We start from the raw sequence: 57,091 nt of genomic DNA, 5'->3' as shown, positions 1-57,091 counted from the left end.
ATCGCCTTCATCTGCTCCCGCGAGAAGGAAGGCGACGACAGCATCGGCCCGCAACTCAAGCAAGCCTTCGGCGGCCCCTACATTGCCAACGAACGCTTCACCAAGGACAGCGCCAATGCCTGGCTGGCCGAAGGCAAGGCCGATGCGGTCGCGTTCGGGGTCCCGTTCATTGCCAACCCGGACCTGCCGGCACGCTTGAAAGCCGACGCCCCGCTGAACGAGCCGCACCCTGAAACCTTCTACGGAAAAGGCCCGGTGGGCTACATTGATTACCCTGTGATGTAAGTTCAAAAACACTTGATTGAAAAAAAGCCCCGACTCGAAAGAGCCGGGGCTTTTTCATGCCCGCAAAACGCCAAGTGTGACTCAAGCAACTTGAGCCGCAACATCAAATAACAAGACGACACTTATCGAGCATGGCTTCACTCGCCGGACAGCGCTAATAATCCCTCCCGCCTACATCACTCATTTAACCAACGGACGGGTTACTTGCACATGACGACAATTCTTTATTAACAACTTTATCACTACCAACCCAACACACTCCGCTTGCAGGCCATCCCGGCAAGCCTTACACCTATGCGAGATGAAGGACCATGAATACGCTGAAAAGCTTCACACTTGCCTTACTGCTGGGCCCCGCGCTGGTTACCCACAGCCTGGCGAACACCGAAGTGACCGTGGAGATTGCCAACCACACCCGCGGCACCTTGAAAATGAACAGCCTGCTAACCGACCCACCCCAGGCCGAGGAATTTTCCCCGGGCGCCCATGAGATCGCCCCCCAATCAACTTACCAACTTCGTATCGGCCACATCAGAAACTACACTTACCCCGGTGCAGGCTGGCAACCGACATTAAAGAAAATCAAGCCGATTGAAATAGTCCTCAACTATGAAATGAGCAACTTCAACTTCGAATGCCAAATGCAGACACGATTCAAGGCCTCGATCGTTCCGGGCGCCTTGGAACCCAGTTATAAGCCGGACTGGAAGAGCAGGACCACTTACACCGGCAATGGCGAATACACGTGCCGGTCCGATGTTTCCCGGAAGATGCTCGAGCCGCCCTTCCACTACACCGTGCGCCTCATCGTCGAACCTGGCCGGTAAGAGGCCGGCGGGAGCAGGCGTTGTACATGGACACGTCATCATTGCCCGGCATGATGACGTTCACTGGCCTGGGGGCCGATGCAGCATCAGTGATCCTGAAACAAATCCCCTACAAATTTTGTTCACGATCGCCTATCAACCACGACGGCATTCAGTTTATAAAAGCGGCTTCGACCACTTGGAATGAAACAAACCGAAGCAATTCCGCATTTTGTTTCATTTGCGCAGGCTAGGGCTCAGGCGCAGCATGTCCAGCCCAATCTCGACCCAACGCTCGGCATCACCTGCCAGAGCGAAGCTGTCGGGCGCCAACAACCATTGGTACAGAATGCCGTCGATGTAAGCGTGGATTGCGACCGCCGCTCTCTCCGGATCCAGGTCATCCGGCAACTGGCCGCGATTCACCGCGTTGCGCAGCGACAACGCGATACGCACGTTGCAGTCCAGGCTGACCTGGCGCCGCTGCTGGCGCAGGTCGCACATCTCATCGGTGAATTCACACTTATGGAACAGGATTTCATTAATGCGTCGGGTCTTCGGATCCAGGGCCACCTGCTGGAACAGGCGCACCAACAGCTTGCGTACGCAACCTAGGGGATCAAGCTCTTGCTCACTCTCACTGGCCCGGGCCAAGTCATCGAGAGGCTCATGCAACGTATCGAGCATCGCCTGGAGCAAGTCCGCCTTGTTGCTGAAATGCCAATAGATGGCGCCGCGTGTCACACCGGCCAGGGTGGCGATATCGGCCAGCGTCGTGCGGGCGACGCCGCGTTCGAAAAAGGCTTTCTCGGCCGCTTCGAGTATCTGGCTGCGAGTCTCCAGGGCTTCCTCTTTGGTACGACGAACCATGGCAGTAAACACCTCAATCAGGACGCATCAGCAGTGCTAAAGGATCGACTATAAAAAAGGGGGCCACGTTTCCTTGGAACGCGTCCCCGACCTACACGGCCTTTGTCAGGCTTTTGTAAAGTCGGATGGTACGCAATTTGGCTGTTTACAAACAACCATGTACGTAAGTATATTTCTTAGCATCCTACTAATTGAATAACGCTGCCTTTTTAACCTTCCACTTTCGAGTGCGCCTGTTGCGCGCCTGGACCCGAGGATTTCCATGCAATTCAAGCCAGCTGTTACCGCTCTGGTTACCGCCATCGCCCTGGCATCGCTGCTCAGCGGATGCAAGAAGGAAGAAGCGGCACCTCCTGCCCCTATCCCTCAGGTCGGCGTCGTAACCCTCAAGACCCAACCCTTCACCCTGACATCGGAGCTGCCAGGCCGCACCAGCGCCTTCCGTGTCGCGGAAGTTCGCCCGCAGGTCAACGGCATCATTCTCAAGCGCCTGTTCAAGGAAGGCGCCGACGTCAAGGCCGGCCAGCAGCTCTACCAGATCGATCCGGCCGTGTATGAGGCAACCCTCAAGAGCGCCGAAGCCAACCTGCGCTCCACCAAGTCGATTGCCGACCGCTACAAGCAATTGGTGGACGAACAGGCCGTCAGCCGTCAGGAATACGACACCGCCGTGGCCAATCGCCTGGAGTCGGAAGCCAACCTGCAGACCGCCCAGATCAACGTGCGCTACACCAAGGTCTACGCGCCGATCTCCGGGCGCATCGGCCGTTCCTCGGTCACCGAGGGGGCGCTGGTGAGCAACGGCCAGGCCGACGCGCTGGCGACCATCCAGCAACTGGACCCGATCTACGTCGACGTCACCCAGAGCTCGGTGGAACTGCTGCAACTGCGCCGCGAGCTGGAAAGCGGCCGCTTGCAGAAGGCCGGCGACAACGCCGCCGCGGTCAAGCTGACCCTGGAAGACGGCAGCCAGTATCCACACGAGGGTAAGCTGGAGTTCTCCGAAGTGTCGGTCGACCAGACCACCGGCTCGGTGACCTTGCGCGCCGTGTTCCCCAACCCTGACCACACCCTGCTGCCGGGCATGTTCGTCCACGCGCAGTTGCAGGCTGGTGTGAACAGCGCCGCGATCCTCGCCCCGCAACAAGGCGTGACCCGCGACCTAAAGGGCACGCCAACCGCATTGGTGGTGGGCCCGGACAACAAGGTCGAGCTGCGCCAGCTCAAGGCCACCCGCACCGTCGGCAGCCAGTGGCTGGTCGAAGACGGCCTCAAGGCCGGCGATCGCCTGATCACCGAAGGCCTGCAATTCATACGGCCAGGGGTGGAAGTCAAGGTCGCCGAAGCCACCAACGTCGCCAACAAGAACCCGGCCCCCGCTCAGGCAGCTGATAAAGCAGCCGGCGGCAAAGGGGAGTAAACCATGTCGAAATTCTTTATCGACCGTCCGATTTTCGCCTGGGTAATCGCCCTGGTGATCATGCTGGTCGGGGCCTTGTCGATCCTCAAGTTGCCGATCAACCAATACCCGAGCATCGCCCCGCCGGCCATTGCGATCCAGGTGACCTACCCGGGTGCGTCCGCGCAGACCGTGCAGGACACCGTGGTGCAGGTCATCGAGCAGCAGCTCAACGGTATCGACAACCTGCGTTATGTGTCCTCGGAAAGTAACTCCGACGGCAGCATGACCATCACGGCGACCTTCGAGCAAGGCACCAACTCCGACACCGCGCAGGTCCAGGTCCAGAACAAGCTGAACCTGGCCACCCCGCTGCTGCCCCAAGAAGTGCAGCAACAGGGCATCCGCGTGACCAAGTCGGTGCGCAACTTCCTGATGGTGATCGGCGTGGTGTCGCGCGACGGCGGCATGACCCGTGAGGACTTGTCCAACTACATCGTGTCGAACATGCAGGACCCGATCTCGCGGACCGCCGGTGTTGGTGACTTCCAGGTCTTCGGTGCCCAGTACGCGATGCGGATCTGGCTCGACCCGGCCAAGCTGAACAACTTCAACCTGACCCCGGTGGACGTGCGCACGGCGATTGCCGCGCAGAACGTCCAAGTCTCGTCCGGCCAGCTCGGCGGCCTACCCGCCCTGCCCGGCCAGCAGTTGAACGCCACGATCATCGGCAAGACCCGCCTGCAGACCGCCGAGCAGTTCAAGAACATCCTGCTCAAGGTCAACCCGGACGGCTCGCAGGTGCGCGTCGGCGACGTCGCCGACGTCGGCCTGGGCGGAGAGAACTACAGCATCAACGCCCAGTTCAACGGTGCCCCGGCTTCCGGTCTGGCCGTGCGGCTGGCCACCGGTGCCAACGCCCTCGACACGGCCAAGGCCCTGCGCAAGACCGTGGATGACCTCAAGCCGTTCTTCCCGCCAGGCATGGAAGTGGTGTTCCCCTACGACACCACGCCGGTGGTGAGCGAGTCGATCAAGGGCGTGGTTGAAACCCTGGTCGAAGCGATCGTGCTGGTGTTCCTGGTGATGTTCCTGTTCCTGCAGAACTTCCGCGCCACCATCATCACCACGATGACGGTGCCGGTGGTGTTGCTCGGTACGTTCGGCATCCTCGCGGCGTTCGGTTTCAGCATCAACACCCTGACCATGTTCGGCATGGTGCTGGCCATCGGCTTGCTGGTGGACGACGCCATCGTCGTGGTGGAGAACGTCGAGCGGGTGATGAGCGAGGAAGGCCTGTCGCCCAAGGAGGCCACCAAGAAGTCCATGGGCCAGATCCAAGGTGCCCTGGTGGGTATCGCCCTGGTGCTGTCGGCGGTATTGCTGCCCATGGCGTTCTTCGGTGGTTCCACCGGTGTGATCTACAAGCAGTTCTCCATCACCATCGTCTCGGCCATGGCCTTGTCGGTGCTGGTCGCACTGATCTTCACCCCGGCCCTGTGCGCCACCATGCTCAAGGCGATTCCCAAAGGTGAGCACGGTACGCCCAAGCGCGGTTTCTTCGGCTGGTTCAACCGCACGTTCGACCGTGGCGTCAGGAGCTACGAGCGCGGCGTGGGCAACATGCTCAGGCACAAGGCCCCGTTCCTGCTGGCCTACCTGATCATCGTGGTCGGCATGGTCTGGCTGTTCACCCGCATCCCGACCGCCTTCCTGCCGGAAGAAGACCAGGGCGTGCTGTTTGCCCAGGTGCAGACCCCGGCCGGTTCCAGCGCCGAGCGTACCCAGGTGGTGGTGGACAACATGCGTGAATTCCTGCTGCGTCCGGGCAAGGACGGCGGCGAAGGCGATGGCGTGGCCTCGGTGTTTACCGTGACCGGCTTCAACTTCGCCGGTCGTGGCCAGAGCTCCGGCCTGGCGTTCATCATGCTCAAGCCGTGGGAAGAACGTAACGCCGACAACACCGTGTTCAAGATCTCGGCCCGTGCCCAGCAACACTTCTTCACCTTCCGCGACGCGATGGTGTTCGCCTTCGCCCCGCCGGCGGTGATGGAGTTGGGTAACGCCACCGGTTTCGACGTGTTCCTGCAGGACCGCGCCGGTATTGGTCACGAGAAACTGATGGAAGCCCGCAACCAGTTCCTGGGCATGGCGTCCCAGAGCAAGGTCCTGGCCCAGGTACGTCCCAACGGCCTGAACGACGAACCGCAGTACCAACTGGAAATCGATGACGAAAAAGCCAGCGCGCTGGGCATCACCCTGTCGGACATCAACAACACCCTGTCGATTGCCCTGGGCAGTAGCTACGTCAACGACTTCATCGACCGTGGTCGGGTGAAGAAGGTGTACGTGCAAGGCCAGCCAGGCGCGCGCATGAACCCCGAGGACCTGAAAAAGTGGTATGTGCGCAACAGCGCCGGGACCATGGTGCCGTTCAGCGCCTTCGCCAAGGGTGAGTGGGTCTTCGGTTCGCCGAAACTGGCCCGCTACAACGGCGTGGAAGCGATGGAGATCCTCGGCTCGCCAGCGCCCGGTTATTCCACCGGTGAAGCCATGGCCGAAGTCGAGGCCATCGCCAAGAAGCTGCCATCCGGCGTGGGGATTTCCTGGACAGGCCTGTCCTACGAGGAACGCTTGTCCGGTTCCCAGGCTCCGGCCTTGTACGCCCTGTCGCTGCTGATGGTGTTCCTGTGCCTGGCGGCCCTGTATGAAAGCTGGTCGATTCCGATCGCGGTCATGCTCGTGGTGCCGTTGGGGATCATCGGTGCTCTGCTGGCGACCAGCCTGCGCGGCCTGTCCAACGACGTGTACTTCCAGGTGGGGCTGCTGACCACCATCGGCCTGGCGGCGAAAAACGCCATTCTGATCGTCGAGTTCGCCAAGGAACTCCACGAACAGGGTCGCAGCTTGATGGATGCCGCCATTGAAGCTTGTCGGATGCGTCTGCGACCGATCATCATGACGTCCCTGGCGTTCGTCCTCGGTGTGGTCCCGCTGGCGATTTCCACGGGCGCTGGCTCGGGCAGCCAGCACGCCATCGGTACCGGTGTGATCGGCGGCATGTTGACCGCCACCGTCCTGGCGATTTTCTGGGTGCCGTTGTTCTTTGTGACCGTGTCGTCGATAGGCCGCCGCAAACAGGCCGACCAGGACGATACTCCTGAAACTTCTAAAGAGGCTGGCCAATGAGCAAGTCGCTACTCTCCCTGACCATCGCTGCCGTCGTGCTCAGCGGTTGCTCGCTGATCCCCGACTATCAGCGACCCGAAGCACCGGTCGCGTCGCAATACCCGCAGGGGCCGGCCTACGAGGCGGCCAATGCCCCCGGCCAGGCCGCCGCCGAGCAAGGCTGGAAGCAGTTCTTCCATGACCCGGCGTTGCAGCAACTGATCCAGGTGGCCCTGGAAAACAACCGCGACCTGCGGGTCGCGGCGCTGAACATCGATGCCTACGCCGCGCAGTACCGCATCCAGCGGGCGGACCTGTTCCCGGCGGTCTCGGCCACCGGCTCGGGCAGCCGCCAGCGGGTGCCGGCACGGGCGTCGCAGACCGGTGAAGCGTCCATCAGCAGTTCGTATTCGGCCACCCTGGGCGTCAGCGCCTATGAACTGGACCTGTTCGGTCGGGTTCGCAGCCTGAGCGAACAAGCATTGCAGAGCTACTTCGCCACCGAAGAAGCCCGCCGCAGTACCCAGATCAGCCTGGTGGCCAACGTGGCCAACGCCTACCTGACCTGGCAGGCCGACAAGGAACTGCTCAAGCTGACCCAGGAAACCCTGGGCGCCTACGAGCAGAGCTTCAAGCTGACCTCGCGCAGCGCCGAAGTCGGCGTGGCCTCGGCCCTGGACCTGAGCCAGGCGCGCACCGCCGTGGAAAACGCCCGCGTGCAACTGGCGCGCTACACCCGCCAGGTCGCCCAGGACGAAAACAGCCTGACCCTGCTGCTGGGCACCGGCCTGCCGGCCAACCTGGCCTCGCGACCGCTGAGCGATGACCTGCTGAGCGAAGTGCCGGCCGGTTTGCCGTCGGACCTCTTGCAACGTCGTCCGGACATCCTCCAGGCCGAACGCAACCTGCTCGCCGCTAACGCCAACATCGGCGCCGCACGGGCCGCGTTCTTCCCGAGCATCAGCCTGACGGCGAACGCCGGCACCCTGAGCCCGGACCTGTCCGGCCTGTTCAAGGGCGGCTCGGGCACCTGGACCTTCGCCCCGCAGATCAACCTGCCAATCTTCAATGCCGGTAGCCTGCGGGCGAGCCTGGACTACGCGAAGATCCAGAAAGACATCAACGTCGCGCAGTACGAGAAGTCGATTCAGACCGCGTTCCAGGAAGTCTCCGACGGCCTGGCGGCGCGCCAGACCTACAACGAACAGTTGCAGGCCCAGACCGACTTCGTCGCCGCCAACCAGGATTACTACCGCCTGGCCGAGCGTCGCTACCGCATTGGTGTCGACAGCAACCTGACCTTCCTCGACGCCCAGCGCCAGCTGTTCAGCGCGCAACAATCGCTGATCACTGACCGCCTTGCGCAGTTGACCAGTGAGGTCAATCTGTACAAGGCGTTGGGTGGTGGCTGGAATGCCGAGACGGGCAAGAACGAGCCGGTGAAGGAAGAAGCGCCGAAGATGAAGTTGTTCTGACTTGATGTTTGAACGCTGAAACACGAAGCCCACCGAAAGGTGGGCTTTTTGTTTGGGTTTCTACAGGGTTGTGTGGGAGCGGGCTTGCTCGCGAAGGCGGTTTAGGGTTTGGATAGAGTACATATCCATTGCTGCGGTAACGGCTGCTGGCGGTTCCGCCCTTACGGCGGGTTACTTTTGGCAAACGCCCCAAAAGTAACCAAAAGGTCTCAGCCCCACCACTCGGCACCTCGCCTAAGGCGAGGTGTTCCCTCACTCCGGCATTGCTCCGTGGGCCCGCCGCGAAGGGCCATCCATGGCCCAGCGCGGCTACCTCGGCATCCATGCCGAGGTGCCCACTGCGCAATGCCTGCGTTCGGCCAGCGTGGTTAATGGGGCATTGAAGATCAAAAGCCAAAGCCGCCAAAGCCGCCAAAGCCAAAGCACGGTGATCAACTGACGTACTGCCATCGCGAGCGAGCTTTGCTCCCACAGCCCAGCTTGGGGATAAACCCCACCTGGCTAACGCGGGTCGACGATATCCAAGGCACGATTAGCCAACAGCTCACTCAATTCAATCATCTGCGCCACGCCCAATGCGACATGCCGCCGCGAGCCTTCCAGATCGAACGCCAGGTCATTGACCATGGCATTGGCCGAGGCCAGGGTTTCGCTGAGATTCGCCAGTAGGCACTCGGTGTCGAGGGTATCGACGACGGTGAAAACTTGAGTTGAGGTTTTGGGCTTGGGATCAGCGTGGGTGCCCAGATGGAAATCGAGTGCTCGATCTGCCGCCTCTTGGAGCTTGTTCGGATCGGGGTCGTTGTAGGGGAAGGTGGAACCAGGCACAGGGGGATTGGGTGTTTCTTTGATCATGATGGTGCTCCTAACGAAAATGAGAGCTGCCAGCATCACTTGCAGATGATAGGAGGCAGCTGTATGCGGGTCTGCAAGACCGAGTCGTTAGGCAACCTCGGCAGACCCGAAGGTCTCCCGCACACAGCCACCATAAAACGATGGCACCAAAAAGCGCCATGGATTATAGGGGCGCGGCTAGGCGCCTAACAAATTCGGCGGGCTTGCAGTCCCGATCGCTGAATGTGCAGCGACACGAACAAGCTAGAGATACAGCTTCCGAAGGGCAACCTTAAAACCTCGTCGGAAAAATCCCCGCGTCTGTCAGACCGCCCCCGAATTCTGTGGGAGGGAACCTGCTGGCGATGGCTTTGGCTTTGGCTTTGGCTTTGGCTTTTGATCTTGAGCGCCCCATTAACCACAAGGGCCGAACGCAGGCATTGCGTAGTGGGCAACCCGGCATGGATGCCGGGTTAGCCGCGCTGGGCCATGGATGGCCCTTCGCGGCGGGCCCCACGGAGCAATGCCGGAGTGAGGGAACACCTCGCCTCGGCGAGGTGCCCAGTGGTGGGGCACAGACCTTTTTGGTTACTTTTGGCTGGGCCGGCATTCCGGGCGTTTGCCAAAAGTGACCCGCCGTAAGGGCGGAACCCTAAGCAGCCGTTACCGCAAAAATGGATATGTACCCGAAATCCAGGTCGACTATGACACAGCCATCGCGAGCAAGCTCGCTCCCACAGGAATGGCGTCTATCGATTGGTTTTGCCGTTCGATAATCGCCCAAAACCCGCCAACGCCAATTGAACCGATCATGTCCGGGCCTTCACCATCGCTCGCACAAAACCAATAACAACAGGTTCGACGCCATGCCCCTGCGCCCCGCCTCGCCCGGCTGATCCCCAATCGCCCTAACAACCCTGGCTACCCCCTTACCGCTTGCACCTAAAAAAAGTGCGGCAACGATCCGCTTCGTCCAGAAAAAATAAGAGACAACGCCCATGAAGCCCACACAGCATTTGTTCCCCAGCCTCATTGCCATTGCCCTGACCAGCGTCGCCCTGCCCGTCCTGGCGGCAGAACCAGGGTTTATCGACGATGCCAAGGCCACGCTGACTCTGCGCAACGCCTATTTCAACCGCAACTTCACCAACCCGAACAACGCCCAGGGCAAAGCCGAGGAATGGACCCAGAACTTCATCCTCGACGCCAAGTCCGGTTTCACCCAGGGCGTGGTCGGTTTCGGCGTGGACGTGCTGGGCCTGTACTCGGTCAAGCTCGACGGCGGTCGCGGCACGGCGGGTACGCAGTTGCTACCGGTGCATGACGACGGTCGTCCGGCCGATGATTTCGGTCGTCTGGGCGTGGCCCTGAAGGCCAAGGTGTCGAAGACCGAACTGAAGGTCGGTGAATGGATGCCGGTGCTGCCGATCCTGCGCTCCGACGATGGCCGATCCCTGCCGCAGACCTTCCGTGGCGGCCAGGTGACCTCCACCGAGATCAACGGCCTGAGCCTCTACGGCGGTCAGTTCCGCGGCAACAGCCCGCGCAACGACGCGAGCATGGAAGACATGTCGATGAACGGCCGGGGCGCCTTCACCTCCGACCGTTTCAACTTCGGCGGCGGCGAGTATGCCTTCAACGAAAAACGCACCCAGGTCGGCGTCTGGTACGCCGAGCTGTCCGACATCTACCAGCAGCAGTATTTCAACCTGACCCACAGCCAGCCCATCGGCGATTGGACCCTGGGCGCCAACCTCGGCTACTTCATCGGCAAGGAAGACGGCAGCGCGCTGGCCGGTGACCTGGACAACAAAACCGCGTTCGCCATGCTCTCGGCCAAGTACGGCGGCAACACCTTTTACGTCGGCCTGCAGAAAGTCGGCGGCGATGACGCGTGGATGCGCGTCAACGGCACCAGCGGCGGCACCCTGGCCAACGACAGCTACAACTCCAGTTATGACAATGCCAAGGAAAAATCCTGGCAACTGCGCCACGACTTCAACTTCGCCGCCGTCGGCGTGCCGGGCCTGACCCTGATGAACCGCTACATCAGCGGCGACAATGTGCACACCGCCACCGTCGACGATGGCAAGGAATGGGGCCGCGAAACCGAACTGGCCTACACCGTGCAGAGCGGCGCGCTGAAAAGCCTCAACGTGAAATGGCGCAACTCGACGATGCGGAGGGATTTCAGCACCAATGAGTTCGATGAGAACCGCATTTTCATCAGCTACCCGATCAGCCTGCTGTAAAAGCCAAACATGGATGGAGGCTGTACCACCGCTTTCGCGGGCAAGCCCGCTCCCACAGGGATTTGTGCTGCACGCAAATCCCTGTGACCGCTGAAGATCAGTGTGGGAGCGGGCTTGCTCGCGAAGGCGTTATCACATTCAACATCGATGCAAGCTGCCCCACCGCTTTCGCGAGCAAGCCCGCTCCCACAGGGGGTTTGTGCTGTACGCAAATCCCTGTGGCCGCTGAAGATCAGTGTGGGAGCGAGCTTGCTCGCGAAGGCATCGTCACATTCAACATCGATGCAAGCTGACCCAACGCTTTCGCGGGCAAGCCCGCTCCCACAGGGATTTGTGCTGTACGCAAATCCCTGTGGCCGCTGAAGATCAGAGTGGGAGCGGGCTTGCTCGCGAAGGCGTTATCACATTCAACATCGATGCAAGCTGCCCCACCGCTTTCGCGAGCAAGCCCACGCCCACAGGGGTTGCGGTGAATCTACTCCCGTGACTCGACGCCCAGCTCGTCCCACACCGACTCGGCCAGGTGGAAGGTGGCGTTGGCCGCCGGGATGCCGCAGTAGATGGCACTCTGCATGATCACTTCCTTGATCTCGCTGCGGCTCACGCCGTTGTTGGCCGCGGCGCGCAGGTGCAACTTGAGCTCTTCGTTGCGGTTCATGCCGATCAGCATGGCAATGGTAATCAGGCTGCGGGTGTGGCGCGGCAGGCCCGGGCGGGTCCAGATGTCGCCCCAGGCGTGGCGGGTAATCATCTCCTGGAATTCGCTGTTGAATTCACTCAGGGCATTGAGGCTGCGGTCGACGTGGGCATCGCCCAGCACCGCGCGGCGTACCTGCATGCCTTCGTCGTAACGTTGTTTCTCGTCCACAGAAAACTCCTCAGGCCCCGAGCAGGAAATCCAGCACCCGAGCGCTGAATGCGGCACCGGCCTGGACATTGGAAAGGTGTGCGGCACGGAACTCGGCGTATTGCGCGCCACTGACCCGCTCCTGGATAAAGTGCCCACCCGACGGCGGCGTGACTGCATCCTCGGTGCCGGCGATCACCAGCAGCGGCACGCGGATCGACGACAACTGCTCGCGAAAATCCGCATCACGCACCGCCGCACAGTTGGCGGCGTAGCCCTGGGGCGAGGTGGCGGCGAGCATGTCGGTGATTTTTCTGGCTTTCTCTGGATAAGCCTCGGCGAAGTCCGGGGTGAACCAGCGGGCGATCGAGGCGTCACGCAACGCCACCATTGCCGCCTTGCCGTCACGCAGCACGGTTTCGATTCGCGGATTCCACACCGACGGATCGCCGATCTTGGCGGCGGTGTTGCACACCACCAGCTTGCGCAGGCGCTCACCCGCGTTGATCCCCAGCCACTGGCCGATCAGCCCGCCCATGGACAATCCGCAGAAATGCACCTGGTCGAGGTCCAGCGCATCGAGCATCGCCAGCACGTCGCGGCCTAACTGCTCGATGCTGTAGGGGCCTTCGGTGACCAACGACTGACCGTGACCCCGGGTGTCGAAACGCAGCACGCGAAAATGTTCGCCGAACGCCGCCACTTGGTCGTCCCACATGTGCAAATCAGTGCCCAGGGAGTTGGAGAGCACCAGCACCGGGGCGTCTTGCCGCCCGTCGAAACGGTAATTCAGTTCGCCGTCGGCGAGTTTGACGAATCCCACAACAGTCTCCTTTCAGGCCTTCAAGGCATGGTGTTCGGCCACCGCTCGGGCAACCCAGGTGCGGGCCTGGCCGAGGTAGTGGGCGGGGTTGAGCAAATGATCGAGTTCGGCGGCGGACAACTGCGCGGCGACCTGGGGTTCGTCCCCCAGCACCTCGCGCAAATGCCGCTGTTGGGCGACAGCGCGCTTGCAGCATTGCTCCAGCAGATGATGGGCAGTGTCGCGCCCGACCCGCTGGGCCAGGACGATGCTCACTGCTTCGGCCAGCACCAGGCCCTGGGTCAGTTCGAGGTTGCGGGCCATGCGCGCCGCGTCCACTTCCAGCCCCTCGGCCAGCAACCGAGCCTGTTGCAGGGCGCCGGACACCAGGCAGCAGATCTCCGGCAAGGTTTCCCATTCGGCGTGCCACAGACCGAGGCTGCGCTCATGTTCCTGGGGCATGGCGCTGAACAGCGTCGAGACCAGGCCAGGCACCCGCGTCGCCGCACTGATCAATACGGCCGCGCCCACCGGGTTGCGTTTGTGGGGCATGGTCGATGAACCGCCCTTGCCGGGTGCAGATGGCTCGAAGGCCTCGCCAGCCTCGGTTTGCATCAGCAGGCTGATGTCGCGGCCCAGCTTGCCAAGGCTGCCGGCGATCAGCCCGAGCACCGCGGCGAACTCCACCAGGCGATCGCGCTGGGTGTGCCACGGTTGCTCCGGCAGGCTCAGTTGCAGCTCGGCGGCCAGGGCCTGGGCGACGGGCAACGCTTGCTCGCCGAGCGCAGCAAGAGTCCCCGAGGCGCCGCCGAATTGCAGCACCAGCAAGCGCGGCTTCAGCTCTTTCAACCGTTGGCGGCTGCGGGTGATCGCCCCCAGCCAACCGGCGAATTTCATGCCCAGGGTCACCGGCGTTGCATGCTGCAGCCAAGTACGGCCGGCCAGCGGCGTGGCGGCGTAGTGCTCGGCTTGACGGGCCAGGGTGTCGGCCAACTGCGCCAGTTCGTCTTCGATCAACGCCAGCGCCTGGCGCAGCTGCAGCACCAGCCCGCTGTCCATCACGTCCTGGCTGGTGGCGCCCAGGTGCACATAGCGCTCAGCCTCGGCGTCGGTGGCGGCGATGCGCTTGCCCAACGCCTTGACCAACGGGATGGCCGAGTTGCCAGCACTGGCAATGGCCTCACCCAGCGCCGAAAAGTCATAGCACTGGGCGCGACAGGCCTGCTCGATCGGCGCCACCGCACTGGCGGGAATCACCCCCACCCGCGCCTCGGCCCGGGCCAGTGCCGCCTCGACGTCGAGCATGGCCTGGACCCGGCCCGCATCGCAGAACACCTCGCGCATGTCGCGGGCGGTGAAATAGGCATCGAACAGCTGATTGCCCGGTCGTTCGCTCATAGACAGTCCTTGGGTGCGCCGACCTTGAGGCCGGCGCGGTTGGATCAATAGGGATGAGTCAAAGGTCGTGATGCAAATACGTCGGTTGCTTGGGCAGGCGCAGGCTGAACAGGAACGCCACCACCATCATGACCGTGACATACCAGTAAAAGGCGTTTTCCATGCCCTGGGCCTTCAGGCTCAAGGCCACGTACTCGGCCGAACCGCCAAAAATCGCATTCGCCACCGCATAGGCCAACCCTACTCCCAGCGCGCGCACCTCGGGTGGAAACATTTCGGCTTTCACCAGGCCGCTGATGGAGGTGTAGAAGCTGACGATCGCCAGGGCCAGGGTAATCAGGATAAACGCCAGGAACGGACTGCTGATGCTCTTGAGGGTCAACAGGATCGGCACTGTGCACAACGCCCCCAGGGCGCCGAACCAGAGCATGGAATTACGTCGGCCGATCTTGTCCGCCAGGATGCCGAACAGCGGCTGCATGCACATGTACAGGAACAGCGCACCGGTCATGATGTAGCTGGCGGTCTTGGCCGGCAGGCCGGCGGTGTTCACTAGGTACTTCTGCATGTAGGTGGTGAAGGTGTAGAAAATCAACGAGCCGCCGGCGGTGTAGCCCAGCACGGTGATGAACGCGGCCTTGTGGCTGCGAAACAGCGCGGCGATGCTGCCGGCGTCCTTGTTCTCGCGCATTTCCTTGCTGCTGGTTTCCTTGAGGGAACGCCGCAGAAACAGCGAGATCAGCGCGGCCACGGCGCCGACCACGAACGGGATCCGCCAGCCATAGGCACGCAATTCTTCTTCACTGAGGAACTGCTGCAGGATCACCACCAGCGACACCGCCAGCAGTTGCCCGCCGATCAGCGTCACGTACTGGAACGAAGCGAAGAAGCCACGCTGGCCCTTGAGAGCGACTTCACTCATGTAGGTGGCCGTGGTGCCATACTCGCCCCCCACCGACAGGCCTTGCAGCAAACGCGCGAACAACAGCAGCACCGGCGCCCAGACGCCGATGTCCTTGTAGGTGGGCAAGCAGGCGATGAGCAACGAGCCGAAGCACATCATCAGCACCGAGATCATCATCGAGTTCTTACGCCCATGACGGTCCGCCACTCGGCCGAATATCCAGCCGCCAATGGGTCGCATCAGGAACCCGGCGGCGAAGACCCCGGCCGTGTTGACCAGTTGCACCGTGGGGTTGTCCGAGGGAAAGAACGCCGACGCGAAATAGATCGCGCAGAACGCGTAGACGTAGAAGTCGAACCATTCGACCAGGTTGCCGGACGAAGCGCCGACAATAGCGAAAATGCGCTTGCTGCGTTCTTCGCCGGTGTAGTGGCTGGTTGGGGTGGTCATGGGTTATTCACTCGTTAGGGACTGACAAAGTCTAGACACACTTCGTAACAGTCCCGTTCCACAGTAGCTTCACATCCCCGTGGCGAGGGAGCTTGCTCCCGCTCGGCTGCGAAGCAGCCGCAAATCGACGTCAGCCATACCGAGTCGCCAGCTTTTGGGCTTGCTGCGCAAGCCAGCGGGAGCAAGCTCCCTCGCCACAGTGAGTTAGATAGCCTGAGGTATCTGGCCACAGGAGCTCTTCAATAATCGAAAAACACCGTCTCGGCATCCGTCCCCTGCAACACCACATTCCATTGGTACACCCCCGACGCATCGGGCTTGGTCACGAGGGTGGCGCGACGCTCTTCGGGTACGCAAGCCAGCAGCGGATCGGTTTCGTTGGCCTGCTCGCCGTCGAAGTAGATGCGCGTCAGCAGGTGCTTGACCAGGCCGCGGGCAAACACCAGCACCACCAGGTGCGGCGCCTGGGTCGTGCCCCCCAGCCCCGGTACGGTGCCCGGCTTGATGGTGGTGAAGCGAAAGCGCCCCTCAGCGTCCACCGGCACCCGGCCGAAGCCTTCGAAGCTGGGGTCCAGAGGCTTGTCCTGATCGTCTTCCGGGTGGGCATATTTGCCGGCGGCGTTGGCTTGCCAGACTTCCAGCATGGCGTCGTTGACGAACTCGCCATTGCCGTCGATCACCTGCCCGGTGATCGCCACGCGCTGGCCGAGGGTTTCGGCGACGGTCAAGTCTTCGCGGTTCAGCCAGGTCAGGCCGATGTGGTAGTAAGGGCCGACGGTATGGGATGTGGTGGCAGTGAGCGTCATCTTATTTCTCCATCGGCGTGGCATCGCGGCCGCGCAAGACGATGTCCCAGCGATAACCGAGGGCGTAGTGAGGGATGGTTTTTTCCAGGTCGAAGCTGGCGATCAAACGTTCCTTGGCACGGGTGTCCGGCACGCAGTTGTAGATCGGATCGTAGGCCAGCAGCGGGTCGCCGGGGAAATACATCTGCGTCACCAGGCGCGTGAGGATGCTGGGCCCGAACAGCGAGAAATGGATATGGGCCGGGCGCCAGGCGTTGTGGTGGTTGCCCCAGGGGTACGCGCCGGGCTTGATGGTCTGGAACTGGTACCAGCCGTCGGCGTCGGTGATGGCGCGACCGGTGCCGGTGAAGTTCGGGTCCAGCGGCGCATCGTGCTTGTCGCGGTCATGGTGGTAGCGACCGGCGGCGTTGGCCTGCCAGATCTCCACCAGGATGCCCGGCACCGGCTGGCCGTTCTCATCCAGCACCCGCCCGTGAATGATAATCCGCTCCCCCAATGGCTCGCCGGCATGCTGGGCGGTGAGGTCGTTGTCCTTCTCCTGCACGCGGTCGGCGCCGACGGTCGGGCCGGTGATTTCCGACAGCGAATGAGGCAGGAACACCAGCGGCTTGGACGGCGAGCGCAAGTTGGTGGACTGGTACGGCGGGTGCAGGTATTGCGGCTGGGTGCCCGCTTGAGGGCGACGATAACCAGGCTTGTCAGTCATGAAGCATTCCTCGGTTTCTTATTAGTAGTGCGACGCGTCAGACGCGTTCGATAGCCAATGCCAGGCCCTGGCCGACGCCGACACACATGGTCGCCAAGCCTTTCTTGCCGCCGGTCTTTTCCAAGTGGTGCAACGCCGTCAGCACCAGCCGCGCCCCGCTCATGCCCAACGGATGACCGAGCGCGATGGCGCCGCCGTTCGGGTTGACCTGAGGCGCATCGTCCGCCAGCCCCAACTCGCGCAGCACCGCCAGGCCCTGGCTGGCGAAGGCCTCATTGAGTTCGATCACATCGAAGTCGGCGACCGCCAGGCCCAGGCGCTCGGTGAGCTTGCGCACCGCCGGCACCGGACCGATGCCCATGACCCGCGGCGCCACGCCGGCGCTGGCCATGCCCAGGACCTTGGCGCGCGGGGTCAGGCCATGTTTTTTCACCGCGTCGGCGGACGCCAGGATCAGCGCCGCCGCACCGTCGTTCACCCCAGAGGCATTGCCGGCGGTGACGGTCTTGTCCGGGCCGTTGACCGGCTTGAGTCTGGCCAAGGCGTCAAGCGTGGTGTCGGCGCGCGGGTGTTCATCCTGCTCGACCACGGTTTCGCCCTTCTTGTGGGCGATCCGTACCGGCACGATCTCTTCGGCAAAAAAGCCCGCCGCTTGGGCCGCCGCCGTGCGCTGTTGACTGCGCAGGGCGAAGGCATCCTGGTCTTCGCGGGATACCGCGTAGTCATCGGCCACGTTGTCTGCGGTCTGCGGCATCGCGTCCACGCCGTACTGGGCTTTCATCAACGGGTTGATGAAGCGCCAACCGATGGTGGTGTCTTCCAGCTTCATGTTGCGGGAGAACGCCGCGTCGGCCTTGCCCATTACGAACGGTGCGCGGGACATCGACTCCACTCCGCCAGCGATGGCCAGTTCCATTTCGCCGCTGGCAATGGCGCGGAACGCTGTGCCGATGGCGTCCATGCCCGAGGCGCAAAGGCGGTTGAGGGTTACGCCGGGAATGCTCTCCGGCAGGCCTGCCAGCAACAGCGCCATGCGCGCGACGTTGCGGTTGTCCTCGCCGGCCTGGTTGGCGCAGCCGAGGAAGACCTCGTCCACCGCCTCCCAGTCCACCGACGGGTTGCGCGCCATCAGTGCCTTGATCGGCACGGCCGCCAGGTCATCGGCGCGCACAGCGGCCAGGCCACCGCCGAAGCGGCCGATGGGGGTACGAATCGCATCACAGAGATAGACGTCGCGCATCAGGCTTCTCCCGGTGCCTGGCCGTGGGCCGCCGCCGTGCGAGCTTCCAGATCGCGCAGGGCGCGCAGCTCCACGTCGGTCGGCTCGGCGGTGGTGTGCACCTGGTCGGCGAAGCGGATTGCCCACCCGGTCGCGGCAATGACCTGCTCACGGGTGACGCCAGGGTGCAAGGCCGTGACCACGAACTCATGGCTGCCGGCTTCCGGTTCCATGATGCACAGGTCGGTGATGATGCCCACGGGGCCCGCACCCGGCAGGCCCAAGCGCTTGCGTGAATCACCGCCCTCACCGTGGCCGACCGAGGTGACGAAGTCCAGCTTGTCGACGAACGAACGCGCCGACTGCTTGAGGATAATCAACACGCTCTTGGCCGAGCCGGCAATTTCCGGTGCGCCACCGGCCCCCGGCAGACGGACTTTGGGCTGGTGGTAATCCCCCACCACCGTGGTGTTGATGTTACCGAAACGGTCGACCTGGGCCGCCCCCAGGAAGCCGACGTCGATACGCCCGCCCTGCAACCAGTAGCGAAAGATCTCACCGGTCGGCACCACAGTGTCGGCGGTTTCCGCCAGCTCGCCGTCGCCAATGGACAGCGGCAGCACGCCAGGCTTGGCACCGATCGGGCCAGACTCGTAGATCAACACCACGTCCGGTGCCGACGTCAGCCGCGCCAGATTGGCCGCTTTCGACGGCAGGCCGATGCCGACAAAGCACACGGCGTTGTTCTTCAAGCGACGGGCCGCGGCCACGGTCATCATCTCGTTGGTGGAGTACGTCATTGTTTCGCCTCCGAAGCGGCAGCCAGTCGGGCCTGGAATTCGGTGAAATCCTGGGTGCCACGGATGAATTCGTCGATCCAGGCGGTAAACGTCTCACGGTCGCGGGCGATGGGGTCCCACGCCTGATAGAAACGGTTGTCACGTTCGGTGTAGCCATGGGCGTAGGAAGGATGCGCGCCGCCCGGTACGAGGCATACCGCACTGAGGGCCCAGGTGGGCAGCACGCAGGCGTTCATCGGCGCGTTCAGGTCGTCGACGATTTCTTCCACGGTGACGATGCAACGCTTGGCAGCCAGGGCCGCTTCCTTCTGCACGCCGAGGATGCCCCACAACAACACGTTGCCCTTGCGGTCGGCTTTCTGGGCGTGGATCACGGTGATGTCCGGGCGCACCGACGGCACGGCGGCCAGCACCTCCCCGGTAAACGGACACGTGACGCTCTTGATCAGCGGGTTGACCTTGGGCAGGTCGGAACCCGCGTAGGCCCGCAGGACCGCGAACGGTAGGCCGGAGGCACCGGCGACGTAGGCATTGGCCAGGTCGGCGTGGCTGTGTTCCTCGATCTCCAACGGTTGCGGCCACTGCTTCTCCACCGCATCGCGCAGCCGGTGCAGCGAGCCCACGCCCGGGTTGCCGCCCCAGGAGAAAATCAACTTGCGCGCACAACCGGCACCGATCAACTGGTCGTAGATCAGGTCAGGGGTCATCCGCACCAGGGTCAGGTCTTTCTTGCCCTGACGAATGATTTCGTGACCCGCTGCGGTCGGGATCAGGTGAGTGAAGCCTTCGAGCGCGACGGTATCGCCGTCGTTGACGAACTGCTTCACCGCATCGTGCAGCGAAAGGATTTCAGCCATGGTGCAGGCTCCCGTATTCCAGTAGAGCGACATGAAGAAAAAGGCGCGAGGTTCAGCGCCGGAGTGACCCAAGAGTAAGCCGCGGCAAAACGCCAAACAATCCGATAATCGACTGAGTGTTCGTTTATCGAACAGATTGTTGTTTGGCTAACGATTGGTTCCTGTGCCACGCATTCTGTGGGAGCGAGCTTGCTCGCGATGACGTTCCGTCAGCCCCAGACTCGGAGACTGACGCACCGCAATCGCGAGCAAGCTCGCTCCCACAGGGGATGGGATTTATCCCAAGGGAATTTGTGTCAGCCGCTCAAGTGGCATCCGCATGGCTGACCAACCCCTTGATCACCACCGCCGTGGTCGCCAGTGCGGCGGGAATGACCAGGGCGGTCAGCACCTGTTCGAAGTTCCAGCCCAGGCCCAGCAAGGTCGCCCCCATCCAGGCTCCGAGGATCGCGCCGAAGCGACCGATGCCGAGCATCCACGACACCCCGGTGGCGCGGCCCTGGGTCGGGTAGAAACGCGCCGCCAGGGACGGCATCGCCGATTGCGCGCCGTTGACGCACATGCCGGCCACCAGCACCAGCGTCGCGAGCAATGTGATATGGCCCAGGCTCTGCCCTACCGCGTAGGCAAACACCCCGGCCATCAGGTAGAACAGGCCGATGACCTTGTGCGGGTTGAACCGGTCCATCGCCCAGCCCACGCCCACCGCGCTCAACACCCCGCCAAACTGGAACAACGCGCCGATGAACGCGGCCTGCTCCATGCTCGCGCCGCTGTCGCGCATCAGTGTCGGCAGCCAACTGGTCAGCAGGTAGACGATCACCAGCCCCATGAAATAGGTCAGCCACAGCAGCAGCGTGCCGGCGCTGTAGGTCCCGGAAAAAATCACCGCCAGCACGTTGCGCGCCTTCACGGTTTTCTGTTCCGGCACACTGAAGCTCGCGGCCTGGGCAACCGTGTGCGGGTCGATGGGTGCCAGGGTCTTGCGCACTTTATCGGTGCCGCGGTTGCGCACCACCAGGTAACGCGCCGACTCCGGCAGCCAGAACACCAGCACGACCGTCAGCAGCAACGGCAGGATCCCGCCGATCAGCAACAGGCTGTGCCAGCCGAACGCCGGGATCAGCTTGGCGGAAATGAACCCGCCGCCGGCCATGCCCAGGTTGAAGCCGCAGAACATGCTGGTCACCAACAGCGATTTCTTGCGTTCGGGGGTGTATTCGGACAGCAAGGTGGTGGCGTTGGGCATCCCGGCCCCCAAGCCCAGGCCGGTGAGGAAGCGCAGCACCAGCAGTTGGTCGACGTTGGTGCTGTAGGCCGAAGCCAGGCTGAACGCGCCAAACAGCAGGACCGCGCCCACCAGGACCACTTTGCGCCCGAAGCGGTCAGCCAAGGGCCCGGAACCGAGTGCGCCGAAAACCATGCCGATCAGCGCGGCACTCATCACCGGGCCCAGGCTGGCGCGGTCGATTCCCCAATCCTGGGACAGGGCCGGGGCAATGAAGCCCATGGCTGCCGTGTCGAGGCCGTCGAGGAAAACAATCAGGAAACAGAGGATCACTACCCGCCACTGGTAGCGCGAGATGGGCTGGGCATTGATGAAGGACTGCACGTCGAGGCAGTGGCCTACGGAGGTCTGGGGTTGGTTCATCGTGTCTCTCATTATTATTGTGTCGAGTCGCCCACCCATGGCCGGGCCAGGAGGCTCCAGCACGCCGGATGACGCTGGCGCGACATTAATGAGGCCGGACAAACACCGTCAATTCACCGCAAGCGACTGTGTGCGTTTATCGAACACTTAGGTGAACAACTGCGCGCTCAGGTCGCGACTGGCCCCCAACAGGCCGGGCAGGAACCGCTGCTCCAGCTCGTTACGGCTGACGCGCCCGGCATGGGTGCTGACGTTCAACGCCGCCACCACCTGGCCGGAAGCGTCGTACACCGGCACGGCAATCGAGCGCAGGCCCTGCTCCAATTCCTGGTCGACGATGCACCAGCCCTGTTGCCGCACCTGTTGCAGGCATTCGAGCAAGGCCTGGGGGGTGTGCAGGGTGCGGCTGGTCTTGGCTTGCAGGTCGGCATGATCGAGGTAATCGCGCAGCGACGCATCGTCCAGCGCCGCCAGCAGAATCCGGCCCATGGACGTGCAATAGGCCGGCAGCCGCCCGCCGACCGACAGGTCCACCGAGATCAATCGCTGAGTGGTGGCCGACCGGGCGATGTAGAGGATGTCGTCGCCCTCGAGGGTGGCCATGTTGCAGGCTTCATGCAGTTGCTCGCTCATGCGGTCCAGGTACGGCTGCGCGGAAACCGCCAGGGGCGTCGAGGATAAGTAGGCGTGCCCGAGGGTGAGCACTTTGGGCAGCAGTGAATAGGTGCGCCCGTCCGTGGTGGCGTAGCCAAGCTTGATCAAGGTATGCAGGCAGCGGCGGACGGCCGCCCGGGGAATTTCCGTACGGTGGCTGATCTGAGCGATGGTCAGATGCCGCTTGCGCTCCTGGAAGGCCTGCACCACGGCCAGCCCACGGGCCAGGGAAGTCATGAAGTCCGGGTCACCAGTCAGGGCCTGGATCCGCTTGGCCGCCGAGGCCACGATCGGTGGCGCGACTGAAGTGAAGGCGTTGCGCAATTGGTCGTTCATGTCTGATCCTTCCCGGGTGGAGGGCTATTACAAGCAGCGGCTCAACGGGCCGGCAAGCGCCGGCCGCCAACAACGTGCGATTATCGAACCGACGATCGATAATCGCAATGCGCGGTCGTCGATCGGTACTTTCATTTCGGATCCAATACACAAACTTGGCAAACAACGCGGGCCGTTCTCCAGGCAGGGGGTTTATTGAACTTGTCGAACCCCACGGCGTCAGGATATCGACGACTTTGGAAAACCCGCGGTGTTTAAGTTGCCTCTACAAATATTGATTCACACTAGGCTGTGTACGAAATAGTTTGAAACGCAGGTTAGGCAAGGCAAAAACCGGCGAGGAACGACCGGGGTCGCGCTCGCCTTGACTGGTTGTCAATGAGCATTCCGAGCCGGTTTTTAACGCCGCATAACCAAGTTTCAAGCTATTTCGTACATAGCCTAGAACAGACCTCTTTAACTTTTGCCGGTAGTGTTATTCGACGGGACCGCTATAATGCGCTTCAGCGACGGTACGGCTTTCAACCGCTATCGTCCGCCGGCACTGTAGCCAAGCTGCGGTGCCCGAGGCGCCTGATGGCCGCTTCCCCGTAACGGCAACAACACGAACCCCTGATGCTACGTCAGCTGTCAGCTCTGGTGCCGTGGCCGTCTGCATGACGACATGCAGTGCGTATCACCAGAATAAATTTCAATTAATTAGGTACAACTGTGACGAAAGACGAACTGCGCGCGGAACTTGAGCGCCAGGAACAACGTTACAAGGAAGTTTACGGCGGAGAAATCACCACCTACGCCGCGCAACCTGAACCGGAACGCAAACCCTGGCGTAAACGCGCCACCGTTCAAGACCAGGCTTTTACCCAGGAACTTCAAAAGATGGAAAAGGAACTCAAGGCCGAAGAGCATTTGATGCCCGACGTCTGAGGGGTTTGTCGAAGGATGGCGGCCCACACCCAGGCTGCAGGCTGATACCGCACGCCCGCCACGAGCAGGCTGCCAGCGCCTCGCGACCGCCGGTCGTGAGCGGTTGAGGCCGACCTTCTTTCAGAAATTTCATACAGCCGCTGGGGGTGAGTTTCACCACTCCGGTCACCCCTGCTGCTGCGCTTTGCGCCCCGAAATCAAAGGGTTGAGCGCCCCATCGGGCCCTTCGTCCCGGAGGGTTTCCTACAAATTATTTCGTTGAAGAATGTTACCGATGAGCAGGCAGTGCATCGATTACCGAGGTTTTCTGGCATAATCGCGCCCCCTTACGACCGGGTCAGAAAACCTTCATGATCGATTTATTCAGCGGACTGGATGCTTGGGTGCTTGTGAGCCTCTTGCTCGCCCTGGCTTTTGTCCTCGCCTTCGAGTTCATCAACGGCTTTCATGACACCGCTAACGCGGTTGCCACTGTTATCTACACCAAAGCGATGCCGCCGCACCTGGCGGTGTTCTTTTCCGGGGTGTTCAATTTTCTCGGTGTGTTGCTGGGCGGCGTGGGGGTGGCGTACGCCATCGTCCACTTGCTGCCCGTGGAACTGCTGATCAACGTGAACACCGGCCACGGGTTGGCCATGGTGTTCTCGCTGCTCGCGGCGGCCATCACCTGGAACCTGGGCACCTGGTACTTCGGTATCCCGGCTTCCAGCTCCCACACCCTGATCGGCTCGATCCTCGGCGTGGGCCTGGCCAACGCGCTGATCAACGATATCCCGCTGGCCGACGGCGTGAACTGGCAGAAGGCGATCGATATCGCCGCGTCCCTGGTGTTCTCACCCATGGCCGGCTTCCTGATAGCCGCCCTGGTGCTGATCGGCCTGAAATGGTGGCGCCCGCTGTCGAAGATGCACAAGACGCCGGAACAGCGCCGCAAGATCGACGACAAGAAGCACCCGCCGTTCTGGAACCGCCTGGTGCTGGTGATCTCGGCCATGGCCGTCAGCTTCGTTCACGGCTCCAACGATGGCCAGAAAGGCATCGGCCTGATCATGCTGGTGCTGATCGGCATCGTGCCCGCGCAATTCGTCCTCGACCTGGGCAGCACCACCTACCAGATCGAACGGACCCGCGACGCGACCTTGCACCTGAGCCAGTTCTACACGCGCAACAGTGAGTCGCTGGGCGAATTCCTGGCCCTGGGCAAGAGCGTGGAAGGCGACCTGCCGGAGAAATTCCGCTGCAACCCGCAGCAGACCGAACCGACCATCAACGCGCTGCTCGACACCCTCAAAGGCGTGTCGGACTACCATTCGCTGCCGTCGGAAAGCCGCATTGAAGTACGTCGCTACCTGCTCTGCCTGGACGACACGGCGAAGAAGGTGGGCAAGTTGCCTAACCTGGCGGCACGTGAGAAAGACGACCTGAACAAGCTGCGCAAGGACCTTACGACCACCACCGAATATGCCCCGTTCTGGGTGATCCTGGCGGTAGCCCTGGCGTTGGGCCTGGGTACCATGGTCGGCTGGAAGCGCGTGGTACTGACCATCGGCGAGAAGATCGGCAAGCAAGGCATGACCTACGCCCAGGGCATGTCGGCACAGATCACCGCCGCGTGCATGATCGGTATGGCGAACATCTTCAGCCTGCCGGTTTCCACCACCCACGTGCTGTCCTCGGGCGTGGCCGGCACCATGGTCGCCAACAAGAGCGGCCTGCAAGGTGGCACGGTGCGCAACATCCTCCTGGCCTGGGTGCTGACCCTGCCTGCGACGGTGGCACTGTCGGCCGGGTTGTTCTGGCTGGCGTCGAAAGCCTTGGGCAGCTGATTCCAGGGGCTTGAAAAAAAGGTGCGACCCTCGCGGGTCGCACCTTTTTTTTGCCCAAAACATTATCCCCTGTGAAAGCGGGTGCATGGGGCGGGAATTTTGCGCAAAAAAAAGGGCGACCGAAGTCGCCCAAAATGCCTTGCGTGCTCGTTGTAACCGGAAAGACCTATGGTTTTTTGCGCTTGTGGGCGTCTTTCCAGATGAATAATCCAAACCCTGCGAAGAACACGAACATGAGGCCGACCGTCAACACACCGGCAAACACCACATTATCGAAAAACATGACTGGCCTCCTGGTCTCGTCCCTGTTGCGATGGGTTCAAGTTAACCAATCAGGCCTGGATGGAAATTGACCGGGGTCAATAACGCCCGCAACGGGGCGAAAAGGTGGGGAAATAACTGATCTGCATCAATGGATCGAAGGGGTTCAGCGCTTTTTCGGTTTGTTTTTCGGCTTTTTCTTCGGCTTGGCCAAAGGCATCGCTTGCTCGAAAGCCTGGCGGACTTCGTTGAGGCGCTTGTCGTTGAGGTCATGAACGCGCTTGGCGCGCTCAGCGCTGAGGTCGATCAGTTTGGCGTCTTGGCTCATGGCGTGTCGGCATCGTGCAGTGAAAGTCGGATGCGCCCATGATGCGGGCTGTTGGCGGCGTTGACCAGCCTGCGTACGTCGGCCAATGGCTGGGTCAGATCTGGATATCGACCCACAGGCCCTGGCGCGATTCCTCTTCCATCAGCGGCACCACGGGCACGGTGTTATCGGCGTTGAGCTCGGTGCCCGGTACGGCCAGGTGTTCCTCGGGGTCTTCGTCGGCTTCGCGGCGACGGCGGTCGCGTTCCTGCTGGCGACGTTGCTCCTCGCGCAGCAGCAGCGCCCCCTCTTCCGGATCGCGCTTTTGCAGGTCGATGGTGCTCTCGCTGGAGCTCTGCTGCACCGGGACCACGGGCGGTATGTCCGGTCGTGGACGAACCGGATCCTGCTGCGCGGTGACGGGCACGGTGCTCAAAGGGAGCGTAGGTAGCAACATAAAGGTCTCCTGTCTTCAGGTTGTCGGCGGCGGACGTCGCAGCTTGAACCGCCGGTCCGAAACTTGTGACCCAGTTGGCATTGCAACAAAAAGCCGGGGCCGAGCCTGTTTGATCGTTGAGCGCGCTTAAGTTCCCTACCCGTCGGGTGACCAATCGCCTTGCTGTCGAGGGGCCGTGTACGTAAATCCTTTGGTCTGAAGGATCATTCCGTTAAGATAACCGGCTTTTTCAAGGCGGGAGTCAGGCAGCATGGCGCAGCAGTATCAACCGGGGCAACGCTGGATCAGTGACAGCGAAGCCGAGCTGGGTTTAGGCACCGTTCTGGCACAGGATGGCCGCTTGTTGACCGTGCTCTATCCGGCCACTGGCGACACTCGCCAGTACGCGCTACGGAATGCGCCCCTCACTCGCGTACGGTTTTCGCCGGGCGACGTGATCACTCACTTCGAAGGTTGGAAGATGACCGTGCGTGAAGTCGACGATGTCGATGGATTGCTGGTCTACCACGGCCTCAACGGGCAGAACGAAGTCGTGACCCTGCCGGAAACCCAACTGTCGAACTTCATCCAGTTCCGCCTCGCCAGCGACCGCCTGTTCGCCGGCCAGATCGACCCGCTGGCCTGGTTCTCCCTGCGCTACCACACCCTGGAACACACCAGCCGCCAGTTGCAGTCTTCGCTCTGGGGCCTTGGCGGCGTGCGCGCCCAGCCGATCGCCCACCAACTGCACATCGCTCGCGAAGTGGCCGACCGCATTGCACCGCGCGTCTTGCTGGCGGACGAAGTGGGGTTGGGCAAGACCATCGAGGCCGGCCTGGTCATCCACCGTCAACTGCTGTCCGGCCGCGCCAGCCGTGTCCTGATCCTGGTGCCAGAAAACCTCCAGCACCAGTGGCTGGTGGAAATGCGCCGGCGCTTCAACCTGCAGGTCGCGTTGTTCGACGAAGAACGCTTTATCGAAAGCGATGCCAGCAACCCGTTCGAAGACACCCAGCTGGCCCTGGTGGCGCTGGAATGGCTGGTGGACGACGAGAAGGCCCAGGACGCGCTGTTCGCCGCTGGCTGGGACCTGATGGTGGTCGACGAAGCGCATCACCTGGTGTGGCACGAGGATCAGGTCAGCCCGCAGTACGCGTTGGTCGAGCAACTGGCCGAAACCATCCCCGGCGTGCTGCTGCTCACCGCGACCCCGGAACAACTGGGCCAGGACAGCCACTTCGCCCGTCTGCGCCTGCTGGACCCGAACCGCTTCCATGACCTCAAGGCCTTCCGCGCCGAGAGCGAAAACTATCGTCCGGTGGCCGAAGCCGTGCAGGAGTTGCTGGACAAGGGCCGTCTCTCGCCGCAAGCCCACCAGACCATCCTTGGTTTCCTGGGCAACGAAGGCGAAGCCTTGCTGACCGCCGTCAACGATGGCGATGTCCAAGCCAGTGCCCGCCTGGTGCGCGAACTGCTGGACCGCCACGGCACCGGCCGCGTGCTGTTTCGCAACACCCGCGCCGCGGTGCAGGGTTTCCCGGAGCGCAAGCTGCACGCCTACCCGCTGCCGTGCCCGGAGGAATACCTCGAGTTGCCGCTGGGCGATCACGCCGACCTGTACCCGGAAGTCAGCTTCCAGGCGCAGCCGGACGCCAGTGACGAAGAACGCTGGTGGAAATTCGACCCGCGCGTGGAGTGGCTGATCGACCAGCTGAAAATGCTCAAGCGCACCAAGGTGCTGGTGATCTGCGCCCACGCCGAAACCGCCATGGACCTGGAAGACGCCCTGCGCGTGCGTTCCGGGATCCCGGCCACGGTGTTCCACGAAGGCATGAACATCCTTGAGCGCGACCGCGCCGCCGCTTACTTCGCCGACGAAGAGTTTGGCGCGCAGGTACTGATCTGCTCGGAAATCGGCAGCGAAGGGCGCAACTTCCAGTTCGCTCACCACCTGGTGCTGTTCGACCTGCCTTCCCACCCTGACCTGCTGGAACAGCGGATCGGCCGTCTCGACCGGATCGGCCAGAAGCACACCATCGAGCTGCACGTGCCCTACCTGGAAACCAGTCCGCAGGAGCGCTTGTTCCAGTGGTACCACGAGGCGCTGAACGCGTTCCTCAACACCTGCCCGACCGGCAACGCCCTGCAGCACCAGTTCGGCCCGCGCCTGCTGCCGCTGCTGGAAGAGGCCGACGATGGCCAGTGGCAAGCGCTGATCGACGAGGCCCGCGCCGAACGCGAGCGCCTGGAAACCGAGCTGCACACCGGTCGTGACCGCTTGCTGGAACTCAACTCCGGTGGTGCCGGTGAAGGCGACGCGCTGGTGGAAGCCATTCTCGAACAGGACGACCAGTTCGCCCTGCCGATCTACATGGAAACCCTGTTCGACGCCTTTGGCATCGACAGCGAGGACCATTCGGAAAACGCGCTGATCCTCAAGCCGAGTGAAAAGATGCTCGACGCCAGCTTCCCGCTCGGCGACGACGAAGGCGTGACCATCACCTACGACCGCAACCAGGCGCTGTCGCGCGAAGACATGCAGTTCATCACCTGGGAGCACCCGATGGTGCAAGGCGGCATGGACCTGGTGCTGTCGGGCTCCATGGGCAACACCGCCGTGGCGCTGATCAAGAACAAGGCGCTCAAGCCTGGCACGGTGCTGCTGGAGCTGCTCTACGTCAGCGAAGTGGTCGCCCCGCGTTCGCTGCAACTGGGCCGCTACCTGCCCCCGGCCGCCCTGCGCTGCCTGCTGGATACCAACGGCAACGACCTGGCTGCCCGGGTTTCGTTCGACACGCTGAACGACCAGCTCGAAAGCGTGCCTCGTGCCAGCGCCAACAAGTTCATCCAGGCCCAGCGCGACCAGCTCTCACCGCGGATCAACGCCGGGGAAGAGAAAGTCGCCCCGCGTCACGCCGAGCGCGTGGCCGAGGCCCAACGCCGCCTGGCGGCCGATACCGACGAAGAATTGGCACGCCTGACCGCCCTGCAAGCGGTCAACCCGACCGTACGCGACAGCGAACTGGTTGCGCTGCGCCAACAGCGCGAACAGGGTCTGGCGATGCTGGAGAAGGCGGCGTTGCGCCTGGAAGCGATCCGAGTGCTGGTGGCAGGCTGATTGCCACTGGCTGAAGGTTGCCTGGATTCACCCGTGGCGAGGGAGCTTGCTCTCGCCACGATATCCAGCGCCTCGCCTCACGGGCTGTAGTACCCCACCGCCACCAGGAAATGCCCAACCTTCCTCAGGTACGCGTGCTTGTCCTCGACCTTGCCCGTGACCGGGTTCTTCCAGCGATAGGCGTACTCCCCGGTCGGCTGCTTGCCGATCATGGCCAGGATCGGTTCGCCCACCGGCTTGCCTGCTGGATCCCTGACCTTGGCGAAATCGGTGTTGACCAACCGCAGATTGGTGCCGTGGGCGACATAGCGCTGGGTTACCAAATCCACCACGAAGACATACAGGTCATCCTGCAAGTACCCACCCTTGAGTGCGTTGATCGCCGTCAGCGTGGCTTTCTCGTTCTTCTGCAGGTCGGTGGAGGCCTTGTCCAGTAACGCCCTGGCCTGTTCGGCCGAGGCCCGTGGCAAGTAATAGCCGACCGCAAGGATTCGCTCGCCAACCCGCTGGAAGTACACGTGCTTGCGCTCGACCTTGCCGTCCGCCCAGTTCTGCCAGCGATACTCGGCCTGCTGGATACCACTGGCCTCGGGGGTCTTCAGGGCATCCTTGAACGCTTTGCGCAGGTCAGGCCCGAGCATTTCGGAAACGTCCCGCCCGATCAGCGCCGAAGAAGGCCCGCCACTGGCGAGCATCACGCCCCGAGTGTCCACCACAAAGACGTAGCGGTCCTGATCGACGAACTCTCCCTGGCGGCTGAACGCCGCAAAAGCCTTGTCGCCGTTATCGTGGTAATAGGCCAAGGCCTTTTCCAGCAACGCCCGGGCCGCCTGGCCGTCATCTTGCGTCGCGGCATGCACTTGCGTCAGCCCCAGTAACAACACTGCGCCCAGCCAGGCCATCTTGCGGAAACACCCCATACGCGCGCCCTCGTTCTTGTGGGTATTTCAAGAGAGTAGCTGGCATGAGCTGATGTGGAAGCATTCAGCAAAACACGGTGCAAACACGACACCGTGCGGGAGCGAGCTTGCTCGCGAAAGCGTCGGGCCAGCCAACTTCTTCGTGACTGATCCAGCGCTTTCGCGGGCAAGCCCGCTCCCACAAGGGATGGAAGGTGGACCTGATTCCCGCCAGCACCACAAGACCACTGTGGGAGCGAGCTTGCTCGCGAAAGCTTCAGGCCAGCCAACTTCTTCGTGACTGATCCAGCGCTTTCGCGGTGTAGAAACGGACACATCCTTTACAATTGAAACCGGGGACATCCTTTACGTTTCTGTTGGCTTGAAAGGCGGCTTTCGCCGCTTTTCAGCCTACCTAAAAGGTAGCTGCAGAGGTAAACATCCCACACATCATCGTCCACTTCTTTGAGTCCTAGCGCCTCACCGGCCAGAGATTCGCTGACGAAAATCATCTTGCCTTTCCATTTCATCGACCCGTTCTGCCTAACCATGCGGATCGTCATGTCCGCCGCGTACTCGGCCTCAGGCACGCGCCCATCGTACTGCCGCTTTGATGGCTCATAGAGGTCCGCAGGAACTTTCATCTCTAGGGCCTTGTGAGGGCGCACGTAATTGAATTCCTGTCGAAACTGTTCGAATGCCAGCTGTTGCTCCACCAGGTTACGTTCAGGTGCATGAAGCAAAGCAGCCTTGAGTGTTCGATGCATGCGTTCGTGACGGCCATTCTGGTCAGGCCGCCCCGGCTGGATTCGCTCCGGATAGATCCCCAAACGTATCCACCACGCGGCCAGACTGGATATGCGTGAGATGCCGGTAGAGGCAAAAGGAGAGCCGTTATCTGTGCGGATTACGTCAGGTAAACCGTACTCCCGAAACGCCCAGTCAAATCCTTCGCGGGCACCGGCAACGCTGCCTTGTGCTCTGCACAGCAATAGAAATCGGCTGACGTGATCGGTAATGGTCAGAGGGTAACAACGTTGGCCGTTCTGAAGCGCGAAGTCACCTTTGAAGTCTGCGGCCCATGTCTGATTAGGCCCAGTGGCGTCACGCAGCGGATTTTTTCCTGCTGGCGGTCGATTGAGGAAACGGCGCTTTTGCACCAGACCTGCTCGCTTAAGCCACTCGCCTGCCGTGCTGACTGTGGGCCAAGACAGGTCTGGATGGTCGATCTTAAGGTTATGCACCAACTTCTCAGGCCCCCAGCTGTGATGCTCGCGCTTGTACGCGATCAGCAGCTCAAGTACCTCGTCGCTGATTTTGAAAGGGCTCGTATGCGGGCGCCGTGACAGCTCCTTTAGCCCATCAATGCCGTGCGCCTCGTAGCGTGCAAGCCATTTGTCCAAAGTGGGTCGGCTGAGCCCGTAGTGACGGGCCAGCTCGCTCTTGGAGTAGCTGCCTTGCAGCCAGTCGCCTATGAGTTTGATTCGTTGATCCATCGGGGACTCTCGATTCCAGGGCATGGTCAGGCACCTCCTGACCGTATTTATGCACCTGTAAACGATGTCTCCGGTTTAAAACGTAAAGGATGTCCCCGGTTTCTACCCGAGCAAGCCCGCTCCCACAGGGGTAATGCGTTGGCATATCCATTTGCGACACGCTCCAGCACGGCTGCTCGCCCTTGCTTGCCGCCTGCCGCTCGAAGCTCGTGGCTGCATTTATCCAATCCCGCCATCCGTGTAGGGCAATCCCTACCCCCGCACTTCCATCCGTCTGAGGTGATTCTCTCCTGTGCCCCGATTTGCGCGGGGGCGAGGCTCCACTAGGCTTGATTCACAAGCAGTCATCAATACAAAAGGTGCGGGTATGAGCCAGGTCGATTCAAGCGCGGGGGCCAGCGATGTGCTGGTCAGCTTTCGTGGTGTGCAAAAGAGCTACGATGGCGAGAACCTGATCGTCAAGGACCTCAACCTGGACATTCGCAAAGGCGAATTCCTCACCCTGCTCGGGCCGTCCGGCTCTGGCAAGACCACCAGCCTGATGATGCTCGCCGGATTTGAAACCCCGACGGCCGGTGAAATCCAACTGGCCGGGCGCGCCATCAACCATGTGCCGCCGCACAAGCGCGACATCGGCATGGTGTTCCAGAACTACGCGCTGTTCCCCCACATGACCGTCGCCGAGAACCTCGCGTTCCCGCTGACCGTGCGTGGCCTGAACAAGAGTGATGTGAGCGACCGGGTCAAGCGCGTGCTGAGCATGGTCCAGCTGGACAGCTTCGCCCAACGCTACCCGGCGCAGCTGTCCGGCGGTCAGCAGCAGCGTGTGGCGTTGGCCCGGGCCCTGGTGTTCGAGCCGCAACTGGTGCTGATGGACGAACCCCTCGGGGCGCTGGACAAGCAACTGCGCGAACACATGCAGATGGAAATCAAGCACCTGCACCAGCGCCTTGGCGTGACCGTGGTCTACGTGACCCACGACCAGGGCGAAGCCTTGACCATGTCCGACCGCGTGGCGGTGTTCCACCAGGGCGAGATCCAGCAGATCGCGCCACCGCGCACGCTTTATGAAGAGCCGAAAAACACCTTCGTTGCCAACTTCATCGGCGAGAACAATCGCCTCAGCGGCCGCCTGCACAGCCAGACCGGCGATCGCTGCCTGGTGGAGTTGGGGCGTGGCGAGAAGGTCGAGGCGCTGGCGGTCAACGTCGGCCAGCCCGGCGAGCCGGTGACCCTGTCGATCCGCCCGGAGCGGGTGAGCCTCAACGGCGCAAGCGAACAATGTGTCAACCGCTTCTCAGGGAGGGTGGCGGAATTCATCTATCTGGGCGACCACGTCCGGGTTCGCCTGGAAGTCTGCGGCAAGAACGACTTCTTCGTGAAACAGCCGATTGCCGAGCTCGATCCCGGGCTCGCCGTCGGGGACGTGGTTCCGCTTGGCTGGCAAGTCGAGCATGTGCGTGCGCTCGATCCCCTTCTAGAGGCGAATTGATCGCCCCCTGCTGTACCAACACCAACCCTGCACGTGGAGAGAACAATAAATGTTGAGATCCCTGAAGTTCACAGCCCTGACCCTGGGCATGATGGGTGCGGCAAGCGCGATGGCGGCGGGCCCGGACCTGACCGTGGTGTCTTTTGGCGGGGCGAACAAGGCGGCGCAGGTCAAGGCCTTCTACGCACCTTGGGAAGCGGCCGGCAACGGCAAGATCGTGGCGGGCGAGTACAACGGCGAAATGGCCAAGGTCAAGGCCATGGTCGACACCAAGAGCGTTTCCTGGGACCTGGTGGAAGTCGAGTCCCCGGAATTGTCCCGCGGTTGCGACGAGGACATGTTCGAGCAACTGGACCCGGCCCTGTTCGGCAAGACCGAAGACTACGTCAAGGGCGCCATCCAGCCGTGCGGCGTCGGCTTCTTCGTGTGGTCGACCGTCCTGGCCTACAACGCCGACAAACTGAAGACCGCGCCGACCAGTTGGGCCGACTTCTGGGACACCAAGCAATTCCCGGGCAAGCGTGGCCTGCGCAAGGGCGCCAAGTACACCCTGGAATTCGCCTTGATGGCCGATGGCGTCGCGCCCAAGGACGTGTACAAGGTGCTGGCCGGCAAGGATGGCCAGGACCGTGCGTTCAAGAAGCTCGACGAACTCAAGCCGAACATCCAGTGGTGGGAAGCGGGCGCCCAGCCGCCGCAGTACCTGGCCTCCGGTGACGTGGTCATGAGCTCGGCCTACAACGGCCGGATCGCCGCGGTACAGAAGGAAAGCAACCTGAAAGTGGTGTGGAACGGCGGCATCTACGACTTCGACGCCTGGGCCATCCCGCGCGGCCTGGACAAAACCCGCGCCGAAGCGGCGAAGAAGTTCATCGCCTTCTCGGTGGCACCGCAACAGCAGAAGACCTACTCGGAAAACATCGCCTACGGCCCTGCCAACACCCAGGCCGTACCGTTGCTGGCCAAGGATGTCCTGAAGGACATGCCGACCACCCCGGAAAACATCGCCAACCAGGTGCAGATCGACGTCAGCTTCTGGGCTGACAACGGCGAGCAACTGGAGCAGCGCTTCAACTCCTGGGCGGCGAAGTAACCCGACAGTCTGAAGCTGGATGAAATCCATGTGGGAGCGAGCTTGCTCGCGATAGCGGTTTGTCAGACACATCAATGTTGAATGTGCCGTAGCCATCGCGAGCAAGCTCGCTCTCACAGGTTCTTGCTCCAATCGGGTGTTTCAAAAGAACAGGGGCGCTCCCCCGCCCCTGTAACGATAAAAAGATTTGCGGAGTTCGCCATGGCCATCGCCGTTCCACTGAACGCGGGCACCAGTCCCAACCTGAAGCAGCGGCTCAAGCGCGCCGAGCGGGTCAACCGCTGGAAGGCCCAGGCCTTGATCGCGCCGCTGGTGCTGTTTCTGCTACTGGTGTTCCTCGTACCCATCGTGGCGCTGTTGTTCAAAAGCGTCAGCAACCCCGAAGTGGTCGGCGCCATGCCGCGCACCGTGGCTGTGATCTCAACGTGGGACGGACGGGGGTTGCCGGGCGAACCGGTCTACAAGGCCGCCAGTGAAGACCTGGCCGAGGCCCGCAAGAACCAGACCCTGGGCGATCTGTCCAAGCGTCTGAACATGGAGTCGGCCGGCTACCGCAGCCTGTTGACCAAGACGGCTCGCGCGTTGCCGTTTGCCACCGAGCCGGCCTCTTATAAAGAAGCCCTGGAAAACCTCGACGAGCGTTGGGGCGACCCGGCCTACTGGCAGGTGATCCGCCGCAATACCAGTAACGTCACCCCTTATTACCTGCTGGCGGCTGTCGATCACCGTATCGACGACCTCGGCGAATTGGCCCCGGCCACCCCCGACCAGGCGATCTACCTGGACATCTTCGCCCGTACCTTCTGGATGGGCCTGATCATCACCGCGATCTGCCTGGTGCTGGCCTACCCGTTGGCCTACCTGCTGGCGAACCTGCCGTCGCGCCAGAGCAACCTGTTGATGATCCTGGTGCTGCTGCCGTTCTGGACATCGATCCTGGTGCGGGTGGCAGCGTGGATTGTGCTGTTGCAATCGGGTGGCTTGATCAACAGCGCCCTGATGGCCATGGGCGTGATCGATAAGCCGCTGGAGCTGGTGTTCAACCGCACGGGTGTCTACATCTCGATGGTCCACATCCTGCTGCCGTTCATGATCCTGCCGATCTACAGCGTGATGAAAGGCATCTCGCCCACCTACATGCGTGCGGCCATTTCCCTGGGCTGCCATCCATTCGCCAGTTTCTGGCGGGTGTACTTCCCGCAGACCTATGCCGGCGTCGGCGCCGGTTGCCTGTTGGTGTTCATCCTCGCCATCGGCTACTACATCACCCCGGCATTGCTGGGCAGCCCGAACGACCAGATGGTCAGCTACTTCGTCGCCTTCTACACCAACACCAGTATCAACTGGGGCATGGCCACGGCACTCGGCGGGCTGCTGTTGCTGGCGACCATCGTGCTTTATCTGATTTACAGCTGGCTGGTGGGCGCCAGTCGCCTGCGCCTGAGCTAAGGGGAGATTGAAAATGGTGAGTCCTTACATGTCCCCCGTGGAACGGGTGTGGTTCTACTGCTTGCGCACGCTCTGCGGGCTGATCCTGTTGTTCCTGATCCTGCCGGTGCTGGTGATCGTTCCGCTGTCGTTCAACTCCGGCAGCTTCCTGGTGTACCCGCTGCAAGGCTTTTCGCTGCAGTGGTACCACGACTTCTTCGCCTCCGCCGAATGGATGCGCGCGCTGAAGAACAGCATCATCGTCGCCCCGGCGGCGACGTTGCTGGCGATGGTCTTCGGTACGCTGGCGGCCATCGGCCTGACCCGCGGCGACTTTCCGGGCAAGGCGCTGGTGATGGCCCTGGTGATTTCGCCCATGGTGGTGCCGGTGGTGATCATCGGGGTCGCCAGCTACCTGTTTTTCGCGCCGCTGGGGATGGGCAACAGCTTCATCTCGCTGATTGTGGTGCACGCGGTGCTGGGCGTACCGTTCGTCATCATCACCGTGTCGGCGACCTTGCAGGGGTTCAACCACAACCTGGTGCGGGCGGCCGCCAGCCTCGGCGCTTCGCCGCTGACTGCATTTCGTCGGGTGACCTTGCCGTTGATCGCCCCGGGCGTCATCTCCGGGGCGCTGTTCGCCTTCGCGACGTCGTTCGATGAAGTGGTGGTGACGCTGTTCCTCGCCGGCCCCGAACAGGCCACGCTGCCTCGGCAGATGTTCAGCGGCATCCGCGAAAACCTCAGCCCGACCATCGCTGCGGCGGCGACGTTGTTGATCGCGTTCTCGGTGATCCTGCTGCTGACGTTGGAGTGGCTGCGTGGGCGCAGCGAGAAGTTGCGCACGGCCCAGGTCTGAAGGTCTGTATTGTCCAAATGTGGGAGCGAGCTTGCTCGCGATAGCGGTAGAGCATTCAACATTGATGCTGAATGTCAGTGCGCTATCGCGAGCAAGCTCGCTCCCACAGGGTTTCTCATTGCATTCATCAGCTGAATGGCAGAACAACCCCCGATACCGAGCTATCCTTGTGCCAGCCCATACTCGAACAAGAGGCCGCGCATATGAGTCTTTCCTCATTCAAGATCGCCCACAAACTGATCACCGGTGCCGCTGCCATCGAGCAACTGGCGGCCGAGTTGACGCGCCTGGACGTCGACAACCCGCTGATCGTGACCGATGCCGTGCTGGTCAAGTCCGGCACCGTGGAGCTGGCCCTGCAACATCTGGGCGGGCGCGACTACGAGATTTTCGACCGGGTCATGCCGGACCCGGAAATCGCCATCGTTGAAGACTGCATGCAAGCCTACCGTGACGGCGGCCATGACGGCCTGATCGGGCTGGGCGGTGGCAGTGCCATCGACATTGCCAAGTGCGTCGGCGTCTACGCCGGCTATCACGGTGAGTTGCAGGACATGTTCGGCGTCGACCAGGTGCCGCGCAAAGGCCCGCCGATGATCGCCATCCCCACCACTGCCGGAACGGGCTCGGAAGTCACCAACGTGGCGATCCTTTCCGACAAGGCGGCGCAACTGAAAAAAGGCATCGTCAGCGACTACCTGTTGCCGGACGTGGCGCTGGTCAGCCCGCAGATGACCCTGACGTGCCCGCGCAGCGTGACCGCGTCCAGTGGCGTCGATGCGCTGGTGCATGCCGTCGAGGCCTACCTGTCGCTCAATGCTTCGCCGATCACCGATGCCCTGGCCATCGGCGCGGTCAAGCTGATCACCCGTGCATTACCCAAGGCCTACGCCAACCCGGCTCACCTGCAAGCCCGCGAAGACATGGCCACCGCCAGCCTGATGGCCGGCATGGCCTTCGGCAACGCCGGGGTCGGGGCCGTGCATGCGCTGGCGTACCCGTTGGGCGGGCGTTTTCACATCTCCCATGGGGTGGCCAATGCGCTGTTGCTGCCGTACGTGATGGCCTGGAACAAAATGGCCTGTGTCGAGCGCATGCGCGACATCGCCGAGGCCATGGGCATCAAGACTGCTCACCTGAGCGATCTCGAGGCGGCCGATGAAGCCGTCGAGGCCATGGTTGCGTTGTGTGTCGCGGTGGAGATCCCCCGGGGCATGAGCGGCCTGGGCGTGACCGAAGATGTGATTCCGGCCATGGCCGTGGAAGCCGCCGGGATCGAGCGGCTGATGCGCAACAACCCGCGCAAGCTGAGCGCGGCGGATATCGAGAAGATCTACCGCGCGGCGTATTGATCGACTGTCACGGTGGGCGCGCCAAATCTTGCGGTATACAATGCGCGCCATCGTGATTTCGCTCAAAACAGGTGCGTCATGCAGCCCTTCGCTATTGCTCCGTCGATTCTCTCCGCCGACTTCGCCCGCCTGGGCGAGGAAGTGGACAACGTTCTGGCCGCCGGGGCCGACATCGTGCACTTCGATGTCATGGACAATCACTACGTGCCCAACCTGACCATCGGTCCGATGGTCTGCGCGGCGCTGCGCAAGTACGGCGTCACCGCGCCGATCGACGCACACCTGATGGTCAGCCCGGTAGACCGCATCGTCGGCGACTTCATCGAAGCCGGCGCGACCTACATCACCTTTCACCCCGAAGCCACCCAGCACATCGACCGTTCCCTGCAGTTGATCCGCGAGGGCGGTTGCAAGTCCGGCCTGGTGTTCAACCCGGCCACGCCTCTGGACGTGCTCAAGTACGTGATGGACAAGGTCGACATGGTCTTGCTCATGAGCGTCAACCCCGGCTTCGGTGGGCAGAAGTTCATTCCCGGCACCCTCGACAAACTGCGTGAAGCCCGTGCGTTGATCGATGCCTCGGGCCGTGACATCCGCCTGGAAATCGACGGTGGCGTGAATGTGAACAACATCCGCGAAATCGCCATGGCCGGCGCCGACACCTTTGTCGCCGGCTCGGCGATCTTCAATGCCCCGGACTACAAGGACGTCATCGACAAGATGCGCGCCGAACTGGCCCTGGCACGCCCATGAGCGGTTTCGAGCAGCTGTTCCCCGGCAGCTTGCCGCGTCTGGTGATGTTCGACCTCGATGGCACCCTGGTCGATTCGGTCCCGGACCTCGCGGCGGCCGTGGACAGCATGTTGCTCAAGCTCGGGCGTCCGCCGGCTGGCCTCGATGCGGTCCGGCATTGGGTCGGCAACGGCGCGCCGATGCTGGTGCGCCGGGCCCTGGCCAATGACATCGCAGCCGAGGGCGTGGATGACGCACTGGTCGAGCAGGCGCTGGAACTGTTCAATGAAGCCTATGAGGGCGATCATTCGCTGACGGTGGTCTACCCCGGCGTGCGCTCCACCCTCAAGTGGTTGCAAAAGCAGGGCGTGGAAATGGCGCTGATCACCAACAAGCCGGAGCGCTTCGTCGCGCCGTTGCTGGACCAGATGAAAATCGGCCGCTATTTCCGCTGGATCATCGGTGGCGACACCTTGCCGCAGAAGAAGCCTGATCCGGCGGCGCTGTTCTTCGTCATGAAAATGGCCAACATCCCGGCGTCCCAATCGCTGTTCGTCGGTGACTCGCGCAGCGATGTGCTGGCGGCGAAAGCGGCGGGGGTCAAGTGCGTGGCGCTCAGTTATGGCTACAACCATGGCCGGCCCATCGCCGAAGAGTTTCCCGCGTTGGTGATCGACGATTTGCGCCTGCTAATTCCCGGTTGCCTGGACCCTGCCGCTGAGATAACGTTTCCCGACGCTGTTCAATCCTCTTCTGGAAACGCCATCGTGGTGGTCACTCGCAAACTCTGGATGAAAGTCATCAAGGCCCTGGCCCGCTGGCGTTGGCGCGCCTGACGTGATCCTGCCGGTTGTCCGGCGCGTTTGCATTCCTGACTGTCAGCTCCTCTTGCCACGAGGCACCCCATGATCCGCGAAGAATTCCTGCGTCTAGCCGCTGCCGGCTACAACCGCATTCCGCTTGCCTGCGAAACCCTGGCCGACTTCGACACGCCGTTGTCGATCTACCTCAAGCTGGCCGACCAGCCCAATTCCTACCTGCTCGAATCGGTGCAGGGCGGCGAGAAGTGGGGGCGTTATTCCATCATCGGCCTGCCGTGCCGCACGGTGCTTCGGGTCCACGACCATCGCGTCAGCGTGACCCATGACGGTGTCGAGGTCGAAAGCCACGAGGTCGAAGACCCGCTGGCCTTCGTCGAAACCTTCAAGGCCCGCTACAACGTGCCGACCATTGCCGGGCTGCCGCGCTTCAACGGTGGCCTGGTGGGGTACTTCGGCTACGATTGCGTGCGCTACGTGGAAAAACGCCTCGGCACCTGCCCGAACCCCGATCCGCTGGGCGTGCCGGACATTCTGCTGATGGTGTCCGACGCGGTCGTCGTCTTCGACAACCTGGCCGGCAAGATGCACGCGATCGTCCTCGCCGATCCGTCGCACGAAGATGCCTACGAGCAAGGCCAACAAAGCCTGCAAGCGTTGTTGGAAAAGCTCCGCCAGCCGATCACGCCGCGCCCTGGCCTGGATTTCAGAAAGCAGTCGGCGGCCGACCCGGTGTTCCGTTCAAGCTTCACCCAGGCTGATTACGAGCGGGCCGTCGACACCATCAAGGAATACATCCTGGCCGGTGACTGCATGCAGGTCGTGCCGTCGCAGCGAATGTCCATCGACTTCAAGGCGGCGCCCATCGACCTGTATCGGGCGCTGCGCTGCTTCAACCCGACGCCCTACATGTACTTCTTCAACTTCGGCGACTTCCATGTCGTGGGCAGTTCGCCGGAAGTGCTGGTTCGGGTCGAAGACAACCTGATCACCGTGCGGCCGATCGCCGGTACGCGCCCCCGCGGCGCCACCGAGGAAGCCGACCGGGCGCTGGAAGAAGACCTGCTGTCGGACGCCAAGGAAATCGCCGAGCACCTGATGCTGATCGACCTGGGGCGCAACGACACCGGACGGGTGTCGGAAGTCGGCTCGGTGAAGCTCACCGAGAAAATGGTCATCGAGCGCTATTCCAATGTGATGCACATCGTGTCCAACGTCACCGGCCAACTGAAGGCCGGACTGACGGCGATGGACGCCTTGCGGGCGATCCTGCCGGCGGGCACCTTGTCCGGCGCGCCGAAAATCCGCGCGATGGAAATCATCGACGAACTCGAGCCGGTCAAGCGTGGCGTGTATGGCGGGGCGGTGGGTTACTTCGCCTGGAACGGCAACATGGACACCGCCATTGCCATTCGCACGGCGGTGATCAAGAACGGTGAACTGCACGTGCAGGCCGGTGGTGGCATCGTCGCCGACTCGGTGCCAGCGCTGGAATGGGAAGAAACCCTGAACAAGCGCCGGGCGATGTTCCGTGCCGTGGCGCTGGCCGAACAGACTTCGAGCGATTGAACCCCTTCAACAACTCGATCAATGTGTGGGAGCGAGCTTGCTCGCGATGAGGCCGTCATATTCAACCAACCAGTTGACTGACAGTCCGCAATCGCGAGCAAGCTCGCTCCCACAGGTTCTCTCGATCAGAAGTCCAGGCTGACGCCCACGCTCACCCCTTGCTGGGTCATGTCATCATCCTTGCGCAACGTATAGCCGCCCCGCAGTGCCAGGTCGTTGGTCAACTTGTGGCTGACCCCCAGGCTCAGGCGATTCAAGTGGCTCTGTGGCGTGTAGCCTTCAAGCGTGAAGTCGTTGGCCGGCAGGCTGTTGAGGGCGATGTTCACCTTCTGCGTGTCGTCTTCGTACTCGCGTTCGTGGGCGTATTCACCAAACACCTGGGTCTGGCGAGTGAGGTTGTATTTGCCTTGCAAGCCAATGCCCAGGCGCTTCGAGTCGCGGGTCTGGTCGTCGAAGGTCAGGGCGGTGGAACGGTTGCTCTTCTCGGAATAACCGTCGACTTCCACCTTCGCATAGTCGGCGCTGATGAACGGTGACAGGTGCCATTCGCTGCCCGGCTGGGCGATGTCATAGCCCACGCGGGTGCTGAATGCCCACAGGTGACCGTCGGTGTCGCCTTTTTCCTGCGCCTCGTTGACGCCCAGGTCGAACTTGCGCTCCAGGCTGTCGTAGTCGAGCTTGCCACCGGTCAGTGCCGCGTCGGCCCACCAGCGATTCTGCTGGAACTGGGCGAAAGCGGTCGCCAGGTAGCTGTTGAGCTTGTAGTTCGAATCGTTGTGGCCGGCGTCCATGTCCTGGCGGTAGAGGCCTGCCGCGACACCCACGCGCCACGCTTCGTTGAGGCGATAGCTGCCGCCGACGTTCAGGCTGTAGCCGCTGCCATCGGCGCTGGCGCCGCTGCTCTGGCTGTCGACATCCAGATGCTGGCCGCCGCCTGCAACGATCGCTCGCCATTGGCCGACTGCCTGCCAGTTCTCCCAATCCGATTGCCACTGGCTGCGCAATTCATCCTGGTGGGCGCGCAGGGTCGAGTGGGCCATTTCCGGCAGCAAGGTCAGCTCCCAGGGTGCTGCGAGCAGGGAATAGGCGTAGTCGGCGATCAGCTTTTGCCCGGTCTCGGTCGGGTGGACGGCGTCGTTGTAGATCAGCTTGGTGGGATCAGGCGTGGCACTGTTGATGCCGTAAGTGGGGTTTTCCGTGCAGTTATTGCCGCTGAAGCAGGTGGCGGTGAGGTTCTCGCCGGTGGCGAGGCCGAACCGTGCCGGGTCGGCGAAGCTTTCGCGCAACAGCAGCGGAATGTTCAGCGGAATGACTTCGGCGTCGATGCCCTGCAACCGTGTGACCAGTTGCTGGTTGAAGTCGTTGCCCAGTTGCGAGAAGACGTCCTGCAGCGGGCCGCCATTGAGTGCTGGGGTCAGGCCCAGGTCGGGCAGTAGCCAGACCATCACATAGCGGGCACCGGCCGTTTGCAGCACCTGGACGCTGTCGGCCAGGCGGTCGGCAGCGGCCTGCGCCTGCGCGGTGTTCAGGACCCGGCCCTGGAGAAAGTCGTTACCACCCCCGGAAAGGTAATACAGCGCATTCGGATCGGCCCGCAGGCCATTGGACTGCAAGTAGCCAGGGCGGCTGCGTTCGCCGGTATCGGACACACCGGTAATCGACTCCAGGATCTGGTCGGTGCGATAACCGCCCACCGCCCAGTTATTGCCATCGGCGAGCCCTTCGTTGGCGCGGACCGCCGAGGTGGAGGCGGCGGTTTCGTCGGCGGAATAACCCAGGCGCCCGCCGAGCAGTTGGGTCGAGTTGGCGGAATAGGCTTCGCCGCTGCCGTTCGTGTAGTTCGGGCCGGTTCGGTTGGTGTAGCGTTCGGTCGAGCCAGGTGGGCCATTGGGGTCGGCGAATTGGCCGGCATCATTGAGGCTGTCACCGAACACGATGAACTTGGAATAGGGGGTGGATGCGGCGCTCGCCTGGGCGCAGGCCATCGCCAGCAGACAACTGGCAATCGGTACGAACAGCGTCTTTTTGATCATGGGAAAATCCGTTTTTATCTTATTGTTGTTTGGCAAACGAAACGACAGTACCAAAAACTTCCGGCGTTTTGCCATCTGTCCGCGCTGCCGCGATTGTTTCAAGGACCTTCGGGATCGGTCATATTGCGTGCTCAGCCCAGCTAGGCTACTGTGCCGGGACGTATGAACGAGACTTCCCTTGTGTCGATTGTCAGCAAACTTCTGGATCAAATGATCAAGGCACACGCCCGCTGGCGTTGGCGCGCCTGAACATTCTCCGCCGGCCTCGCCGGACCTGTACCGATTTGCCTTCTTTACCCGCTTGAAAGCCGCTTTGCCGGGGTGCCACGTGCCCTGCCAAGCGCAACACCGCGCGGGTCACTCTCCGAAGGCTGTATTTAAAGTCAGTGAATTCAATAGGTTGCTTACGCCATGTTGCTGATGATCGATAACTACGACTCTTTTACCTACAACGTTGTGCAGTACCTTGGCGAGCTGGGCGCCGAGGTCAAGGTCGTGCGCAACGACGAATTGACCATCGCCGAAATCGAAGCCCTCAAGCCTGAGCGCATCGTTGTCTCCCCCGGCCCGTGCACGCCGACCGAAGCGGGCGTCTCCATCGAAGCCATCAAGTATTTCGCCGGCAAGCTGCCGATCCTGGGCGTCTGCCTGGGCCATCAGTCCATCGGCCAGGCGTTCGGCGGCGATGTGGTGCGCGCCCGGCAAGTCATGCACGGTAAGACTAGCCCGGTATTCCACGAGGACAAGGGCGTGTTCGAGGGCCTGAACCGGCCGCTGACCGTTACCCGCTACCACTCCCTGATCGTCAAGCGCGAAACCTTGCCCGATTGCCTGGAGTTGACGGCCTGGACCCAGCTCGACGACGGTTCTGTGGACGAAATCATGGGGCTGCGACACAAGACGTTAAACATCGAGGGTGTGCAATTTCATCCCGAGTCTATTCTCACCGAGCAGGGCCACGAGCTGTTCGCCAACTTCCTCAAACAAACCGGCGGCACGCGCTAAGGACTTTTCATGGATATCAAGACAGCCCTGAGCCGTATCGTCGGCCATCTCGACCTGAGCACCGATGAGATGCGCGACGTGATGCGCGAAATCATGACCGGGCAATGCACGGATGCGCAGATTGGCGCATTCATGATGGCCATGCGCATGAAGAGCGAGAGCATCGATGAAATCGTCGGCGCGGTCTCGGTCATGCGCGAGCTCGCCGACAAGGTCGAGCTCAAGACTCTGGACGGCGTCGTTGACGTCGTGGGCACCGGCGGCGATGGCGCCAATATCTTCAACGTTTCCACCGCGTCGGCGTTCGTCGTCGCAGCGGCCGGCTGCACCGTTGCCAAACACGGCAATCGCGCGGTGTCGGGCAAGAGCGGCAGCGCCGATCTGCTTGAGGCGGCCGGGATCTACCTGAACCTGACGCCGGTCCAGGTGGCCCGTTGCATCGACAACGTCGGCATCGGCTTCATGTTCGCCCAGACCCACCACAGCGCCATGAAGCACGCCGCCGCGCCGCGCCGCGATCTGGGGCTGCGCACATTGTTCAACATGCTCGGCCCGCTTACGAATCCGGCCGGCGTGAAACATCAGGTGGTCGGGGTCTTCAGCCAGGCGCTGTGCCGGCCATTGGCTGAAGTCCTGCAGCGCCTGGGCAGCAAGCATGTCCTGGTGGTTCATTCGAAAGATGGCCTGGATGAGTTCAGCCTGGCGGCCCCCACCTTCGTGGCCGAACTAAAAAATGATCAGATCAGCGAGTATTGGGTCGAACCTGAAGACCTGGGCATGAAGAGCCAGAGCTTGCACGGCCTGGCGGTCGACGGCCCGGCCCAATCCCTGGAGCTGATCCGCGATGCCCTGGGCCGCCGCAAGACCGAGAATGGCCAGAAAGCCGCCGAGATGATCGTGCTCAATGCCGGCGCTGCGCTGTACGCGGCGGACCACGCCAGCAGCCTCAAGCAAGGCGTCGAGCTGGCCCATGATGCGCTGCACACCGGCCTGGCGAGGGAAAAGCTCGAGGAACTGGGTGCATTTACCGCCGTATTCAAAGTGGAGAACGAAGGATGAGTGTGCCAACGGTTCTGGAAAACATCCTGGCTCGCAAGGCTGAAGAAGTGGCCGAGCGCCGTGCTCGGGTCAGCCTGGCCGAATTGGAAGGCCTGGCCCGCTCGGCGGATGCGCCCCGGGGGTTTGCCCAGGCACTGATCGATCAGGCCAAGAGAAAGCAACCGGCGGTCATCGCTGAAATCAAGAAAGCCTCTCCCAGCAAGGGCGTGATTCGCGAGGACTTTGTCCCGGCCGACATCGCCAAGAGCTACGAGAAGGGTGGGGCGACCTGCCTTTCGGTACTGACGGATGTCGACTTCTTTCAGGGCGCCGACGCGTATCTGCAGGAGGCGCGAGCGGCCTGCAAGTTGCCGGTGATCCGCAAGGACTTCATGATCGACCCGTATCAGATCGTCGAGGCGCGTGCCCTGGGCGCCGATTGCGTGCTGTTGATCGTCTCCGCCCTGGACGACGTCAAGATGGCCGAGCTGGCCGCCGTGGCCAAGGGCGTGGGCCTGGACGTGCTGGTGGAAGTCCATGATGGTGACGAGTTGGAGCGGGCGCTGAAAACCCTCGACACCAAGTTGGTGGGCGTGAACAACCGCAACCTGCACACCTTTGAGGTCAGCCTGGAGACCACCCTGGACCTGCTGCCGCGGATTCCGCGCGACCGCCTCGTCATCACGGAAAGTGGCATCCTCAACCGCGCCGATGTCGAGCTGATGGAAGTCAGCGACGTCTATTCGTTCCTGGTGGGTGAAGCGTTCATGCGGGCCGAGAACCCGGGCACCGAGCTGCAACGCCTGTTCTTTCCTGAGCGTGGCCTGCCGGTCAGCGGCTCGACGCTGGACTGAGGCCCATGTCGCCGGTGATTTCCCTGGCCGTCGAAGCGGGCCTGCAAGCCGAACAGGATCTGCTCGCCAGCATTTGCGCGGGCGATGCCGAGTTCGGCCTGTTGTTCTGGCAGCCCAGTGACCGCGCGCTGGTCATGCCGCGGCGCTTGAGTCGCCTGCCCGGCTTTGAACACGCCAGCGCGGTATCGGCGGCCCACGGCTGGCCGGTGCTTTTGCGTGAAACGGGGGGTGAGCCGGTGCCGCAGTCTTCTGCGACGGTCAATATCGCCCTGGTCTACGCGCCGCCGCGCAGCGAGGGGGATCACGGCCGCATCGAAACGGCCTACCGTCGGTTGTGCGAGCCCATCTGCCAGTTGCTGGATGAGTTGGGCGGCGTGGCTTCCCTGGGCGAGGTGGAGGGGGCGTTCTGCGACGGTCGATTCAACGTTAACCTCGATGGCCGCAAGATGGTCGGCACCGCCCAGCGCTGGCGCCAAAGCAAGGGCGGCCAGCGTCCGGTGGGTCTGGTCCATGGCGCACTTCTGCTTGAGAACGAGCGTGAGTCCATGGTTGCGGCGGTCAATCGCTTCAACCAGGCCTGTGGCCTGGAGCAGCGAGTGCGTGCCGAAAGCCACATCGCGCTGCATGAGAAATTCCCCGCGCCCGAGGCGTTGGAGCGGCTCGATGCGTTGTACCGGGCGTTGTTGACCGAGTTGCTGGACGGTTAACGCGTTCCGAACACCACCATGGTCTTGCCTTTGACGTCGACCAGGTTGCGCTCTTCCAGATCCTTCAGCACACGGCCGACCATTTCCCGGGAGCAGCCAACGATCCGGCCGATTTCCTGGCGAGTGACCTTGATTTGCATGCCGTCCGGGTGGGTCATGGCGTCGGGCTGCTTGCACAGGTCCAGCAGGCAGCGGGCCACGCGCCCCGTCACGTCGAAAAAGGCCAGGTCGCCGACCTTGCGAGTTGTGTTGCGCAGGCGCTGTGCGATTTGTCCGCTGAGGACGTAAAGAATGTCCGCGTCTTGCAGGGACAGTTCTCGGAATTTCGTGTAGCTGATTTCCGCGACTTCGCATTCGATCTTGGTTCGCACCCACGCACTGCGTTGCTGTTCCTTGCCTGCCTGCTCGAACAACCCCAGCTCACCGAAAAAGTCCCCGGAGTTGAGGTAGGCGATGATCATCTCCCGCCCGTCGTCATCCTCGATCAGGATGGTGACCGATCCCTTGATGATGAAAAACAACGTGTCCGAACGGTCCCCTGCGCAAATGATGTTGTGCTTGGCCGGATAGCGGCGGCGCTGGCAATGCATCAAGAGCTTGTCGAGATTCTTGATCTTGAGCGTGGGAGTAATGGCAACCATGGTTGTGTCCCGAAAAACGGCGCGGTATGAGGTTTGGTTTTTATGGGCGCGATGAAAATCGCTGAAAGCTGGCAATAAGCCAGCGAGTTGGCGCCAGCTTAACAGAGGCACTCAAAATTGATTCGAGAATTTACTCAGGGACGTAAGTGTCAGGCGACGTAAGGCAAAAGCAGCCACGACGGAGGGCTGTGCTAAGCTGGCGACCCTTTTTTAGACAGTGGAGTCTTGGCGATGAAGGCACGCATCCAATGGGCTGGCGAAGCCATGTTCCTCGGTGAGTCGGGCAGTGGTCACGTGGTCGTCATGGATGGCCCGCCCGATGCCGGTGGTCGGAACCTGGGTGTCCGGCCCATGGAAATGCTCCTGCTGGGCGTAGGCGGTTGCAGTAACTTCGACGTGGTCAGCATTCTCAAGAAGTCGCGCCAGGCCGTCGAAAGTTGTGAAGCGTTCCTGGAAGCGGAACGCGCCACGGAAGATCCGAAAGTGTTTACCAAGATCCACATGCATTTCGTGGTGAAAGGGCGTGCGCTGAAGGAAGCCCAGGTCAAGCGGGCCATCGAGTTGTCTGCCGAGAAATACTGCTCGGCTTCGATCATGCTTGGCGCTGCGGGCGTTGAAATCACCCACGATTACGAAATCATCGAGCTGGGCTGATCGAGCTGAGTTCATCGTGGCAAGGGCGCACACGCCGTTGCCACATGAACATTGGCCTTGTCAGATCCGGTAGGTGCTCTTGGTCATGACCTTGGCCAGCAGGCTCATGCCGAACTTCACGGGAGCCGGGAAGCGGAAGCCGCCGGCCTCGAGCGCGCTTTCGGCGTGGTGTTCTTCGTCCTTGCGCATCTGCTCCAGAATCGCGCGGGATTTTTCATCCTCGGCGGGGAGTTGTTCCAGGTGTTCATTGAGGTGCTTGCACACCTGATGCTCGGTTGCGGCGACGAACCCCAGGCTGACCTTGTCGCTGATCAACCCGGCCACGGCGCCGATGCCGAATGACATGCCGTAGAACAGCGGATTCAGGACGCTGGTGTGGCTGCCCAGTTGGCGAATGCGTTGCTCGCACCAGACCAGATGGTCGATTTCTTCTTCGGCGGCATGCTCCATGGCCTCGCGCACCCGGGGCAATTTCGCGGTCAACGCCTGGCCTTGGTACAAGGCCTGGGCGCAGACTTCACCGGTGTGGTTGATTCGCATCAGGCCAGCCACGTGGCGGGTCTGCTCGTCACTGAGCTGGGCGTCCGGCTGCACGATAGCCGGCGATGGCCGATACGGTTGGCCACTGAAGGGCAATAGCGTGCGCATCGCGGTATCGGCTTGCAGCAGCAGGCGGTCAATCGGCGAGTAGTGACGTTGGGTAGTCATGCGTACCTCCGGGAAAAAACAGCGGCCAGTTTAACTCAATCGGCCGCCGGTGATTTGCGTTGGGTCAGGGTTATCAACCCGGCGGCCAGTTCATCTGGCGCTGTCCCAGCACGTGCATATGAATGTGATAGACGGTCTGTCCACCGAGTTCATTGCAGTTCATCACCACGCGAAAGCCTTCCTCGCAGCCCAGTTCAAGCGCCAGGCGCTGGGCGGTGAACAGAATGTGCCCGGCTAGGCCTTTGTCCGCTTCGGTCAGGTCATTGAGGGTGCGAATCGGTTTTTTCGGAATGACCAGAAAATGCACCGGCGCCTGGGGGGCGATGTCGTGGAAGGCCAGGACCTGGTCATCCTCGTAAATGATCTTCGCCGGGATTTCCCGGTTGATGATCTTGGTAAACAGAGTATCCACAGCTGTTTCTCCGTTGAGTGGGTCGAGGTCGAGTGTACTGAAGGCTCGGTCGGCGAGCCTGGGTTTTTAAACGTTCGGCAGATCAGCGCGGGCAGTAGGCCTTGTTGGTCCTGCCGGCGAGGGTCCGGACCAGCCACCGCGAGCCCAGGCGTGGCAAGGCGGCCAACCAGCGGTTGCGGCGTCCGGGAATGATGATGGCGGTGTTTTTGTCCAGCGCACGCACGGCGTACAGCGCGACTTCTTCCGGGCTCATCAGGTGCTTGTCGTGGGTGAGGTGCTGCTCGTGCATCTGCGCCCTGGCAAAAAAACCGGTACGGGTCGGGCCGGGGCAAAGCACCGAGACCTTGATCGCACACTTTTTCAGTTCGACCCGCAGGGCTTCGGAGAAGTGCAGCACGTAGGCCTTGCTGGCGTGATAGGTGCTCATCCATGGGCCGGGCTTGAACGCGGCCGTCGATGCCACGTTGAGGATCTGGCCGCCACCCTGCAAGGCCATGCTGTTGCCGACGGCGTGGCAAATGCGCGTCAGGGCGAGGATGTTCACTTCGATCAGGTCCTGTTCGGTCATCCAGTCCTGGCCCAGGAACGGGCCGCAGGTGCCGATGCCCGCACAATTGACCAGCAAGTCGATTTGCCGCTCGCCTTCCTCCAGCTCCAAGAGAAAACCTGAAAGCCTCAACGGTTCGCCCAGGTCGCAGGCCCGGAACAACACCTCTACGCCAAAGCGCTGGGTCAGTTCAATGGCAATACTTTCCAGCCGATCACGCTGTCGGGCCACCAGTATCAGGTCGCGACCGCGCCGGGCCAGCGCTTCGGCCATGGCCAGGCCTATGCCGCTGGAAGCGCCAGTGATCAGAGCGTAACGGGTCATGCAGTTCTCCATCGCAACAGCCCGCCGCCAGTGGACTGGGCTGTCACCGGTACGCAGCGCGCTTATTGTTCCTCTTGTTCCTCTTCATAGTCTACAGAAGGAGAGGCGGGCTCGGCTGCCTCGGCAGCGGGTTCTGCGCTGGTCTCGTCGCTGGATTCACTGCTTTCGTAGCTGCTCAGGGAACTGGTGTCGTAGTCCTCGGAGAGGCCGCTGAAGGCCCCGGCCACGGCGCCAACGATCATCAGGACGATCAGCACGACCCATAGCCACGACAGAACCTTGACCGCGGTGCTGTTAGGCGGTGGCGGTGGGCCGTAGCGGTTGGGGCCGTCGTTGCCTGGCGCGCAGATCATCACGAGCGGGAAGACGCTGCCTACGAACGGCACCAGGTTGAGCAGCCACAGCCAGCCGGACCAGCCAATGTCATGCAGGCGCTGGACGCTGAACTGGATGCTCACGAAGGCAAAGCCGAGGAAGATGGCCCCGCCGATCAACCCGCCGACGATCATGGCCGCCAGCGAATTCGAAGCGAGGACCCATGACAGGCTGTACCAGAAGGCGATGCCGATGACGGGCAACATGGCGAGTGTCAGGACCATGGTCCAGGCCAGGTAGCGCAGGCGCCCGATACGGCCTTCGAAACTGAAGGGTTTGAGGGTGCTGTAGGTGGCGAGGCTTTCGCCAACGTCGGCCCGAGGGGGAGCGTAGGGGGAGACGGGATCAATGAGCGCGTCAGAGTGGCGTGCGCCTGGCTGCTGGGGCGAGTCCTGCACTTCGCCGAGGTCCAGTTGGAGAGATGGCTCTGCCTCGATCCGGGCATCGATTCCGCTTTTGTTCAGCGCTTCCAGGTATTTCTGGGCTTCGCTTTGGGACAGGTTGCTTTTGAGCGCAACCTTGCGGCCACTGAACAACCGCTCGATGGCGCTGACATCGCTCTTGAACAACTCGGCGAGGTTGAGTTTGGCTGTGGTGGTATCGACGCCCGGCATCAGGGCTCCGTCGAATACGATATTGAAACGGGTTTCACTCATGCCCGGCATCCTTGTCTCTAAATGGTTATGCAGCGGTTTTTGATCGGGGCAGTTCAGCGAGGCCATTGGCCGCCGAGCTGCGTCGCCCGGGCTTGCGCCTGGCGGTATTCTTTGTCCAGTCGGGCCACCAACTCATCGACGCTGGGCAGATCATGGATTTCCCCCACGCCCTGGCCGGCGGACCACACGCTTTTCCAGGCCTTGGCCTCATCGTTCAGCGGCTTGAGCTTCGAGCCAAAGTCGACTTCGCCTTTGCCCTGCAAGGCAGCGAGGTCGAAGCCGGCGTTTTCCAGGCTCTGGCGCATGAAGCTGGCCGGCACCCCGGATACCGCAGGAGTATGCACGATGTCTGCGGCTCTGGATGTGAGCAACATCTCTTTATAGGCGTCGGGCGCATGGCTTTCGCCGGTGCCGATGAAGCGTGTCCCGAAATAGGCCAGGTCCGCGCCGAGCAACTGGGCGGCCAGTATCTGATGGCCGTGGTTCAGACAGCCCGCCAGCAGCAAGGTTTTATCGAAGAACTGGCGGATCTCGGCGACCAGCGAGAACGGGCTCCAGGTCCCGGCATGGCCCCCGGCGCCGGCCGCCACGGCGATCAGGCCATCAACGCCGGCTTCGGCTGCTTTCTCGGCGTGGCGCCGCGTGGTGACGTCGTGGAACACCAGGCCACCATAGCCATGCACGGCGTCCACCAGTTCCTTGACCGCGCCCAGGCTGGTGATGACGATCGGCACCTTGTGTTCGATGCAGATCGCCAGGTCGGCCTGAAGGCGCGGATTGCTGTGATGGACGATCAGGTTGACGGCGTAGGGGGCCGGATTCTCCAGTATTGCCAGGCCTGCTTCGATTTCCTCCAGCCAGGCCTTGAAGCCACTGCTTTCGCGCTGGTTCAGTGCGGGAAAGCTGCCGACGATACCGTTTCGGCAGCAGGCCAGTACCAGCTGTGGATTGGAAATCAGGAACATCGGCGCAGCCACGACGGGCAAGCGCAGGCGTTGTTCGAGCAGAGCGGGCAGCGACATGAGAAGTACCCCGGATAAAGTAGTGCCGATTGGAAGGTTAGGCTTTGTCCTAGAACGGGCGAACCACGACCAGAATTACAATAGCCAGCAATATCAGAACCGGCACTTCATTGAACCAGCGATAAAAGACATGGCTGCGGGTGTTTTCGCCACGGGCGAAGCGTTTTACCTGGGCGCCGCACATGTGGTGATAACCGATCAGCAGCACCACCAGCGTCAGTTTGGCGTGCATCCAGCCACCCTGGGTGAAATACGCGCCGGCGTTCAGGCTCAGCAGCCCGATGCCGAACACCAGGGTGGCGATCATTGCCGGGCCCATGATGCCGCGATACAACTTGCGCTCCATCACGCTGAAGCGTTCCTGGCTGACGCTGTCCTCGCTTTGGGCGTGATAGACGAACAGGCGAGGCAGGTAGAACAGCCCTGCGAACCAGCAGACCATGCTGACGATGTGAAGTGCTTTGAGCCACAGATAGAGCATTTTGAGTTATTCCCAGATTCACGGTAGCCCGATAGTAGAGGTTAGAGCGGCCACACGTCACCTTGGCGGTTGTCGCGGCGCCGCGCGCCCCCTATCATCGACGGCTTTCCAGTGGGTTCGTTGAGGGCAGGTTTATGGTCAAGGTCGGTATCGTCGGCGGCACGGGTTACACCGGTGTCGAACTGCTGCGTCTATTGGCACAGCATCCGCAAGCTGAGGTGGTGGTCATTACCTCGCGATCCGAGGCTGGCCTGGCTGTCGCCGACCTGTATCCGAACCTGCGAGGCCACTACGATGGCCTGGCTTTCAGTGTTCCAGACATCGAGACCCTGGGCGCCTGCGACGTGGTGTTCTTCGCCACGCCTCACGGAGTTGCCCACGCCCTGGCGGGTGAGCTGCTGGCTGCGGGGACCAAGGTCATCGATCTGTCGGCGGACTTCCGCCTGCAGGATGCGGACGAGTGGGCCAAATGGTACGGCCAGCCCCACGGTGCGCCGCAGTTGCTCGAAGAAGCCGTCTACGGCCTGCCGGAAGTCAACCGCGAAAAAATAAAACAAGCGCGACTGATCGCGGTGCCGGGTTGCTATCCAACGGCAACACAGTTGGGCTTCCTGCCGCTGCTCGAAGCAGGCCTGGCCGATGCGTCGCGCTTGATCGCCGACTGCAAATCCGGTGTCAGCGGTGCCGGGCGTGGCGCCAGCGTAGGCTCGCTGTACTCCGAAACATCGGAGAGCATGAAGGCCTATGCCGTCAAAGGTCACCGGCATTTGCCGGAAATCCGCCAGGGCCTGCGCCGTGCCGCGGGCAAGGACGTCGGCCTGACCTTCGTCCCGCACCTGACGCCGATGATTCGCGGCATCCACTCCACTCTCTACGCAACCGTCGTCGATCGCTCGGTAGACTTGCAGGCGTTGTTCGAAAAACGCTATGCCAACGAACCGTTCGTGGACGTCATGCCGGCTGGCAGTCATCCGGAAACCCGCAGTGTGCGTGGCGCGAACGTTTGCCGTATCGCCGTGCACCGTCCGCAGGATGGTGACCTGGTGGTGGTGTTGTCGGTCATCGATAACCTGGTCAAGGGTGCATCGGGCCAGGCGGTGCAGAACATGAACATCCTGTTCGGGCTGGATGAGCGCCTGGGGTTGTCCCACGCGGGGATGTTGCCTTAAAGCCGTTTGAAAGCGGCAAGACTCCAGCCTGAAACCTGGAGCTTGCAGCCGCGCTTCTAATAGTTGACCGATTTGGTAGGAGAAGCGGATAATGCCCGCCATCACGCATTATGGCGGCGTAAACGCCGGGAGATATTCAGCATGAGCGTCGAAACCTTCACCCCCACGGCTTTGCAATTTACCCACGGTGCTGCGCACAAGGTGAAGAGCCTGGTCGATGAAGAGGGCAATGATCGTTTGAAGCTGCGCGTATTTGTAACGGGCGGCGGTTGTTCCGGTTTCCAGTACGGCTTCACTTTCGATGAGGAAGTGGCCGAGGACGACACCATCGTGGAACGCGAAGGCGTCAGCCTGGTGGTCGATCCAATGAGCTTCCAGTACCTGGCGGGTGCCGAGGTGGATTATCAGGAAGGCCTGGAAGGTTCGCGTTTCGTGATCAAGAACCCTAACGCTACCACGACGTGTGGGTGCGGCTCTTCGTTCTCGATCTGATTGCGTCAATCAAAAACGCCGCAGTGCCTTACGGCACTGCGGCGTTTTGTTGTCTGCGATTCATAGGCTCAAGCGGGGTAGATGGCGCCGAGTACGCGAAGACCTCGTGCGCCGGTCACGCTTGGGCGGTTGCCGGGAATGCCATGAAGGCAGCAATGGGCCAGCCAAGCGAATGCCATGGCCTCCACCCAGTCCGGATCGACGCCGTACACCGCCGTACTGCTGACGCGGGTCTGTGGCAACAAATCGGCCAAGCGCGTCATCAGCGCCTGGTTGTGCGCGCCGCCGCCGCAAACCAGCAGCTCTTCGGTATCTGACTGGGCCTGTCGCAAGGCGTCGACGATGGTCACCGCCGACAGTTCTAGCAGTGTGGCTTGCACGTTTTCGGGTGTGAAGGTCGGCAGGTGCGACAGGTGCCGGGCCAGCCAAGGCAGGTTGAATACCTCTCGCCCTGTACTCTTGGGGCCCGTGGTCACGAAGAAGGGGTCACCGAGCAGCGTTTTCAACAGGGTGGGTTCGACGTTGCCACTGGCGGCCCATTGGCCGTCGCGGTCAAAGTGTTCACCTTTCTGCTGATGTATCCAGGCATCGAGCAACACGTTGCCGGGGCCGCAATCGAAGCCGGTAACGGGTTTTCCTGGCTCGATCAGGCTGAGATTACTGAAGCCACCGACATTCAATACGGCCCGTTTGCCAGTTCGCTCTTCAAACAATGCTTCGTGAAACGCCGGTACCAGGGGCGCACCCTGCCCACCGGCGGCGACATCGCGGCTGCGAAAGTCGCTGACGATGCTGATTCCGGTCAACTCACTGAGCAGTGCCGGATTGCCGATCTGTACGGTAAAGCCCCGCGCCGGCTCATGGCGAATGGTCTGGCCATGGCTGCCAATCGCCGTAATGTCTTGTGGTTTGAGCTGCTGCTCGTTGAGCAAGGTGCGAACGCCCTGTGCGGCCAGCGTTACCCAGTTCTGCTGGGCGATGGCGGAGCGGGCAATCTCATCGGGCCCGCTGCTGCACAATTCGAGCAATTCGGCCCGCAGGGATGCGGGCATGGGTATGTAGTGCGTGGCGACCAGTTTGATCGCCGGAGCCAGTTCGACCAATGCGATATCCAGGCCGTCGAGGCTGGTCCCGGACATCACACCGATATAAAGCGCCATGGCCTAGCGCTTGCTCGAGGCGAGCAGGGTGGCTTTCTCTTGATCCATGCGTGCCATCAGCGGTTGGCTCTGAGCCAGGAAGCGGGCGCGCTCGGACTTGGCGATCGGATCGGCCATCGGCAGTTTCTGACCCAGTGGATCGACGTGGACGCCATTGACCTGGAATTCATAGTGCAGGTGCGGTCCGGTGGACAGGCCGGTGGTTCCGATATAGCCGATCACCTGGCCTTGCTTCACGGTGCCGCCAGTCTTCACGCCTTTGGCAAAGCCCTGCATGTGGCCGTACAGCGTCCGGTAAGTGTTGCCGTGCTGGATGATCACCGTGTTGCCATAGCCGCCGCGGCGGCCGGCCAACAGGACCTTGCCATCGCCGGCAGCCTTGATCGGCGTGCCCCGTGGTGCGGCGTAGTCGACGCCTTTGTGGGCGCGAATCTTGTTCAGGATCGGGTGCTTGCGGCCAGCGGAAAACTTGGAGCTGATGCGAGCAAAGTCAACCGGCGTACGGATGAATGCCTTGCGCATGCTGTTGCCGTCCGCCGTGTAGTAGCTGCTGTTACCCTGTTTATTGGTGTAGCGCACCGCAGTGTACGTCTTGCCACGGTTGGTGAAGCGTGCGGACAGGATCGGGCCGTTGCCGACGCTTTTGCCGTTGACCACCTTTTGCTCGTAGATGATGTCGAACTCGTCGCCCTGGCGAATATCCTGGGCGAAGTCGATGTCGTAGCCAAATACGTTGGCCATGTCCATGGTCAGGCTGTGGGACAGGCCGGCCCGGGCTGCCGATTGCGACAGCGAGCTGTTGATCACGCCATGTACATATGCCGAGCGAACGGTGGGTTTGGCGATGACGCGGTTGAATACATAGCCCTTGTCATTCTTGGTCAGGGTGATGCTTTCCAGGTCGCTCAACTTGGTGTGCAGGTTGTTCAACTGGCCATCTGGATTGAGTTCGAATTCGAGCTTCTGGCCGCGCTGCAGTTGAGTGAACTGCTTGGCTTGCTTGTCGCTGGCCAGGATTTCGTGGACCGATGTCGAAGGCAGGCCCACTTTTTCAAAGAGCGTAGAGAGGGTGTCGCCTTTGGCGACAATCACTTCGCGATGGTCCGGTCCTTTCTTTTCCTCGACCGCAGGAGCAACGGCCTGAGCGGTCTCGGGGGCGTCGTCGGCGTTGTTTTCAATCTGCGCAAAAGGGGAGGCTGCCGGTTCGTTTGTGGCTTGGACGGCTTCGGCAGCGTCTTGTTCTTGTGTCAGTTGTTCAGCAGGGCTTTCCAGTTCAAGGCTCAGCGTCGTCTTTTTGGCTTCCACGTCACTGGAGGGGAATACCAGGAGCGCCAGGCTAAGGAGGGCGGCGATACCACTTGCGGCAAGCAGGTGGGTCTTCGGGTAAAGCGGTGGCGCTTTAGACGGTTCGGTGGTCATAGGTAATTTGACTTTTGAAAAGATGAATTGGAAAAGATGAATGACATGATGAAGATGAAATAACTGTATAAAATATAACCAAATCCCCTTCGAAGCAAGCCCGCGGACGCTCTGTCCGTGGATTGGCGTCCGCGTGCCGGGCAAGCCTTGTATTTGGTGCGCGATATTGTATGGTTGGGGCCCTTTGAATCTGAGCCTTGCGGGTCTGTTATGAAGTCGGTTGAAGAGCAGCTAGCGCTGATCAAACGTGGTGCGGAAGAAC

52 protein-coding genes (2 of these 52 cut by a window edge) are annotated in these 57,091 nt (G+C 61.8%); 25 read left to right on the top strand and 27 right to left on the bottom strand.

Annotated features, from left to right (window positions below):
- Both VM99_21135 and VM99_21130 read left to right on the top strand, forming a co-directional pair.
- On the top strand, positions 1–285 hold the 3' portion of the coding sequence (locus tag VM99_21135; protein ID AKK00454.1) for an NADH:flavin oxidoreductase. 765 nt of this gene lie to the left of the window's left edge; only the last 285 of its 1,050 coding nucleotides appear in the window; its start codon lies beyond the left edge, outside the window; its stop codon occupies positions 283–285.
- Positions 286–596: 311 nt separating this feature from the next.
- Entirely contained in the window at positions 597–1,112 is a 516-nt protein-coding gene (locus VM99_21130; protein AKK00453.1) for a hypothetical protein, read from the top strand.
- A 216-nt stretch (positions 1,113–1,328) separates the two neighbouring features.
- Here the strand turns inward: VM99_21130 and VM99_21125 are convergent, their stop codons facing one another.
- On the bottom strand, positions 1,329–1,961 hold the full coding sequence (locus VM99_21125) for a TetR family transcriptional regulator (protein AKK00452.1): 633 nt from the start codon (positions 1,959–1,961) through the stop codon (positions 1,329–1,331).
- Positions 1,962–2,223: 262 nt separating this feature from the next.
- On the opposite strand from VM99_21125, the gene VM99_21120 reads away from it, so the two are divergent.
- Genes VM99_21120 through VM99_21110 form a run of 3 tightly spaced genes read left to right on the top strand, consistent with a single transcriptional unit; the run spans position 2,224 to position 8,003 of the window.
- Complete coding sequence (locus tag VM99_21120; GenBank protein ID AKK00451.1) at positions 2,224–3,381, top strand: antibiotic transporter; 1,158 nt, start codon at positions 2,224–2,226, stop codon at positions 3,379–3,381.
- 3 nt (positions 3,382–3,384) lie between these two features.
- Positions 3,385–6,549, top strand: coding sequence for a multidrug transporter (locus VM99_21115; GenBank protein AKK00450.1), 3,165 nt, complete (start codon positions 3,385–3,387; stop codon positions 6,547–6,549).
- Positions 6,546–8,003 (top strand): multidrug transporter, encoded by a 1,458-nt coding sequence (locus tag VM99_21110; protein AKK00449.1) that lies wholly within the window; start codon positions 6,546–6,548, stop codon positions 8,001–8,003. The genes VM99_21115 and VM99_21110 overlap by 4 nt, the downstream gene beginning before the upstream one ends.
- Positions 8,004–8,504: 501 nt before the next feature.
- Here the strand turns inward: VM99_21110 and VM99_21105 are convergent.
- On the bottom strand, positions 8,505–8,858 hold the full coding sequence (locus tag VM99_21105; protein ID AKK00448.1) for a hypothetical protein: 354 nt from the start codon (positions 8,856–8,858) through the stop codon (positions 8,505–8,507).
- Between the two features lie 977 nt (positions 8,859–9,835).
- On the opposite strand from VM99_21105, the gene VM99_21100 reads away from it, so the two are divergent.
- Entirely contained in the window at positions 9,836–11,089 is a 1,254-nt protein-coding gene (locus VM99_21100) for a porin (protein ID AKK00447.1), read from the top strand.
- Positions 11,090–11,564: 475 nt separating this feature from the next.
- Here the strand turns inward: VM99_21100 and VM99_21095 are convergent, their stop codons facing one another.
- The 11 genes from VM99_21095 to VM99_21045 all read right to left on the bottom strand — a co-directional run bounded on the left by VM99_21095 (position 11,565) and on the right by VM99_21045 (position 22,519).
- Complete coding sequence (locus tag VM99_21095; protein AKK00446.1) at positions 11,565–11,957, bottom strand: 4-carboxymuconolactone decarboxylase; 393 nt, start codon at positions 11,955–11,957, stop codon at positions 11,565–11,567.
- Between the two features lie 10 nt (positions 11,958–11,967).
- On the bottom strand, positions 11,968–12,759 hold the full coding sequence (locus VM99_21090; GenBank protein ID AKK00445.1) for a 3-oxoadipate enol-lactonase: 792 nt from the start codon (positions 12,757–12,759) through the stop codon (positions 11,968–11,970).
- Positions 12,760–12,771: 12 nt separating this feature from the next.
- Entirely contained in the window at positions 12,772–14,136 is a 1,365-nt protein-coding gene (locus VM99_21085; GenBank protein AKK00444.1) for a 3-carboxy-cis,cis-muconate cycloisomerase, read from the bottom strand.
- Positions 14,137–14,194: 58 nt separating this feature from the next.
- Positions 14,195–15,490, bottom strand: a complete 1,296-nt coding sequence (locus tag VM99_21080; protein ID AKK00443.1) for an alpha-ketoglutarate permease — start codon at positions 15,488–15,490, stop codon at positions 14,195–14,197.
- 239 nt (positions 15,491–15,729) lie between these two features.
- Positions 15,730–16,296, bottom strand: a complete 567-nt coding sequence (locus VM99_21075; protein AKK00442.1) for a protocatechuate 3,4-dioxygenase — start codon at positions 16,294–16,296, stop codon at positions 15,730–15,732.
- A 1-nt stretch (position 16,297) separates the two neighbouring features.
- On the bottom strand, positions 16,298–17,002 hold the full coding sequence (locus tag VM99_21070; protein AKK00441.1) for a protocatechuate 3,4-dioxygenase: 705 nt from the start codon (positions 17,000–17,002) through the stop codon (positions 16,298–16,300).
- Between the two features lie 37 nt (positions 17,003–17,039).
- Positions 17,040–18,242 (bottom strand): beta-ketoadipyl CoA thiolase, encoded by a 1,203-nt coding sequence (locus tag VM99_21065; GenBank protein ID AKK00440.1) that lies wholly within the window; start codon positions 18,240–18,242, stop codon positions 17,040–17,042.
- Positions 18,242–19,021, bottom strand: a complete 780-nt coding sequence (locus VM99_21060; GenBank protein AKK00439.1) for a 3-oxoadipate:succinyl-CoA transferase — start codon at positions 19,019–19,021, stop codon at positions 18,242–18,244. The genes VM99_21065 and VM99_21060 overlap by 1 nt, the downstream gene beginning before the upstream one ends.
- Positions 19,018–19,878: a 3-oxoadipate:succinyl-CoA transferase gene (locus VM99_21055; GenBank protein AKK00438.1), complete on the bottom strand. Its 861-nt coding sequence runs from the start codon at positions 19,876–19,878 to the stop codon at positions 19,018–19,020. The genes VM99_21060 and VM99_21055 overlap by 4 nt, the downstream gene beginning before the upstream one ends.
- 304 nt (positions 19,879–20,182) lie before the next feature.
- Positions 20,183–21,529, bottom strand: a complete 1,347-nt coding sequence (locus VM99_21050) for a 4-hydroxybenzoate transporter (protein AKK00437.1) — start codon at positions 21,527–21,529, stop codon at positions 20,183–20,185.
- A gap of 147 nt (positions 21,530–21,676) precedes the next feature.
- Positions 21,677–22,519: an IclR family transcriptional regulator gene (locus VM99_21045; protein ID AKK00436.1), complete on the bottom strand. Its 843-nt coding sequence runs from the start codon at positions 22,517–22,519 to the stop codon at positions 21,677–21,679.
- 711 nt (positions 22,520–23,230) lie between these two features.
- On the opposite strand from VM99_21045, the gene VM99_21040 reads away from it, so the two are divergent.
- Both VM99_21040 and VM99_21035 read left to right on the top strand, forming a co-directional pair.
- Positions 23,231–23,446, top strand: a complete 216-nt coding sequence (locus VM99_21040) for a beta-ketoadipyl CoA thiolase (protein AKK00435.1) — start codon at positions 23,231–23,233, stop codon at positions 23,444–23,446.
- A gap of 350 nt (positions 23,447–23,796) precedes the next feature.
- Positions 23,797–25,272 (top strand): nuclease PIN, encoded by a 1,476-nt coding sequence (locus VM99_21035; GenBank protein AKK00434.1) that lies wholly within the window; start codon positions 23,797–23,799, stop codon positions 25,270–25,272.
- 166 nt (positions 25,273–25,438) lie between these two features.
- Here the strand turns inward: VM99_21035 and VM99_21030 are convergent, their stop codons facing one another.
- Together VM99_21030 and VM99_21025 are read right to left on the bottom strand one after the other, a co-directional pair.
- On the bottom strand, positions 25,439–25,555 hold the full coding sequence (locus tag VM99_21030; protein AKK00433.1) for an ATP-dependent helicase: 117 nt from the start codon (positions 25,553–25,555) through the stop codon (positions 25,439–25,441).
- Between the two features lie 400 nt (positions 25,556–25,955).
- A complete protein-coding gene (locus VM99_21025) occupies positions 25,956–26,297 on the bottom strand; it encodes an aspartate-semialdehyde dehydrogenase (protein ID AKK00432.1) in 342 nt (113 codons plus the stop codon).
- Between the two features lie 250 nt (positions 26,298–26,547).
- Between VM99_21025 and VM99_21020 the strand changes: the two genes are divergently transcribed.
- Positions 26,548–29,394, top strand: coding sequence for an RNA polymerase-associated protein RapA (locus VM99_21020; GenBank protein ID AKK00431.1), 2,847 nt, complete (start codon positions 26,548–26,550; stop codon positions 29,392–29,394).
- A 77-nt stretch (positions 29,395–29,471) separates the two neighbouring features.
- Here VM99_21020 and VM99_21015 read toward each other — a convergent pair whose 3' ends face one another.
- Positions 29,472–30,314, bottom strand: a complete 843-nt coding sequence (locus tag VM99_21015; GenBank protein ID AKK00430.1) for a calcium channel protein — start codon at positions 30,312–30,314, stop codon at positions 29,472–29,474.
- A gap of 320 nt (positions 30,315–30,634) precedes the next feature.
- Entirely contained in the window at positions 30,635–31,813 is a 1,179-nt protein-coding gene (locus VM99_21010) for a transposase (GenBank protein AKK00429.1), read from the bottom strand.
- A gap of 343 nt (positions 31,814–32,156) precedes the next feature.
- Between VM99_21010 and VM99_21005 the strand changes: the two genes are divergently transcribed.
- The 8 genes from VM99_21005 to VM99_20970 all read left to right on the top strand — a co-directional run bounded on the left by VM99_21005 (position 32,157) and on the right by VM99_20970 (position 41,132).
- A complete protein-coding gene (locus VM99_21005) occupies positions 32,157–33,281 on the top strand; it encodes a spermidine/putrescine ABC transporter ATP-binding protein (protein AKK00428.1) in 1,125 nt (374 codons plus the stop codon).
- A 49-nt stretch (positions 33,282–33,330) separates the two neighbouring features.
- Positions 33,331–34,374 carry a spermidine/putrescine ABC transporter substrate-binding protein gene (locus VM99_21000; GenBank protein AKK00427.1) on the top strand — a complete coding sequence of 348 codons (1,044 nt, stop codon included), beginning with the start codon at positions 33,331–33,333 and terminating at the stop codon, positions 34,372–34,374.
- 201 nt (positions 34,375–34,575) lie between these two features.
- Positions 34,576–35,823 (top strand): polyamine ABC transporter substrate-binding protein, encoded by a 1,248-nt coding sequence (locus VM99_20995; GenBank protein ID AKK00426.1) that lies wholly within the window; start codon positions 34,576–34,578, stop codon positions 35,821–35,823.
- A gap of 13 nt (positions 35,824–35,836) precedes the next feature.
- Complete coding sequence (locus VM99_20990; protein ID AKK00425.1) at positions 35,837–36,661, top strand: polyamine ABC transporter permease; 825 nt, start codon at positions 35,837–35,839, stop codon at positions 36,659–36,661.
- A gap of 203 nt (positions 36,662–36,864) precedes the next feature.
- Positions 36,865–38,013 (top strand): alcohol dehydrogenase, encoded by a 1,149-nt coding sequence (locus VM99_20985; protein ID AKK00424.1) that lies wholly within the window; start codon positions 36,865–36,867, stop codon positions 38,011–38,013.
- Between the two features lie 78 nt (positions 38,014–38,091).
- Positions 38,092–38,766, top strand: coding sequence for a ribulose-phosphate 3-epimerase (locus tag VM99_20980; GenBank protein AKK00423.1), 675 nt, complete (start codon positions 38,092–38,094; stop codon positions 38,764–38,766).
- Entirely contained in the window at positions 38,763–39,581 is an 819-nt protein-coding gene (locus VM99_20975; GenBank protein AKK00422.1) for a phosphoglycolate phosphatase, read from the top strand. The genes VM99_20980 and VM99_20975 overlap by 4 nt, the downstream gene beginning before the upstream one ends.
- 69 nt (positions 39,582–39,650) lie before the next feature.
- A complete protein-coding gene (locus VM99_20970; GenBank protein ID AKK00421.1) occupies positions 39,651–41,132 on the top strand; it encodes an anthranilate synthase component I in 1,482 nt (493 codons plus the stop codon).
- A 125-nt stretch (positions 41,133–41,257) separates the two neighbouring features.
- On the opposite strand, the gene VM99_20965 is transcribed toward VM99_20970, so the two are convergent.
- Positions 41,258–43,165 carry an esterase gene (locus VM99_20965; protein ID AKK00420.1) on the bottom strand — a complete coding sequence of 636 codons (1,908 nt, stop codon included), beginning with the start codon at positions 43,163–43,165 and terminating at the stop codon, positions 41,258–41,260.
- Between the two features lie 411 nt (positions 43,166–43,576).
- Between VM99_20965 and VM99_20960 the strand changes: the two genes are divergently transcribed.
- The 4 genes from VM99_20960 to VM99_20945 are packed head-to-tail and all read left to right on the top strand — an operon-like array spanning position 43,577 to position 46,769.
- The gene (locus VM99_20960) at positions 43,577–44,170 is read left to right on the top strand and encodes an anthranilate synthase component II (GenBank protein AKK00419.1); all 594 of its coding nucleotides are present in this window, start codon (positions 43,577–43,579) and stop codon (positions 44,168–44,170) included.
- A gap of 9 nt (positions 44,171–44,179) precedes the next feature.
- Positions 44,180–45,229, top strand: coding sequence for an anthranilate phosphoribosyltransferase (gene trpD, locus VM99_20955; GenBank protein ID AKK00418.1), 1,050 nt, complete (start codon positions 44,180–44,182; stop codon positions 45,227–45,229).
- A complete protein-coding gene (gene trpC, locus VM99_20950; GenBank protein ID AKK00417.1) occupies positions 45,226–46,062 on the top strand; it encodes an indole-3-glycerol-phosphate synthase in 837 nt (278 codons plus the stop codon). The genes trpD and trpC overlap by 4 nt, the downstream gene beginning before the upstream one ends.
- A 5-nt stretch (positions 46,063–46,067) precedes the next feature.
- Complete coding sequence (locus tag VM99_20945) at positions 46,068–46,769, top strand: lipoate--protein ligase (GenBank protein ID AKK00416.1); 702 nt, start codon at positions 46,068–46,070, stop codon at positions 46,767–46,769.
- Here the strand turns inward: VM99_20945 and VM99_20940 are convergent.
- Complete coding sequence (locus VM99_20940) at positions 46,766–47,410, bottom strand: cyclic AMP receptor protein (GenBank protein AKK00415.1); 645 nt, start codon at positions 47,408–47,410, stop codon at positions 46,766–46,768. The genes VM99_20945 and VM99_20940 overlap by 4 nt on opposite strands.
- A gap of 231 nt (positions 47,411–47,641) precedes the next feature.
- Here VM99_20940 and VM99_20935 point away from each other — a divergent pair, with 231 nt between their 5' ends.
- Entirely contained in the window at positions 47,642–48,064 is a 423-nt protein-coding gene (locus VM99_20935; GenBank protein AKK00414.1) for a peroxiredoxin, read from the top strand.
- A gap of 60 nt (positions 48,065–48,124) precedes the next feature.
- On the opposite strand, the gene VM99_20930 is transcribed toward VM99_20935, so the two are convergent.
- The 6 genes from VM99_20930 to VM99_20905 form a co-directional block, all read right to left on the bottom strand.
- Positions 48,125–48,772, bottom strand: coding sequence for a 2-octaprenyl-3-methyl-6-methoxy-1,4-benzoquinol hydroxylase (locus VM99_20930; protein ID AKK00413.1), 648 nt, complete (start codon positions 48,770–48,772; stop codon positions 48,125–48,127).
- A gap of 73 nt (positions 48,773–48,845) precedes the next feature.
- Entirely contained in the window at positions 48,846–49,184 is a 339-nt protein-coding gene (locus tag VM99_20925) for a zinc-binding protein (GenBank protein AKK00412.1), read from the bottom strand.
- 82 nt (positions 49,185–49,266) lie between these two features.
- Complete coding sequence (locus VM99_20920) at positions 49,267–50,055, bottom strand: short-chain dehydrogenase (GenBank protein AKK00411.1); 789 nt, start codon at positions 50,053–50,055, stop codon at positions 49,267–49,269.
- Positions 50,056–50,117: 62 nt separating this feature from the next.
- Complete coding sequence (locus tag VM99_20915) at positions 50,118–51,086, bottom strand: membrane protein (GenBank protein ID AKK00410.1); 969 nt, start codon at positions 51,084–51,086, stop codon at positions 50,118–50,120.
- 53 nt (positions 51,087–51,139) lie between these two features.
- Entirely contained in the window at positions 51,140–52,108 is a 969-nt protein-coding gene (locus tag VM99_20910) for a 2-nitropropane dioxygenase (protein ID AKK00409.1), read from the bottom strand.
- Positions 52,109–52,157: 49 nt separating this feature from the next.
- Positions 52,158–52,589 carry a membrane protein gene (locus VM99_20905; GenBank protein AKK00408.1) on the bottom strand — a complete coding sequence of 144 codons (432 nt, stop codon included), beginning with the start codon at positions 52,587–52,589 and terminating at the stop codon, positions 52,158–52,160.
- 134 nt (positions 52,590–52,723) lie between these two features.
- On the opposite strand from VM99_20905, the gene VM99_20900 reads away from it, so the two are divergent.
- Both VM99_20900 and VM99_20895 read left to right on the top strand, forming a co-directional pair.
- Positions 52,724–53,758 (top strand): N-acetyl-gamma-glutamyl-phosphate reductase, encoded by a 1,035-nt coding sequence (locus tag VM99_20900; protein ID AKK00407.1) that lies wholly within the window; start codon positions 52,724–52,726, stop codon positions 53,756–53,758.
- A 141-nt stretch (positions 53,759–53,899) separates the two neighbouring features.
- Positions 53,900–54,250, top strand: coding sequence for an iron--sulfur cluster insertion protein ErpA (locus VM99_20895; GenBank protein AKK00406.1), 351 nt, complete (start codon positions 53,900–53,902; stop codon positions 54,248–54,250).
- A 68-nt stretch (positions 54,251–54,318) separates the two neighbouring features.
- Here the strand turns inward: VM99_20895 and VM99_20890 are convergent, their stop codons facing one another.
- On the bottom strand, positions 54,319–55,410 hold the full coding sequence (locus tag VM99_20890) for an anhydro-N-acetylmuramic acid kinase (GenBank protein ID AKK00405.1): 1,092 nt from the start codon (positions 55,408–55,410) through the stop codon (positions 54,319–54,321).
- A 3-nt stretch (positions 55,411–55,413) separates the two neighbouring features.
- The gene (locus tag VM99_20885; GenBank protein ID AKK00404.1) at positions 55,414–56,829 is read right to left on the bottom strand and encodes a peptidase M23; all 1,416 of its coding nucleotides are present in this window, start codon (positions 56,827–56,829) and stop codon (positions 55,414–55,416) included.
- Positions 56,830–57,039: 210 nt separating this feature from the next.
- Here VM99_20885 and VM99_20880 point away from each other — a divergent pair, with 210 nt between their 5' ends.
- A protein-coding gene (locus VM99_20880) for a tyrosine--tRNA ligase (protein AKK00403.1) crosses the window boundary here: on the top strand, positions 57,040–57,091 show its 5' portion. 1,148 nt of this gene lie beyond the right edge of the window; 52 of the gene's 1,200 nt are visible here — the first part of the coding sequence; it begins with the start codon at positions 57,040–57,042; the stop codon falls past the right edge of the window.

The sequence above is a fragment of the Pseudomonas chlororaphis genome (genome assembly GCA_001023535.1).
Classification (GTDB): Bacteria; Pseudomonadota; Gammaproteobacteria; order Pseudomonadales; family Pseudomonadaceae; genus Aquipseudomonas; species Aquipseudomonas chlororaphis_E.
This window is presented reverse-complemented; position numbering and strand designations above follow the sequence as displayed.

What these genes read in the sequence shown, in the direction of transcription:
- VM99_21010 (AKK00429.1), bottom strand. Translation starts at nt 31,813, where the DNA reads ATGCCCTGGAATCGAGAGTCCCCGATGGATCAACGAATCAAACTCATA.
- VM99_20990 (AKK00425.1), top strand. Translation starts at nt 35,837, where the DNA reads ATGGTGAGTCCTTACATGTCCCCCGTGGAACGGGTGTGGTTCTACTGC.
- VM99_21075 (AKK00442.1), bottom strand. Translation starts at nt 16,296, where the DNA reads ATGACGCTCACTGCCACCACATCCCATACCGTCGGCCCTTACTACCAC.
- VM99_20890 (AKK00405.1), bottom strand. Translation starts at nt 55,410, where the DNA reads ATGGCGCTTTATATCGGTGTGATGTCCGGGACCAGCCTCGACGGCCTG.
- VM99_21020 (AKK00431.1), top strand. Translation starts at nt 26,548, where the DNA reads ATGGCGCAGCAGTATCAACCGGGGCAACGCTGGATCAGTGACAGCGAA.
- VM99_21045 (AKK00436.1), bottom strand. Translation starts at nt 22,519, where the DNA reads ATGAACGACCAATTGCGCAACGCCTTCACTTCAGTCGCGCCACCGATC.
- VM99_20900 (AKK00407.1), top strand. Translation starts at nt 52,724, where the DNA reads ATGGTCAAGGTCGGTATCGTCGGCGGCACGGGTTACACCGGTGTCGAA.
- VM99_21120 (AKK00451.1), top strand. Translation starts at nt 2,224, where the DNA reads ATGCAATTCAAGCCAGCTGTTACCGCTCTGGTTACCGCCATCGCCCTG.
- VM99_21030 (AKK00433.1), bottom strand. Translation starts at nt 25,555, where the DNA reads ATGTTTTTCGATAATGTGGTGTTTGCCGGTGTGTTGACGGTCGGCCTC.
- VM99_20920 (AKK00411.1), bottom strand. Translation starts at nt 50,055, where the DNA reads ATGACCCGTTACGCTCTGATCACTGGCGCTTCCAGCGGCATAGGCCTG.
- VM99_20980 (AKK00423.1), top strand. Translation starts at nt 38,092, where the DNA reads ATGCAGCCCTTCGCTATTGCTCCGTCGATTCTCTCCGCCGACTTCGCC.
- trpC (AKK00417.1), top strand. Translation starts at nt 45,226, where the DNA reads ATGAGTGTGCCAACGGTTCTGGAAAACATCCTGGCTCGCAAGGCTGAA.
- VM99_20915 (AKK00410.1), bottom strand. Translation starts at nt 51,086, where the DNA reads ATGAGTGAAACCCGTTTCAATATCGTATTCGACGGAGCCCTGATGCCG.
- VM99_20885 (AKK00404.1), bottom strand. Translation starts at nt 56,829, where the DNA reads ATGACCACCGAACCGTCTAAAGCGCCACCGCTTTACCCGAAGACCCAC.
- VM99_21000 (AKK00427.1), top strand. Translation starts at nt 33,331, where the DNA reads ATGTTGAGATCCCTGAAGTTCACAGCCCTGACCCTGGGCATGATGGGT.
- VM99_21115 (AKK00450.1), top strand. Translation starts at nt 3,385, where the DNA reads ATGTCGAAATTCTTTATCGACCGTCCGATTTTCGCCTGGGTAATCGCC.
- VM99_21060 (AKK00439.1), bottom strand. Translation starts at nt 19,021, where the DNA reads ATGACGTACTCCACCAACGAGATGATGACCGTGGCCGCGGCCCGTCGC.
- VM99_20910 (AKK00409.1), bottom strand. Translation starts at nt 52,108, where the DNA reads ATGTCGCTGCCCGCTCTGCTCGAACAACGCCTGCGCTTGCCCGTCGTG.
- VM99_20960 (AKK00419.1), top strand. Translation starts at nt 43,577, where the DNA reads ATGTTGCTGATGATCGATAACTACGACTCTTTTACCTACAACGTTGTG.
- VM99_21105 (AKK00448.1), bottom strand. Translation starts at nt 8,858, where the DNA reads ATGATCAAAGAAACACCCAATCCCCCTGTGCCTGGTTCCACCTTCCCC.
- VM99_20965 (AKK00420.1), bottom strand. Translation starts at nt 43,165, where the DNA reads ATGATCAAAAAGACGCTGTTCGTACCGATTGCCAGTTGTCTGCTGGCG.
- VM99_20940 (AKK00415.1), bottom strand. Translation starts at nt 47,410, where the DNA reads ATGGTTGCCATTACTCCCACGCTCAAGATCAAGAATCTCGACAAGCTC.
- VM99_21110 (AKK00449.1), top strand. Translation starts at nt 6,546, where the DNA reads ATGAGCAAGTCGCTACTCTCCCTGACCATCGCTGCCGTCGTGCTCAGC.
- VM99_20930 (AKK00413.1), bottom strand. Translation starts at nt 48,772, where the DNA reads ATGACTACCCAACGTCACTACTCGCCGATTGACCGCCTGCTGCTGCAA.
- VM99_21065 (AKK00440.1), bottom strand. Translation starts at nt 18,242, where the DNA reads ATGCGCGACGTCTATCTCTGTGATGCGATTCGTACCCCCATCGGCCGC.
- VM99_21035 (AKK00434.1), top strand. Translation starts at nt 23,797, where the DNA reads ATGATCGATTTATTCAGCGGACTGGATGCTTGGGTGCTTGTGAGCCTC.
- VM99_21015 (AKK00430.1), bottom strand. Translation starts at nt 30,314, where the DNA reads ATGGGGTGTTTCCGCAAGATGGCCTGGCTGGGCGCAGTGTTGTTACTG.
- VM99_20905 (AKK00408.1), bottom strand. Translation starts at nt 52,589, where the DNA reads ATGCTCTATCTGTGGCTCAAAGCACTTCACATCGTCAGCATGGTCTGC.
- VM99_21055 (AKK00438.1), bottom strand. Translation starts at nt 19,878, where the DNA reads ATGGCTGAAATCCTTTCGCTGCACGATGCGGTGAAGCAGTTCGTCAAC.
- VM99_20970 (AKK00421.1), top strand. Translation starts at nt 39,651, where the DNA reads ATGATCCGCGAAGAATTCCTGCGTCTAGCCGCTGCCGGCTACAACCGC.
- VM99_21050 (AKK00437.1), bottom strand. Translation starts at nt 21,529, where the DNA reads ATGAACCAACCCCAGACCTCCGTAGGCCACTGCCTCGACGTGCAGTCC.
- VM99_20935 (AKK00414.1), top strand. Translation starts at nt 47,642, where the DNA reads ATGAAGGCACGCATCCAATGGGCTGGCGAAGCCATGTTCCTCGGTGAG.
- VM99_21130 (AKK00453.1), top strand. Translation starts at nt 597, where the DNA reads ATGAATACGCTGAAAAGCTTCACACTTGCCTTACTGCTGGGCCCCGCG.
- VM99_20945 (AKK00416.1), top strand. Translation starts at nt 46,068, where the DNA reads ATGTCGCCGGTGATTTCCCTGGCCGTCGAAGCGGGCCTGCAAGCCGAA.
- VM99_21070 (AKK00441.1), bottom strand. Translation starts at nt 17,002, where the DNA reads ATGACTGACAAGCCTGGTTATCGTCGCCCTCAAGCGGGCACCCAGCCG.
- VM99_20995 (AKK00426.1), top strand. Translation starts at nt 34,576, where the DNA reads ATGGCCATCGCCGTTCCACTGAACGCGGGCACCAGTCCCAACCTGAAG.
- VM99_21005 (AKK00428.1), top strand. Translation starts at nt 32,157, where the DNA reads ATGAGCCAGGTCGATTCAAGCGCGGGGGCCAGCGATGTGCTGGTCAGC.
- VM99_21080 (AKK00443.1), bottom strand. Translation starts at nt 15,490, where the DNA reads ATGACCACCCCAACCAGCCACTACACCGGCGAAGAACGCAGCAAGCGC.
- VM99_20985 (AKK00424.1), top strand. Translation starts at nt 36,865, where the DNA reads ATGAGTCTTTCCTCATTCAAGATCGCCCACAAACTGATCACCGGTGCC.
- VM99_20895 (AKK00406.1), top strand. Translation starts at nt 53,900, where the DNA reads ATGAGCGTCGAAACCTTCACCCCCACGGCTTTGCAATTTACCCACGGT.
- VM99_21025 (AKK00432.1), bottom strand. Translation starts at nt 26,297, where the DNA reads ATGTTGCTACCTACGCTCCCTTTGAGCACCGTGCCCGTCACCGCGCAG.
- VM99_20975 (AKK00422.1), top strand. Translation starts at nt 38,763, where the DNA reads ATGAGCGGTTTCGAGCAGCTGTTCCCCGGCAGCTTGCCGCGTCTGGTG.
- VM99_21100 (AKK00447.1), top strand. Translation starts at nt 9,836, where the DNA reads ATGAAGCCCACACAGCATTTGTTCCCCAGCCTCATTGCCATTGCCCTG.
- VM99_21125 (AKK00452.1), bottom strand. Translation starts at nt 1,961, where the DNA reads ATGGTTCGTCGTACCAAAGAGGAAGCCCTGGAGACTCGCAGCCAGATA.
- VM99_21085 (AKK00444.1), bottom strand. Translation starts at nt 14,136, where the DNA reads ATGAGCGAACGACCGGGCAATCAGCTGTTCGATGCCTATTTCACCGCC.
- trpD (AKK00418.1), top strand. Translation starts at nt 44,180, where the DNA reads ATGGATATCAAGACAGCCCTGAGCCGTATCGTCGGCCATCTCGACCTG.